Origin of the sequence: Gordonia jacobaea, assembly GCF_965344965.1 — a bacterium.
Lineage (GTDB): Bacteria > Actinomycetota > Actinomycetes > Mycobacteriales > Mycobacteriaceae > Gordonia > Gordonia jacobaea.
In genome coordinates, this window is sequence record NZ_CBDRLS010000007.1 from 1 (window position 1) to 55864 (window position 55864).

Annotated in this window: 58 protein-coding genes and 4 tRNA genes (1 of these 62 cut by a window edge); 26 read left to right on the forward strand and 36 right to left on the reverse strand. The window is 65.1% G+C overall.

The genetic code is table 11. The annotated features are described in order from the left end of the window. The 3 genes from ACRVY7_RS20455 to ACRVY7_RS20465 are packed head-to-tail and all read right to left on the reverse strand — an operon-like array spanning nucleotide 1 to nucleotide 3096. Nucleotides 1–894, reverse strand: a complete 894-nt coding sequence (locus tag ACRVY7_RS20455) for a DUF5996 family protein (protein WP_431818436.1) — start codon at nucleotides 892–894, stop codon at nucleotides 1–3. Between the two features lie 59 nt (nucleotides 895–953). Continuing rightward, nucleotides 954–2039 carry a DNA polymerase domain-containing protein gene (locus ACRVY7_RS20460; RefSeq protein ID WP_431818437.1) on the reverse strand — a complete coding sequence of 362 codons (1086 nt, stop codon included), beginning with the start codon at nucleotides 2037–2039 and terminating at the stop codon, nucleotides 954–956. Between the two features lies 1 nt (nucleotide 2040). Next, complete coding sequence (locus ACRVY7_RS20465; RefSeq protein WP_431818561.1) at nucleotides 2041–3096, reverse strand: ATP-dependent DNA ligase; 1056 nt, start codon at nucleotides 3094–3096, stop codon at nucleotides 2041–2043. 544 nt (nucleotides 3097–3640) lie between these two features. Here ACRVY7_RS20465 and gluQRS point away from each other — a divergent pair. Next, a complete protein-coding gene (gluQRS, locus tag ACRVY7_RS20470; protein WP_431818438.1) occupies nucleotides 3641–4576 on the forward strand; it encodes a tRNA glutamyl-Q(34) synthetase GluQRS in 936 nt (311 codons plus the stop codon). 19 nt (nucleotides 4577–4595) lie between these two features. Here the strand turns inward: gluQRS and ACRVY7_RS20475 are convergent, their stop codons facing one another. Then, complete coding sequence (locus ACRVY7_RS20475) at nucleotides 4596–5621, reverse strand: hemolysin family protein (protein WP_431818439.1); 1026 nt, start codon at nucleotides 5619–5621, stop codon at nucleotides 4596–4598. Continuing rightward, nucleotides 5614–6963 (reverse strand): hemolysin family protein, encoded by a 1350-nt coding sequence (locus ACRVY7_RS20480; RefSeq protein ID WP_431818440.1) that lies wholly within the window; start codon nucleotides 6961–6963, stop codon nucleotides 5614–5616. Before ACRVY7_RS20480 ends, ACRVY7_RS20475 begins: the two co-directional genes overlap by 8 nt. Nucleotides 6964–7252: 289 nt before the next feature. On the opposite strand from ACRVY7_RS20480, the gene ACRVY7_RS20485 reads away from it, so the two are divergent. The 5 genes from ACRVY7_RS20485 to ACRVY7_RS20505 all read left to right on the forward strand — a co-directional run bounded on the left by ACRVY7_RS20485 (nucleotide 7253) and on the right by ACRVY7_RS20505 (nucleotide 11054). Next, the gene (locus tag ACRVY7_RS20485; protein WP_431818441.1) at nucleotides 7253–8431 is read left to right on the forward strand and encodes a PucR family transcriptional regulator; all 1179 of its coding nucleotides are present in this window, start codon (nucleotides 7253–7255) and stop codon (nucleotides 8429–8431) included. Nucleotides 8432–8860: 429 nt separating this feature from the next. Next, entirely contained in the window at nucleotides 8861–9088 is a 228-nt protein-coding gene (locus ACRVY7_RS20490) for a hypothetical protein (RefSeq protein WP_431818442.1), read from the forward strand. Between the two features lie 475 nt (nucleotides 9089–9563). Beyond that, the gene (locus tag ACRVY7_RS20495; RefSeq protein WP_431818443.1) at nucleotides 9564–9860 is read left to right on the forward strand and encodes a hypothetical protein; all 297 of its coding nucleotides are present in this window, start codon (nucleotides 9564–9566) and stop codon (nucleotides 9858–9860) included. A gap of 49 nt (nucleotides 9861–9909) precedes the next feature. Next, nucleotides 9910–10116, forward strand: a complete 207-nt coding sequence (locus ACRVY7_RS20500; protein WP_270484742.1) for a hypothetical protein — start codon at nucleotides 9910–9912, stop codon at nucleotides 10114–10116. Between the two features lie 50 nt (nucleotides 10117–10166). Continuing rightward, nucleotides 10167–11054, forward strand: a complete 888-nt coding sequence (locus ACRVY7_RS20505; RefSeq protein ID WP_270484745.1) for a hypothetical protein — start codon at nucleotides 10167–10169, stop codon at nucleotides 11052–11054. Nucleotides 11055–11074: 20 nt separating this feature from the next. On the opposite strand, the gene tgt is transcribed toward ACRVY7_RS20505, so the two are convergent. After that, on the reverse strand, nucleotides 11075–12328 hold the full coding sequence (gene tgt / locus ACRVY7_RS20510; protein WP_431818562.1) for a tRNA guanosine(34) transglycosylase Tgt: 1254 nt from the start codon (nucleotides 12326–12328) through the stop codon (nucleotides 11075–11077). A gap of 136 nt (nucleotides 12329–12464) precedes the next feature. Here tgt and ACRVY7_RS20515 point away from each other — a divergent pair, with 136 nt between their 5' ends. Both ACRVY7_RS20515 and ACRVY7_RS20520 read left to right on the forward strand, forming a co-directional pair. Continuing rightward, complete coding sequence (locus ACRVY7_RS20515) at nucleotides 12465–12917, forward strand: hypothetical protein (RefSeq protein ID WP_431818444.1); 453 nt, start codon at nucleotides 12465–12467, stop codon at nucleotides 12915–12917. A 51-nt stretch (nucleotides 12918–12968) separates the two neighbouring features. After that, entirely contained in the window at nucleotides 12969–13751 is a 783-nt protein-coding gene (locus ACRVY7_RS20520; protein WP_431818445.1) for a MerR family transcriptional regulator, read from the forward strand. A gap of 1 nt (nucleotide 13752) precedes the next feature. Here the strand turns inward: ACRVY7_RS20520 and ACRVY7_RS20525 are convergent, their stop codons facing one another. After that, nucleotides 13753–15063, reverse strand: coding sequence for a UDP-N-acetylmuramoyl-tripeptide--D-alanyl-D-alanine ligase (locus ACRVY7_RS20525; RefSeq protein WP_431818446.1), 1311 nt, complete (start codon nucleotides 15061–15063; stop codon nucleotides 13753–13755). Nucleotides 15064–15148: 85 nt separating this feature from the next. On the opposite strand from ACRVY7_RS20525, the gene ACRVY7_RS20530 reads away from it, so the two are divergent. Then, nucleotides 15149–16225, forward strand: a complete 1077-nt coding sequence (locus ACRVY7_RS20530) for a D-alanine--D-alanine ligase family protein (RefSeq protein WP_431818447.1) — start codon at nucleotides 15149–15151, stop codon at nucleotides 16223–16225. 221 nt (nucleotides 16226–16446) lie between these two features. Here ACRVY7_RS20530 and ACRVY7_RS20535 read toward each other — a convergent pair. From ACRVY7_RS20535 to ACRVY7_RS20550, 4 genes are all read right to left on the reverse strand, one after another. Then, nucleotides 16447–16537: transfer RNA gene (locus tag ACRVY7_RS20535), tRNA-Ser, on the reverse strand. An 83-nt stretch (nucleotides 16538–16620) separates the two neighbouring features. Continuing rightward, the gene (locus ACRVY7_RS20540; protein WP_049700151.1) at nucleotides 16621–16830 is read right to left on the reverse strand and encodes a CsbD family protein; all 210 of its coding nucleotides are present in this window, start codon (nucleotides 16828–16830) and stop codon (nucleotides 16621–16623) included. Between the two features lie 172 nt (nucleotides 16831–17002). After that, nucleotides 17003–17272: a hypothetical protein gene (locus ACRVY7_RS20545; RefSeq protein WP_049700152.1), complete on the reverse strand. Its 270-nt coding sequence runs from the start codon at nucleotides 17270–17272 to the stop codon at nucleotides 17003–17005. Nucleotides 17273–17394: 122 nt separating this feature from the next. Next, nucleotides 17395–18033: a TetR/AcrR family transcriptional regulator C-terminal domain-containing protein gene (locus ACRVY7_RS20550; protein ID WP_431818448.1), complete on the reverse strand. Its 639-nt coding sequence runs from the start codon at nucleotides 18031–18033 to the stop codon at nucleotides 17395–17397. A 70-nt stretch (nucleotides 18034–18103) separates the two neighbouring features. On the opposite strand from ACRVY7_RS20550, the gene ACRVY7_RS20555 reads away from it, so the two are divergent. Further along, on the forward strand, nucleotides 18104–19051 hold the full coding sequence (locus ACRVY7_RS20555; RefSeq protein ID WP_431818449.1) for an NAD-dependent epimerase/dehydratase family protein: 948 nt from the start codon (nucleotides 18104–18106) through the stop codon (nucleotides 19049–19051). Between the two features lie 72 nt (nucleotides 19052–19123). On the opposite strand, the gene ACRVY7_RS20560 is transcribed toward ACRVY7_RS20555, so the two are convergent. Together ACRVY7_RS20560 and ACRVY7_RS20565 are read right to left on the reverse strand one after the other, a co-directional pair. Next, a complete protein-coding gene (locus tag ACRVY7_RS20560) occupies nucleotides 19124–19585 on the reverse strand; it encodes a nucleoside deaminase (protein ID WP_431818450.1) in 462 nt (153 codons plus the stop codon). Between the two features lie 49 nt (nucleotides 19586–19634). Continuing rightward, nucleotides 19635–20177: a tRNA adenosine deaminase-associated protein gene (locus ACRVY7_RS20565; RefSeq protein WP_005208124.1), complete on the reverse strand. Its 543-nt coding sequence runs from the start codon at nucleotides 20175–20177 to the stop codon at nucleotides 19635–19637. A gap of 115 nt (nucleotides 20178–20292) precedes the next feature. Here ACRVY7_RS20565 and ACRVY7_RS20570 point away from each other — a divergent pair, with 115 nt between their 5' ends. Next, nucleotides 20293–21297 carry a prephenate dehydrogenase gene (locus ACRVY7_RS20570; RefSeq protein ID WP_431818451.1) on the forward strand — a complete coding sequence of 335 codons (1005 nt, stop codon included), beginning with the start codon at nucleotides 20293–20295 and terminating at the stop codon, nucleotides 21295–21297. 4 nt (nucleotides 21298–21301) lie between these two features. Here the strand turns inward: ACRVY7_RS20570 and ACRVY7_RS20575 are convergent, their stop codons facing one another. The 5 genes from ACRVY7_RS20575 to ACRVY7_RS20595 all read right to left on the reverse strand — a co-directional run bounded on the left by ACRVY7_RS20575 (nucleotide 21302) and on the right by ACRVY7_RS20595 (nucleotide 24082). Beyond that, complete coding sequence (locus tag ACRVY7_RS20575; protein ID WP_431818563.1) at nucleotides 21302–21850, reverse strand: putative glycolipid-binding domain-containing protein; 549 nt, start codon at nucleotides 21848–21850, stop codon at nucleotides 21302–21304. A 151-nt stretch (nucleotides 21851–22001) separates the two neighbouring features. Beyond that, complete coding sequence (locus tag ACRVY7_RS20580) at nucleotides 22002–22751, reverse strand: hypothetical protein (protein WP_431818452.1); 750 nt, start codon at nucleotides 22749–22751, stop codon at nucleotides 22002–22004. A 150-nt stretch (nucleotides 22752–22901) separates the two neighbouring features. After that, nucleotides 22902–23663, reverse strand: coding sequence for an aquaporin Z (aqpZ, locus tag ACRVY7_RS20585; protein ID WP_290723181.1), 762 nt, complete (start codon nucleotides 23661–23663; stop codon nucleotides 22902–22904). Nucleotides 23664–23874: 211 nt separating this feature from the next. Further along, a tRNA-Arg gene (locus tag ACRVY7_RS20590) sits at nucleotides 23875–23950 on the reverse strand. 40 nt (nucleotides 23951–23990) lie between these two features. Next, nucleotides 23991–24082 (reverse strand) — tRNA-Ser (locus ACRVY7_RS20595). A 189-nt stretch (nucleotides 24083–24271) separates the two neighbouring features. Between ACRVY7_RS20595 and hisC the strand changes: the two genes are divergently transcribed. Continuing rightward, nucleotides 24272–25345, forward strand: coding sequence for a histidinol-phosphate transaminase (hisC, locus tag ACRVY7_RS20600; RefSeq protein WP_431818453.1), 1074 nt, complete (start codon nucleotides 24272–24274; stop codon nucleotides 25343–25345). A gap of 257 nt (nucleotides 25346–25602) precedes the next feature. Here the strand turns inward: hisC and ACRVY7_RS20605 are convergent, their stop codons facing one another. After that, nucleotides 25603–26649 (reverse strand): alpha/beta hydrolase, encoded by a 1047-nt coding sequence (locus ACRVY7_RS20605; RefSeq protein ID WP_431818454.1) that lies wholly within the window; start codon nucleotides 26647–26649, stop codon nucleotides 25603–25605. Nucleotides 26650–26872: 223 nt separating this feature from the next. On the opposite strand from ACRVY7_RS20605, the gene ACRVY7_RS20610 reads away from it, so the two are divergent. Beyond that, nucleotides 26873–27385 (forward strand): acyl-CoA thioesterase, encoded by a 513-nt coding sequence (locus tag ACRVY7_RS20610; protein ID WP_431818455.1) that lies wholly within the window; start codon nucleotides 26873–26875, stop codon nucleotides 27383–27385. 11 nt (nucleotides 27386–27396) lie between these two features. Here the strand turns inward: ACRVY7_RS20610 and ACRVY7_RS20615 are convergent, their stop codons facing one another. Together ACRVY7_RS20615 and ACRVY7_RS20620 are read right to left on the reverse strand one after the other, a co-directional pair. Next, nucleotides 27397–28638 (reverse strand): hypothetical protein, encoded by a 1242-nt coding sequence (locus ACRVY7_RS20615; protein WP_049700159.1) that lies wholly within the window; start codon nucleotides 28636–28638, stop codon nucleotides 27397–27399. A 73-nt stretch (nucleotides 28639–28711) separates the two neighbouring features. Continuing rightward, entirely contained in the window at nucleotides 28712–29833 is a 1122-nt protein-coding gene (locus tag ACRVY7_RS20620; protein WP_431818456.1) for an acyltransferase family protein, read from the reverse strand. A gap of 70 nt (nucleotides 29834–29903) precedes the next feature. Here ACRVY7_RS20620 and ACRVY7_RS20625 point away from each other — a divergent pair, with 70 nt between their 5' ends. Together ACRVY7_RS20625 and ACRVY7_RS20630 are read left to right on the forward strand one after the other, a co-directional pair. Next, the gene (locus ACRVY7_RS20625; protein ID WP_431818457.1) at nucleotides 29904–31007 is read left to right on the forward strand and encodes a magnesium transporter CorA family protein; all 1104 of its coding nucleotides are present in this window, start codon (nucleotides 29904–29906) and stop codon (nucleotides 31005–31007) included. 99 nt (nucleotides 31008–31106) lie between these two features. After that, entirely contained in the window at nucleotides 31107–31706 is a 600-nt protein-coding gene (locus ACRVY7_RS20630) for a hypothetical protein (protein WP_431818458.1), read from the forward strand. Between the two features lie 326 nt (nucleotides 31707–32032). On the opposite strand, the gene ACRVY7_RS20635 is transcribed toward ACRVY7_RS20630, so the two are convergent. After that, the gene (locus ACRVY7_RS20635; protein WP_049700163.1) at nucleotides 32033–32497 is read right to left on the reverse strand and encodes an Rv2732c family membrane protein; all 465 of its coding nucleotides are present in this window, start codon (nucleotides 32495–32497) and stop codon (nucleotides 32033–32035) included. A gap of 110 nt (nucleotides 32498–32607) precedes the next feature. Between ACRVY7_RS20635 and ACRVY7_RS20640 the strand changes: the two genes are divergently transcribed. Both ACRVY7_RS20640 and ACRVY7_RS20645 read left to right on the forward strand, forming a co-directional pair. Then, on the forward strand, nucleotides 32608–32967 hold the full coding sequence (locus tag ACRVY7_RS20640) for an ArsR/SmtB family transcription factor (RefSeq protein WP_197494539.1): 360 nt from the start codon (nucleotides 32608–32610) through the stop codon (nucleotides 32965–32967). 4 nt (nucleotides 32968–32971) lie between these two features. Continuing rightward, on the forward strand, nucleotides 32972–33457 hold the full coding sequence (locus ACRVY7_RS20645; protein WP_049700164.1) for an SRPBCC family protein: 486 nt from the start codon (nucleotides 32972–32974) through the stop codon (nucleotides 33455–33457). 8 nt (nucleotides 33458–33465) lie between these two features. Here ACRVY7_RS20645 and ACRVY7_RS20650 read toward each other — a convergent pair whose 3' ends face one another. The 5 genes from ACRVY7_RS20650 to ACRVY7_RS20670 all read right to left on the reverse strand — a co-directional run bounded on the left by ACRVY7_RS20650 (nucleotide 33466) and on the right by ACRVY7_RS20670 (nucleotide 36876). Continuing rightward, nucleotides 33466–33822: a hypothetical protein gene (locus tag ACRVY7_RS20650; RefSeq protein ID WP_431818459.1), complete on the reverse strand. Its 357-nt coding sequence runs from the start codon at nucleotides 33820–33822 to the stop codon at nucleotides 33466–33468. 129 nt (nucleotides 33823–33951) lie between these two features. After that, a tRNA-Ser gene (locus ACRVY7_RS20655) sits at nucleotides 33952–34036 on the reverse strand. A gap of 72 nt (nucleotides 34037–34108) precedes the next feature. Then, nucleotides 34109–35083: an NAD(P)H-quinone oxidoreductase gene (locus ACRVY7_RS20660; protein ID WP_431818460.1), complete on the reverse strand. Its 975-nt coding sequence runs from the start codon at nucleotides 35081–35083 to the stop codon at nucleotides 34109–34111. Nucleotides 35084–35126: 43 nt separating this feature from the next. Continuing rightward, nucleotides 35127–35597: a MarR family winged helix-turn-helix transcriptional regulator gene (locus ACRVY7_RS20665; protein ID WP_049700166.1), complete on the reverse strand. Its 471-nt coding sequence runs from the start codon at nucleotides 35595–35597 to the stop codon at nucleotides 35127–35129. Between the two features lie 82 nt (nucleotides 35598–35679). Continuing rightward, nucleotides 35680–36876 (reverse strand): cysteine desulfurase-like protein, encoded by a 1197-nt coding sequence (locus tag ACRVY7_RS20670; RefSeq protein ID WP_431818461.1) that lies wholly within the window; start codon nucleotides 36874–36876, stop codon nucleotides 35680–35682. 138 nt (nucleotides 36877–37014) lie between these two features. On the opposite strand from ACRVY7_RS20670, the gene ACRVY7_RS20675 reads away from it, so the two are divergent. From ACRVY7_RS20675 to ACRVY7_RS20695, 5 genes are all read left to right on the forward strand, one after another. Then, nucleotides 37015–37572 (forward strand): bacterial proteasome activator family protein, encoded by a 558-nt coding sequence (locus ACRVY7_RS20675; protein WP_049700168.1) that lies wholly within the window; start codon nucleotides 37015–37017, stop codon nucleotides 37570–37572. 76 nt (nucleotides 37573–37648) lie between these two features. After that, a complete protein-coding gene (gene wzm, locus ACRVY7_RS20680; RefSeq protein ID WP_431818462.1) occupies nucleotides 37649–38518 on the forward strand; it encodes a galactan export ABC transporter permease subunit Wzm/RfbD in 870 nt (289 codons plus the stop codon). A 3-nt stretch (nucleotides 38519–38521) separates the two neighbouring features. Further along, nucleotides 38522–39361, forward strand: a complete 840-nt coding sequence (gene wzt / locus ACRVY7_RS20685; RefSeq protein WP_049700170.1) for a galactan export ABC transporter ATP-binding subunit Wzt/RfbE — start codon at nucleotides 38522–38524, stop codon at nucleotides 39359–39361. Further along, nucleotides 39358–40305 (forward strand): galactofuranosyltransferase GlfT1, encoded by a 948-nt coding sequence (gene glfT1, locus ACRVY7_RS20690; RefSeq protein ID WP_431818463.1) that lies wholly within the window; start codon nucleotides 39358–39360, stop codon nucleotides 40303–40305. Before wzt ends, glfT1 begins: the two co-directional genes overlap by 4 nt. Nucleotides 40306–40520: 215 nt before the next feature. Next, entirely contained in the window at nucleotides 40521–41399 is an 879-nt protein-coding gene (locus ACRVY7_RS20695) for a TIGR03619 family F420-dependent LLM class oxidoreductase (protein WP_431818464.1), read from the forward strand. 106 nt (nucleotides 41400–41505) lie between these two features. Here ACRVY7_RS20695 and ACRVY7_RS20700 read toward each other — a convergent pair whose 3' ends face one another. The 5 genes from ACRVY7_RS20700 to ACRVY7_RS20720 form a co-directional block, all read right to left on the reverse strand. After that, a complete protein-coding gene (locus tag ACRVY7_RS20700; protein WP_431818465.1) occupies nucleotides 41506–43062 on the reverse strand; it encodes a glycosyltransferase family 39 protein in 1557 nt (518 codons plus the stop codon). After that, nucleotides 43049–44953, reverse strand: coding sequence for a glycosyltransferase (locus tag ACRVY7_RS20705; RefSeq protein ID WP_431818466.1), 1905 nt, complete (start codon nucleotides 44951–44953; stop codon nucleotides 43049–43051). The genes ACRVY7_RS20700 and ACRVY7_RS20705 overlap by 14 nt, the downstream gene beginning before the upstream one ends. A gap of 248 nt (nucleotides 44954–45201) precedes the next feature. After that, nucleotides 45202–46629 carry a phytoene desaturase family protein gene (locus ACRVY7_RS20710; protein WP_431818467.1) on the reverse strand — a complete coding sequence of 476 codons (1428 nt, stop codon included), beginning with the start codon at nucleotides 46627–46629 and terminating at the stop codon, nucleotides 45202–45204. A 2-nt stretch (nucleotides 46630–46631) separates the two neighbouring features. Then, nucleotides 46632–47138, reverse strand: a complete 507-nt coding sequence (locus ACRVY7_RS20715) for a GtrA family protein (RefSeq protein ID WP_431818468.1) — start codon at nucleotides 47136–47138, stop codon at nucleotides 46632–46634. 35 nt (nucleotides 47139–47173) lie between these two features. Then, nucleotides 47174–48004: an aldo/keto reductase gene (locus ACRVY7_RS20720; protein WP_431818469.1), complete on the reverse strand. Its 831-nt coding sequence runs from the start codon at nucleotides 48002–48004 to the stop codon at nucleotides 47174–47176. Between the two features lie 167 nt (nucleotides 48005–48171). Between ACRVY7_RS20720 and ACRVY7_RS20725 the strand changes: the two genes are divergently transcribed. The 3 genes from ACRVY7_RS20725 to dprE2 all read left to right on the forward strand — a co-directional run bounded on the left by ACRVY7_RS20725 (nucleotide 48172) and on the right by dprE2 (nucleotide 52185). Next, nucleotides 48172–49833 (forward strand): phytoene desaturase family protein, encoded by a 1662-nt coding sequence (locus ACRVY7_RS20725; protein ID WP_431818470.1) that lies wholly within the window; start codon nucleotides 48172–48174, stop codon nucleotides 49831–49833. A 45-nt stretch (nucleotides 49834–49878) separates the two neighbouring features. Beyond that, complete coding sequence (gene dprE1 / locus ACRVY7_RS20730) at nucleotides 49879–51324, forward strand: decaprenylphosphoryl-beta-D-ribose oxidase (protein ID WP_387314326.1); 1446 nt, start codon at nucleotides 49879–49881, stop codon at nucleotides 51322–51324. Nucleotides 51325–51423: 99 nt separating this feature from the next. Then, nucleotides 51424–52185: a decaprenylphospho-beta-D-erythro-pentofuranosid-2-ulose 2-reductase gene (gene dprE2, locus ACRVY7_RS20735; protein ID WP_431818471.1), complete on the forward strand. Its 762-nt coding sequence runs from the start codon at nucleotides 51424–51426 to the stop codon at nucleotides 52183–52185. A gap of 27 nt (nucleotides 52186–52212) precedes the next feature. Here the strand turns inward: dprE2 and ACRVY7_RS20740 are convergent, their stop codons facing one another. The 4 genes from ACRVY7_RS20740 to ACRVY7_RS20755 form a co-directional block, all read right to left on the reverse strand. After that, the gene (locus ACRVY7_RS20740; RefSeq protein ID WP_431818472.1) at nucleotides 52213–52629 is read right to left on the reverse strand and encodes a VOC family protein; all 417 of its coding nucleotides are present in this window, start codon (nucleotides 52627–52629) and stop codon (nucleotides 52213–52215) included. A 66-nt stretch (nucleotides 52630–52695) separates the two neighbouring features. After that, nucleotides 52696–53115 (reverse strand): helix-turn-helix transcriptional regulator, encoded by a 420-nt coding sequence (locus ACRVY7_RS20745; protein WP_049700178.1) that lies wholly within the window; start codon nucleotides 53113–53115, stop codon nucleotides 52696–52698. After that, nucleotides 53112–54350 (reverse strand): glutaminase, encoded by a 1239-nt coding sequence (locus ACRVY7_RS20750; RefSeq protein ID WP_431818473.1) that lies wholly within the window; start codon nucleotides 54348–54350, stop codon nucleotides 53112–53114. Before ACRVY7_RS20750 ends, ACRVY7_RS20745 begins: the two co-directional genes overlap by 4 nt. 300 nt (nucleotides 54351–54650) lie before the next feature. Next, on the reverse strand, nucleotides 54651–55346 hold the full coding sequence (locus tag ACRVY7_RS20755; RefSeq protein WP_431818474.1) for a lysophospholipid acyltransferase family protein: 696 nt from the start codon (nucleotides 55344–55346) through the stop codon (nucleotides 54651–54653). A gap of 36 nt (nucleotides 55347–55382) precedes the next feature. Between ACRVY7_RS20755 and ACRVY7_RS20760 the strand changes: the two genes are divergently transcribed. Then, nucleotides 55383–55864, forward strand: the 5' portion of a protein-coding gene (locus ACRVY7_RS20760) for a TetR/AcrR family transcriptional regulator (RefSeq protein ID WP_431818475.1). The gene runs 67 nt beyond the window's last position; 482 of the gene's 549 nt are visible here — the first part of the coding sequence; its start codon is at nucleotides 55383–55385; the stop codon falls past the right edge of the window.

A 55864-nucleotide genomic window follows, 5' to 3' on the forward strand; every position in this document is an offset into this window, starting at 1 on the left:
CTAGGGCCACTCCCCCAGGCTGGATTCGACGTCGAACGTCGACTGCAGGAACTCCCGGAGACTTGCATCGGAGTCGTCGGCGGTCCGAACGGCGGTGTACGGCAACAGGAATTCGCCGAGTGTGGTGTCGTACGACGCCGCGGCGGGGTGCACCTTCGCGTCGGGGTAGCCCTCGTAGTCGGGATACGAGTAGGAGTAGAAGGCCCCCTCGTCGGCCCCACCGGGCCAGAACCCGGCGCTGGAGACCTCCTCGCAATAGGATTCGACCATCACTCGCTCCGGACAGTTGGGGACGACGCCGGAGAACAGCGGAGCGGGACGGCCGGAGAATCTGGTGACCGCGAGATCGAATGAGCCCCAGAAGAAGTGGACCGGGCTGCACTTGCCGCGCCACTTTCCACGGAACTCCGCGAAAACGCGCTGCGCGCTGACCAATTGGTGCCAGAAGAGCTTCACGGCATCGGCGTCGTACGAGGCGTGCTTCGTGTCCTGCGGAAACGGGATCGATTCGGCCACTTCGACGGGGCGGTCGTAGATGGGGACGCTGATGCCGAGCGATTCCAATTGTGCCAGATAGTCCGCGTAGAAGTCGGCAGTGGTGCGCGGCTCGAGACGTACCTGTCGCCGTTCGCCTTTCGTCGTCGTGATGTCGAGGACGTGGTCGGCGAAGTCGAAGACGACCTCGACGCCGTAGCCGTCGTAGGGCATCAACGACGTCGTGAGACCCACCGAGTTCACATACAGCGCGACCTGCCACCAATGATTCTCATTCGGGGCCAACGCCATTCGGGTCTTTCCGACGATCTGACTCCACATGTGCACTGTGTCGCGGGTCTGCTCCCAGTCGGACACACGAAGCTCCGGCCATGATTCGAACGTTGCGGTTGTGGTCATTCGCTACTCATTCCCTTGTGCGACGCCGCGTTTCAACTGCACGACGCCGGATTCGACGCTCAGTTCGGACCGATCCTGTTTCCTTCCTCATCCCAGTGGGCACCCACCTTCTTGCTTGGCTGCACACGCGGAGGCTCACCCGGCATCTTCGGGTAGCTCGGTGGGTAGGGCATGTCGCCGAGACCTTGTGCGTCGTCGCGCTCGACCATCTCCAGCAGTGGTTCGAGGCCACGACGATGCGCGGAGATGTCGGCCATCGGATCACCCCGTCGGGCAACGAGTTCCGGGACGCTGCGCATGGTGCAGTCATCGGGATCGACGTCGGCGAGCTCGGCCCAGGTCACGGGAGTCGATACGCGCGCGATTGCGTTGCGTCGCACCGAATACGGCGCGGCCATGGACCGGTCACGTGCGTTCTGGTTGAAGTCGACGAAGATCCGCTCGCCGCGATCCTCTTTCCACCACGAGGTGGTCACGGCGTCAGGGTCTCGACGCTCCAGTTCGCGTGCGAGCGCGATGCCACAGCGTCGGGTCGCGATGAAGTCCCAGCGCGGCTCGATGGGGATGAACACGTGAATTCCCCTGCCACCAGACGTCTTTGGGTATCCGACGTAGCCGAGCTCGTCGAGTAGCGGAGCAAGGAGGTCGACGGCGACGCGTCGAACGTCGTCGAAGTCGGTGCCGGGCTGCGGGTCCAGATCGATGCGCAGTTGGTCGGGATGGTCGTTGTCGGCCGCGACGGTCGGCCAGGTATGGAACGTCACGGTTCCGAGGTTGGCCGCCCAGACGATCGACGCCGGGCTCGTCGGACGCAACGCATCCCCGGTTCGGCCAGAGGGGAACGTGATTCGCGTCGACTCGACGAAGTCGGGCCGCTTCTTCGGTAGGTGCTTCTGGTAGATCTCGTCGCCGTCGATGCCATCGGGGAAGCGCTGCAGGAATGTCGGTCGATCACGGAGGGCGACGAGGAACGGACCGTCGGCACCGTCGTCGCGCGCCTGTGCGATTCGCTGATAGTAGCCGACGAGATCTCTTTTGCGGCCGCCGTTTTCGCCGAGCTCGGGAAAGTAGATCTTGTCGGGGTTGCTCATCCGGACGGCAACACCGTCGACGTCGAGTTCCTCGGCGGGCGAGCGGGATGCCATATCAGCCGTCTCCTTCGAGCACATCGTGAAGGTCGTAGGTCACCGGGACGTCGAGTTGGTCGTAGCCGCAACTCTCGGGATCACGGTCGGGCCGCCATCGCAGGAACTTCACGGTGTGCCGGAATCGGTGGTTCTCCATCTGGTCGTAGGCGACCTCGGCGACGAGCTCGGGTCTGATGGGTATCCACTCGCCCGACTTCTCTGATCGCCAGCGCGTCGGCTCGCCCGGTGCGGGCTTGTCGGGATCGGTACGCATCGGCGCGAACATCTCTTCGAGTTCGATTCGCTTCTTGTCGGTGAACGCTCCTGCGCCGCCGACCATGTGAAGGTCTCCCGAATCGGTGAAGAGGCCCAACAACATCGAGCCCAGACCGGTTCCGCTCTTGTGCACCCGGTAGCCGATGACCACACAGTCGGCCGTGCGCTTGTGTTTAACCTTCAGCATCTCGCGCTTGCCCTCGACGTATGGCGAGCCGAGCCGCTTGGCGACCACGCCGTCGAGGCCTGCGCCCTCGAATGCCGAGAACCAGGTGCGCGCGGTGTCGGCGTCGGCGGTGACGCGGCTGACGTTGAACCGCCTGCCCGGCTTGTGCGCACCCACCGCCTCCACGAGCGTGTCGCGGCGTACGGCGAAGGGCTCGTCGACGACGCTGCGGTCGCCGAGTGCGAGCGCGTCGAATCCGATGAAGATCGCGGGTGTCTTCTCGGCGAGCATCCGCACGCGTGAGTCGGCGGGGTGAATGCGCTGCGCGAGCGAGTCCCAGTCGAGACGGTGCACGCCATCGATGACGGACGGGACGCCGACCTCGCCGTCGAGCACCACCTTGTCGGGGAGTTCGGCGCGCGCGGCGTCGACGATCTCGGGGAAGTAGCGCGCGAGGTCTTTGCCTCCGCGCGATCCGATGTAGACCTCGTCGCCGTCGCGAAAGACCAACGCACGAAAGCCATCCCACTTGGGTTCGTAGGACCACGACGGCTCACCGTCTGGTTGTTCCGGCACCGCTGAGACAGCCTTGGCGAGCATCGGCGCGACGGGAGGCATGACCGGTAGGTCCACCACCCCATACTCCCCATTGCACGACGATCCCGCAATGAGCCGCGCGTCCCGCGCTGGTCCAGCGTCGCCCCGCTGGTCGAGCTTGTCGAGACCCCCGCTGGTCGAGCTTGTCGAGACCACCGCCGGCCGAGCGTCGCCGCTGGTGATTTCGACTCGGCAGCTCGCTGCGCTCGCGGCCGCTCAATCAGCGGAGAGGCCCCACCCGCTTGGCGAGCCTCCCCCGCTGGTCGAGCGTCCTCCCGCTGGTCGAGCTTGTCGAGACCACCGCCGGCCGAGCGTCGCCACTAGTGATTTCGACTCGGCTGCTCGCTCCGCTCGCGGCCGCTCAATCAGCGAAAAGGGCCCACCCGCTTGGCGAGCCTCCCCCGCTGGTCGAGCTTGTCGAGACCACCGCTGGCCGAGCGTCGCCGCTGGTGATTTCGACTCGGCAGCTCGCTGCGCCCGCGGCCGCTCAATCAGCGGAAAGAGCCCACCCGCTTGTCGAGCCTCCCCCGCTGGTCGAGCTTGTCGAGACCACCCACCGGCGGCGGTAGTGTCGTCTCCGATGTCCGCACACGAACCCGCAGCGCGGCCGGCGCTTCCTGCCGGGCGGTACGCGCCGTCGCCGTCGGGCGACCTGCACGTCGGCAACCTGCGCACGGCCGTGCTCGCGTGGCTGTTCGCCCGCACCTCGGGCCGCCGGTTTCTGCTGCGCATGGAGAACCTCGATCGCACCGCAGTGGGATCCGATCAGCGACAGATCGACGACCTGCACGCCCTCGGGATCGACTGGGAGCCGCCGGTCGTGTACCAGACCGACCGGCTCGATCGGTACCGCGCGGTGATCGATGACCTGACCATGCGTGGCCGCACCTTCGAATGCTTCTGCACCAGACGCGAGATCCTCGAAGCCCCGTCGGCGCCGCACTCCCCACCGGGCGCTTATCCCGGGACGTGCCGACACCTCACCGCAGAGCAGCGCGAGAGCAAGCGCGCGGCCGGGCGTCCACCCGCGATCCGGATCGTCTCCGACGTCGACGAGTTCGGTGTCGTCGACATCCTGCACGGCGAATACACGGGAGCCGTCGACGATTTCGTCATCCAACGTGGCGACGGCACGCCCGCATACAACCTCGCGGTGGTCGTCGACGACGCCGAGCAGGGTATCGACCAGGTGGTCCGCGGCGACGACCTCTTGTCGTCCGCCCCACGCCAGTCGTACCTTACGACGCTGCTCGGGCACACCCCGCCCGTCTACGCGCATGTCCCGATGGTGCTCAACGACAAGCAGATTCGCTTGTCGAAGCGCGACGGAGCTGTCACGCTCGCCGACCTCGCCGCGCGCGGCGTCGACACCGCAACGGTTCTCGACCACATTTCGGCATCGCTGCAGCTGGCCGAGCCCGGCGAACATGTCACCCTCGACGACCTCGCTGAACGCTTCGATCCGACGAAGCTCCCGACGCAGCCGTGGATCCTCACCGAAGACGAATGGACCTGAGAGGCACTCACATCCGCGCTCAGGACGCGGTCGTCAACAGCCTGTCGAGCAGATCGTCGAGAGTCAGCACGCCGAGCACCTCGTCGCCAGCAGAGACCAGCGCGATATGTGCACGCTTGTCGCGCATACGCGCCATACCCTCGTAGGCCGGCAGCTCGGCAGGCAGGATCAACACGTCTCGGGCAAGGTCGGCTGCCGTGACATCGGCAGCCGCATTGAGACTGTCTCGGACGTGCACCACACCAATCACCGAGTCGCGGGTCAGGTTCTCTTCTGACCCACCGCGCACGACGAGCAGTCGAGAGTGCCCCGTCTGACGCGAAACCTCTTGAATCCCAGCAGGAGAAGCATCCGCGCGAACACAGTCGAGTGCGCCGTCGCCGACGACGTCGCCCACCGCGAGCGCCTCCGTGGCCAACGCCGCACTGAGCCTGTTGTGATACTCGTCGTCGAGCATCCCGGTCTCGGCGGAGTGGTCGACGAGTTGGCGCAACGTGGCCGAATCCTGTCCGGACGACACCTGGTCGACTGGCTGCACGCCAACGCGACGCAGGCACCAGTTGGCGAGTTGGTTGAGCACGACGAGCACGGGGCGCACCACCCACATGAAGGCGCGCATCGGAATCGCCAGCAGCACAGCCGATTTCTCCGGGTGTGCGATGGCCCACGACTTGGGTGCCATCTCGCCGACGACCAGGTGAAGGAAGGTCACGATGATCAGCGCGAGTATGAATCCCGCGACGTCGGCGATCCACAGCGGCGCGCCAAGTGCTTCGATTCCCGGCGTGATCCAGTGATGCACAGCGGGTTTGGTGACCGCGCCGAGCGCAAGAGTGCACACGGTGATGCCCAACTGCGAACCGGCCAGCAGCACAGACAGTTCCGACGAGCTGCGTAGCGCGGCTCGCGCGGCACGACTGGTCTGTGCGGCATCTTCGATGCGGTGCCTGCGAGCGGCGATCAGCGCGAACTCGACGGCGACGAAGAACGCGCTCGCCGCGATCAACGCGACCGTGACCGCGAGTACGACCCAGGGGTTACTCATGGGCGTCTCCGGACTCGGTGATGACGAGGTGGACGGTCGCGGGCACGCGGCGCCTGACCTGTGTCACCGTTGCGGTCACCGTCGGAGCGGCGACACCGAAAGTGGCGTCGGCAAGCGGCAATTCGACGCTGTCACCGACCTGCGGCAGTCCGCCCGACGTCGAGATCACGAGTCCGCTCAGGGTCTCGTAGTCGCCTTCGGCCACCTCGTGTCCGATCACTCGCGACACCTCGTCGAGGTGCGTGTCGCCACGTGCGAGCCAGCCGTCGTCCGTCAGCTCGATCGGTTCCGACGACGTCGTATCGTGCTCGTCATCGATCTCGCCGGTGATCTCCTCGGCGATGTCTTCGACGGTGATGATGCCCGCGATTCCGCCGTATTCGTCGATCACGACAGCCATCTCGTCATCTGAGCTGGTGTCGAGGCGTTCGAGCACCGCCGGAAGCGGCAACGTGGTGGGCACGATCGCAGCGGGTCGCGCGAGATCGGCTGCGGTAAGGCTCGTTTCGTCGAGTCTTTCGAGCAGATCGTGCAGGTGCACGATCCCGACGACGTCGTCGGGGTTCGTTCCCACGACGGGATATCGCGTGTGCCCCACCGCCATCAGGTCGCGAACCTCCGACAGCGAGGTATCTGCTGCGACGAAGTCGACGAGGGGCCTGGGCACCATCGCGTGCTCCGCTGTACGAGTGGGAAAGTCGAGGACACGATCGAGGAGCGTCGACAGTTCGGCAGGCAACTCCCCGACCTCGCGCGACTCGGCGACGATGTGCTCGAGGTCACGCGGTGACGCGGAGTGCTCGACGTCGTGCACCGGCTCGATGCGCAGCGCTTTGAGCAGAAGGTTCGACGCGGCGTCGAACAGCGAGATGACCGGACCGAACACCTTCAGGTAGATCGACGTCGAGAGTGCGAGTCGACGCGCAACCGGCTCGGGGCGCGCGATCGAGAGGTTCTTGGGGAACAGTTCGCCGAACACCATCTGCACGACCGTCGAGAACAGCACGGCGAGCACGGTGCCGATGGCCACGCCAACGGCTACCGGGATGCCGACGTCGCCCAACAGTTCGCCGACGCCACTGCCGATCAGCGGCTCGGCGACGTAGCCGACGAGTAGTCCGGTCACGGTGATGCCGAGCTGTGCACCCGAGAGCATGAACGAGGTTCTGCGCGTCACCGAGAGTGCGCGGGCTGCCGCGGCGTCGCCGTCTGCGGCGCGGGCCTTGAGTCGCGACCGGTCGACCGCCATGTACGCGAACTCCTGCGCCACGAAGTAGCCGGTCAACGCGGTGATGGCGAAGACGACGAGAATTCCGATCACGATTCCGAGGAGGATCATCATGCGATCACCTCGTCGCGGACCGTCGGAACATGAACCGACGTGTCAGGAGTTGTGAATGCCCCCGAGTGGGGGCTGGATCGTCGAGGTTTCCGTTTTTTGCGCCGAGCGCGGTTCATCGTGTCTTTCTGTCGGGAGTATTCGAAGCTGGAACGTCAGAGTTCAGGATACGTCAATGTCAACGAAACGGACATCGCGATGGTTCCCGGTCTACAGGACCGACCTCGAGGCCAAGCCCCAATCCCACTTCGGTCTCCTACAGTCGCGGCGCTGCAGCGTTAACGTTTGTGTCGTGGCGTCGCGTGAAATCGACAACCAGATCGCCGAACTCGGTGGACTTCTACAGGCTCAGGTGGATGACCTTGCCCTACTCGTCGTTGCCGCGATCCACGCCGAGGTCGAGTTCTATCACGCAGACAACGCCGTTTCCGGCGACTCGCTGTTTGCTTCCGCCCGCGACAATTTGAGTCACGTTTTCCGCTCGCTGGAAGGCACCACGGGGCCCGATCTGTCATCGGCCGTCGAGATCGGTCGACTCCGGGCGGAGCAGGGGGTGCCGTTGGCGTCCGTGATGGACAGTTTCCGAATTGCCGCTCACCAGATTTGGCAATCCCTGAGTGAAGCGATCGCAGGTATGTCAGCCGACGCAGCCTTGGCACTTGCTGCGACCGAGAAGATCTGGTCTGCCCAGGACTCCTACACGGAAGCGATGTCGGGGGCATATCGCGATCACGCCACAGCCCGTGCGATCGACGACGAAGCAGAACGCGCTGCGCTGGTCGAGGCGCTGCTCGAGGGACACCACCTGGCGGACTACACACGCTGGGACATCGCGCGCATGCTGGCGATCCCGGCGCAGGGACCCTATGTCGTCGTCGCGGCGCAACCGCCGATGCCGGGCCGGATGCCACTACCCGATATTGCCGGACGTCTGCGAACGGTCGACGTCTACTCGGCGTGGCGACTGCTGCCGGACGTACACATCGGGCTGGTGCACGTTGGCTCGCGGAACGCACATCGCAAGGTTGTCGAACTACTCGGTCGGGTGGCGAACACTGCGGTGGGGGTGAGCCCACAGTTCGACGATCTCACCGACACCGCCGTCAGCATGCGCTACGCACGGCTGGCCATGCAGTCAGTTCCCTCGGGAATGCTGGTCAAGGAGTTCGACGACTCGGTGCTCGGTGTTGCTGCGGTCAGCGCACCGGATGTGACGCGCAAGATCGCCGAGGTGATCCTCGGCAAGTACGACTCGCTGCAGGACGCCGACAAGGAGTTGTTGGCAGCCACGTTCCGCGCGTGGATGCTCGCCAACGGCTCTGTTGATGACGCGGCGGAAGCGCTCTCGTGTCATCCGAACACGGTCCGTTATCGTCTGCGCCGGATCGAGCAGGTGACACAGAGGTCTCTTCGCGTGCCAAAGGAATTGACGGAGTTGTGTCTGGCATTCGAAATCGCGGACCGACTCTGATACGAGCGGTCGTGTCGAGAAGTCGCGGGCACGATCGAGGCGTGCCCGCGCAGCGCGGCCAGCTGCATCTTCCGTTGTGGCGGAAGACAATATAGATCCAGGGATTTCGGATTCGCGGACGTATACGACGCTGGATGGCGGTCGTTAGCATTCTGTGGCAGCCGACGCTCCGCGTGCGTGCACTTGGCTGCTGAGACAAAGCCGCCGCGCTGACAAATCGAGAACTCTCTTTCGGTCTTGCGCAACGAACATTTTCACGACCCGCGGAAGGCACGATTGAAAGTGACTGCTGCTGCAGTGGTATTGGCTCCGCTGGCGGTGTTGATCTTGCCATTCGCTCTTGACTGGTACCACCGAACCGTCGTAGGGGAAACCCTCGACACGATCGATTCAAGAAGTGCGATCTGCACTACGGAAAGGCTGTCGATCATGGATGCACAGTCGGAGAATCCGTCCACCCTGCAAGCGAGAGTGTTCCTGGGCGAGTTCGAAATGCTTGCCGCAGCGTTGATCAAGCAACTCGACGCCGTCGATGTGCCGGCGAGCGAGAGGCGGGCACTGCTCACCGAGCTGTTCAACGTGCGCGCTCAGATAAACCGGCTTCAGGCGGCGTACCACTTCCCTGTCGACGACCGGCCCGCGAAGTCACCGCAGTAGGAGCAGATACTTGTCGGCCGACTCGGCCCCAAGCAAGATACCCGCTTGGTCGGCAATAAGTGATATGAGCCGATCGTCGGCATGTGATTTGTATTGGCGGACAAGGGAATCTGATGATCTTTAGGACCTTTGACCTACCGCAACAAAGTCCGACGAGCGTAGTTTCACTAGTGCATGGGAGTTACGCACTCACCGACGACAGCAACCGACGATCGAGAACCCGGATCGGGGTTCGATCGAGTTTTGACCAACCTGCGAAGTCGAAAGGTAAGACATGTCAACTAATTCAGAATCTACAACTGCCAGCGAGGTCAACAGTGACACGTTGGTTGATGTACGCCTGGACGACCTGCGAAATTTCATCAACAGATTTCTCGACTCCGTGGCCTCAGCCGAGAGGGAGAATCATGAGCAGGTGCAAGCCCGCATTGCCGAGGCCGCCGAAGCAACCGAGAGGGTAGCCGGGGACCTGAAGGTGAAGAGTGATGCGGCCACCGCCGCGGTGACCTCGCATTGGCAGTCATTCACAGATGCGTTGTCGGCCAAGAAGGCTGAGGTTGACGCGCAGATCACCGAGCGCGCTCAGGAGCGTGACGTCCGCCGTGCGCAGGAGGCTGCGGATAAAGCCGAACGCATTGCCGACGACTCGGTGAGCGTTGCACGGATCGCGATTCAGAACGCATGGGTGGCCGTACTCGACGCCATCGACGCCGCACTCTATGCCAAAGATCTCACGGACCCATCAGACACCCCGGTGGGCAAGGACGCCTGAGGATTCCTGGAAGGACATCATGAGTATGAATAGAATTGTGATCGCTGCCGTGGGCATCGCACTCGTGGTCGGCGCGGTGATCTTCAACAGCAAGCGGCGCACGGTCGATGCGACCACCCTGGAGATCCAGGACGCGATGAGCGGACTCGACCCGGTGTCGCGGGCGGCAGTGATCGCCCGATTGGCCGCTGACAAAAAAGCACAGTGGGACGACAAGACAAAACTGGACGAAGAGACACAGCTGGACGAGAAGTAGCGACCGACGGGAAGCACCGACTGCGTACGGAGTGATATCGACATGCACCAGTGAGTGAGCAGCGCGAGCGGATGGATCGCGAGCGGATCGATCCACAGAGTCGATTCGCGGAGCGCCGTCGTCGACTGCATGAGGCCCGGTCGGGTCGGATCACGACGGCGATCGCCGATCGGTTCACCGAGATCGACGGCGGTACCGCAGGCACCCTCGTGTCGGTCGAGCTGTTCACCACGGTGATCCCGTTGATCATCCTCGGATTCGGATACTTTTCCGGGTTCGCCTCCAACGCCAGCCCGGGAACGGTGTTCATCCGGGAAACCGGGCTACATCACCCGCTCGACGACCAGGTGCGCGAGGCCTTCGGTAACTCCGCAGGATTGCGATCGAGTTGGACCATATTCGGCGTCGCGGGTTTCCTGGTCTGGGGAATCCCCATGTCGATCACCATCGCCGCCATCTTCGGAAAGGCGTGGCGTCGGGAACAATTCGGAATCGGCCAACGTCTCCTCCGCGGCGCCATCTGGTTCCTGCTGTACCTCGTCATGCTCGCCACGCGCGAATGGCTGACCTACACCGTCGGCGCCGGCACGACCACACACGCGCTGATGTTCGTCGTCGGGCTGATACCGGTGTGGATCTTCTGGTCACTGACCCCACCGCTCTTGGTCCGCGACGGGGGTCGAGGTCTGCGCTATCTTCTCCTGGCCGGGTTAGCCGGGGTTGCCGTCGATGGTGTCGTCCTGCCACTCGCCTCGCGAGTCGCGTTTCCGGCGCTGCTTTCCGGCTGGAACGGATTCGGCCCGATCGGGGTGGCCATGACGCTGATCCTGTGGTGCGGGGTGATCGGTGTCGGATGGGTGGTCATCGCATGCGTCGGTGCAGTCTTCTGGGAACGCATCACGCCGGAACACACGGTCCTCGAGTCGCAAACGGCCTGATCACCCGGCCGTCGCGCGGCTCAGTCGTTGCGATTGCCCGCGTAGTACCGGCCGAGGAATTCGTCGCGGTAGGCGTAGTAGTCGCCGGACTCGATGGCTCTGCGCGCGCCGTCGACCATCTGCACGACGAAGGCGACGTTGTGCAGTGTCGCCAGCGTCGCGCCGAGCCCCTCCTTCGCCTTGAACAGGTGGTGCAGGTAGGCGCGCGAGTACTGCGAGGTGTAGTTGGTGATCTCGGGATCGAGTGATCGGAAGTCGCTGCGGTATCGCGCGTTGGTGATGTTGTAGCGGCCGTCGAGCGAGTAGATGGCGCCGTTTCGCGCGACCCGCGTCGGCGAGACGCAGTCGAACGTATCGGCGCCGTTCTCGATCGCGGTGAAGATGTCGTCGGGCTCGCTGATGCCCAGTAGGTGCTTCGGCTTGTCTTCTGGCAGTTCAGAATTCACCCAGCCGACGATCGTGCCGAGATTGGCCTTCTCCAAGGCTCCTCCGATTCCGAAGCCGCCGAAGCCCTTTCCGCCGGAATCCTGGTCGCGCCGCGAGAGTTCGGTCAGGTCGCGGGCCGCCTTGCGTCGCAGGTCCTCGTACTGAGCACCCTGCAGCACACCCCACAGCGACTGCTGAGGTCGATGGCCGCGCTCGACGGAAAGCCGATTGTGTTCTGCCAGACAGCGAATCGCCCACTGCCGAGTGCGTTCCAGTGAATTCTCCTGGTAGCCACGGGTGTTCATCAGCGTGGTCAGCTCGTCGAACGCGAAGATGATGTCGGCACCGAGTTGGTGCTGGATCTGCATCGACAGTTCGGGCGTGAACCGATGCGACGACCCGTCGAGATGCGATTTGAAGGTGACGCCGTCGTCGTCGACGCGGGAAAGTCGTTCGCGCCCTTCGGCGATCTTCTCGTCGTCCTGCTCGCCGGTCACGTCCATCGAGATGACCTTCTTGAAACCCGTGCCGAGCGACATGACCTGGAACCCGCCACTGTCGGTATAGGTGGGACCCGACCAGTTCATGAAGGCGCCGAGGCCGCCCGCGGCGTCGACGATCTCGGGTCCCGGCTGCAGATAGAGGTGATAGGCGTTGGCGAGCACGGCCTGCGCGCCGAGCGCGGCGACCGCCTCGGGTAGGACCGTCTTGACCGTCGCCTTGGTTCCGACCGGCACGAATGCGGGTGTGTGGATCTCGCCGTGCGGCGTCGTGATGACCCCGGTGCGGCCGAGCGAACCGTCGAGTCGCGTGCCCACCGCGTAGGAATGGTCGGGACGCAGGTGCAGACCGGTCGGGTTGGTGTCGGGAGCGTCGATGCCGGGCGGGGTCACCGACCGATCTTCGCAGGTCGAGCGGCCTGAGCTCAAACCAGCTTCCGACGAGGCGTGCTGACGCGAAGCGCGGATTCGCTACGGTGAGTCCATGACGCGCGGAACGAACCTCAAGGTACCCACCCGTATCGTGCTGGCCTGCTGCGGCGCCCTCGGAGCTGCGTCTCTGGTGCTGACCGGCTGTGGCACCGAACAACAAGCCGACACGTCGAGCACAGCGGCGACGCAGGTGAGCAGTTCGACGAGCCCCGTCGTGGTCGGCGGCCCCCGCCCCGGAACACCGACCACCTCCCTACCCCCGGAGACCGCCGCAGGCACCAAGGAGTGCGACAAGATCTCCGGACCCGACGGCGCGCTGACCGTACAGATTCTCGCCGGCGACGTGAGCTGTGCCGACGCCATGACGCTCGCCAAGTCGTACGGACCCAAGATTTCCAGTGGTGAGCCGCAGGACGTCGACGGCTGGTCGTGTGCCCCGGCTACCGGGAACGGCCTGCTTGCCGCGTGCGAGAAGGGCTCGGACAGAGTTGGCTTCGCGCCGTAGCGCGCCCGCCGACTTGACCCTCACGCGACGTCAGGCAGCAGAGTCATCGGTGTGAGCGAAGGAAATGCCCCGTCGTCGGGCGACCTCACCGTCGGTGTGGTCGCCGGTCTCGTCGGTGTCAGTGTGCGGACGTTGCACCATTACGACCAGATCGGTCTGGTCACCCCGACGGGCCGCACGCCCGCGGGATACCGCGTGTACGACGACGCCGACGTCGAGCGCCTGCACCAGGTGCTGACCTACCGGGAGTTGGGTTTTCCACTCGAGCAGATCGCGACCCTGCTCGACGATCCGCACGCAGATGCGCTGGGCCACTTGACCACCCAGCGCGATCTGCTCAATGAGCGGATCGCTCGCTTGCACCGGATGGTTGCAGCAGTGGAGGACATGATGGACGCGAAGAAGTCAGGGATTCAATTGTCAGCCGCCGAACAGAGCGAGATCTTCGGCGACGATTGGCTACCCGAGGAGTACTCGGCCGAAGCGCAGCAGCGCTGGGGTGAGACCGAGCAGTGGACGCAGAGCCAGCAGCGAACGGCGCAGTTCAGCAAGGATGATTGGCGTCAGATCAAAGCCGACGCCGACGCCTTCGAGGCACGCCTCGCCGACGCGATGCGGCGCGGCGTCGAACCCGGTTCTGCCGAGGCCGACGACCTCGCCGAGCAACATCGGGCGAGTATCGAGAAGTTCTACGACTGCAGCTATGAGATGCAGGTCTGTCTCGGCGACATGTACGTCGCCGATCCGCGGTTTGCCAAGCACTACGACGACGTCGCGCCTGGTCTCGCGGTGTTTCTGCGCGACGTGATCCGCGCAAACGCCGAGGGTAAGTGAGTCAGCCCAGTTTCTCGGCAACCCGCTCGAGCGCGGCGACGCGGCTGCCCTTGACCAGCACCGCGTCGCCGTTGCCGAGTCCAGCGAGTGCCGCGACGGCGGCGTCGATGTCGGCGACATGGGTGGCTGTCGAGCCGTAGAAGGGCTCGTCGACGGCGATCACCGCGATGCCGAGCGACTCTGCCTGCAGCGCGATCGCCTCGTGCTCGGCAGCTGAGTCGTGTCCGAGTTCTGCCATCGTTCCCAGCACGGCGAAGCGTCGTCGAGCATCAAGGGCCGCCAGGGAGCGCAGCGCGGCCGACATCGACGTCGGGTTGGCGTTGTAGGCGTCGTTGAGCACGACGACGCCGTCTGCCGTGGTGGAGAGTTCCATGCGCAGGCCCGACAGCGCGGCCCCGAGGAACCCGGCGGGCATCGACTCGACGGGTACGCCGAGTCCGCCCGCAGCCGCCGCTGCGGCGAGGGCGTTGGACACCTGATGCTCGCCGCGCGCCGCGAGTGACACCTGCGTGCTGCCCCATGGCGTGTGCAGGCGGAACGACGCTCGGAGCTGATCGTCGACGACGACGTCGGTGGCCACGACGTCTGCCGAGGGAGTGAGTCCGTAGGTCAGCACCTGGGCGGACGTGCGGGATGCCATCGCCGCGACGCGCTCGTGGTCGGCGTTGAGCACGGCGATGCCGTCGGCCGGAAGTGCTTCGACCAGTTCGCCTTTCGCACGTGCGACGGCCTCGATGCTGCCGAAGAGTTCGAGATGCACACCCTCGACCCGGGTGATGATGCCGACGGTCGGGTGCGCGATCGAGCACAGCAGCTCGATGTGCCCGACCCCACGCGCACCCATCTCGACGACCGCAGCCTCGGTGTCGTCTGGGGCGTTGAAGAGCGTGAGCGGGAGGCCGAGTTCGTTGTTGAACGACTTCTCGCTCGCGGCTGTGCGGAACGTGGTGGAGAGCAGTCCGGCCAGCAGATCCTTGGTCGACGTCTTGCCCACCGACCCCGTGATCCCGACCACTCGCGCGGGAAGTCGACGGCGCGCTGCGCGGCCGAGGTCGGCAAGTGCGAGCGCGGTGTCGTCGACGGTGATGGCCGGAGCGTCGACGCCATCGACAGGACCGGTCGCGGTGAGGTAGGCGCCCGCGCCCGCCGACACCGCACCCTTGATGAAGTCGTGTCCGTCGCGAGCAGCGACGATCGGGACAAACAGTTGCCCGGACCGCACCGCGCGCGAGTCGATCGTCGCGCCGTCGACCGTCACGTCGTTTCCGACGAGTTGACCGCCAACCGCGTCCGCCAGCTCAGTTGCCTGCATGTGCACGCCTCAACGCTAGAGGAACGCGCGAAACACCCCGCACGCCGGGGAGAGCGCGGCGGAGCGTCGACGTATCGTGTGACCCATGCCGACTCCCCTGCTTCGCCTGGTTGTTCTCTACGGCGGTGTCTCCGCCGAGCACGATGTGTCCCGCGTGACCGCGGCGCACGTGCTGGCAGCAGCCGACCCGGCCAAGTACAGCGTCGTCCCGATCGGTATCGCGAAGAACGGCACCTGGGTACGCAACGACAAGGTGATCGCCTCGCTGGCCGACAACACACCGCTGCCCGATGCACTCGACATCGCGGGCACCGTCATCGACCCGCTACGCGAACTACAGGCCGACGCCGAGGGCGCGATCACCGTCGTGCTGCCGCTACTGCACGGGCCGCACGGCGAGGACGGCACCATCCAGGGGATGCTCGAGCTGTTCAAGCTCCCCTACGTCGGTGCCGGTGTGCTCAGCTCGGCGGCGTGCATGGACAAGGGCATGGCCAAGGTCGTTGCCGCGCAGGCGGGAATCCCGCAGTGCCGGTGGATCGAATACCGCGACGGCGTCGACGACCCGCGCACCGTGGCGTTCCGCGCCATCGAGGAGCTGGGCCTTCCGCTGTTCGTCAAGCCGGCCAACCTCGGATCGTCGGTGGGAATCACCAAGGCGCACAACGCAACAGAACTCGACGACGCGATCAACCTGGCGCTGCGCTACGACGACGTCGTGGTGATCGAGGAGTTCGTGTCCGGGCGTGAGGTCGAGGTTGCTGTGCTCGGCAACGAGAGCCCCGAGACGTCGGTGCCGGGCGAGATCATCTCCGGCAGCGAGTTCTACGACTACGAGGACAAATACATCACCGGCGCGGCCAAGCTGGTGATCCCGGCGCCGCTGAGCGATGAGGCGGTGCGCGAGGTCCGCGAGCTCGCAGCGAAAACGTTCCTCGCCATGCGGTGCGCGGGCATGGCGCGTGTCGACTTCTTCTACGAGGAGGACGGTCGCGGCTGGCTGCTCAACGAGGTGAACACGATTCCCGGATTCACCCCGGGCTCGATGTACCCGAAGCTGTGGCAGGCCACCGGGATCGCCTACCCCGACCTCATCGACCGCCTCGTCACGCTCGCGCTGGAAGCGCACCGTCGGCGCGCGGGGTTCTCGACGGAGCACTGACGCCGCCGTCCCCGCCTGCCATGGGCGTGGGGACCTGCTCTATCCGAAGACGTTCCAGACCTCTCCCGTTTTCAGTCATTTTCAGGGGCGCCCGGCGGCAAAAGCCCAGGTCGGCTCGCCGAGACCGTTCAGAAATGACTGAAAACGGGAGAGCCGAGGCGGCGCCGCTCGGTCCCAGACAGCGAAATACCCCCTCACCCGCGTAGGTGAGGGGGTATTTCTGGCGGTGGCGGAGGGATTTGAACCCTCGGTACGGGGTTACCGCACACAGCATTTCGAGTGCTGCACCTTCGGCCGCTCGGACACGCCACCGCGGAAGACTGTACCGCAGCTGGCGTCTGACACTAAATCAGCAGGTCAGCGAGGTGCATGGCGCGCTCGCCACGCCAAACGGCTCAGTGGCCGGTGAGCTTGTTCTTCAGGCCGTCGACGCCTTCTTTGACCTTGTCGGCAACCTCAGACACCTTCTGCTTGCCTTCGGCTACAGCCTGGTCGCCCTTGCCCTCGTTCTTGAGGTCGTCGTTGTTTGTCAGGCTTCCGACAGCTTCCTTGCCCCGACCCTTGAGCTCTTCTGCCTTGTTCTGTGCATCATCAGTGGTTGCCATAGAACTCTCCTTCGCGTGTGCGAACCAGAGCGCGGTTTTCGCGTCTCCTGAAACCCACCGTACACACCGTCGAAGTACGCCTGTTAGATCGAAATCTGTCCGCGTCGAAGCCTGGGCGAATCACCTTCGCACACACCTGGACTCCGATGACGCGCTCGATCGAGGGCAGGTCTCACTTACCGAGGAGCTTGTCCTTGATCTCGCCGAACTTCTCTTTCGCCGTGCCCACAGCGCCCTGAACCTTCTCGTTCTCGGTGAACTCGGTCAACTTCTCTTTCGCCGTGCCCACCGCATCCTGAACCTTCTCGTTCTCGGTGAACTCGGTCAACTTCTCCTTCGCTGTGCCCACCGCATCCTGAACCTTCTCGTTCTCCGTGAACTCGGTGATCTTGCCCTTGACCGACTCCACGGCCTCGTTGATCTTGTCGCTTGATTCACTCATGATGTCGACTCCTCGCCATGCAGAGCCCGATGCTCCACGCTCGGTTACCAACCTGCCACACCGCGGCGACTGTGTCTTTCGGTGAGAACCCTGGTTTGTGCACGTCTCGACACCCCCAGCGATCAGGTGATAGCCCGCCGCAGCGCGTCGACGATGGCATCGAGATTGCGCTCGAATCGCTGCTCACGATCGCCAAAGAGAACTCGACCGGCTTCCACGACCAGCGGGACGTCGTCCCCGAGCATCTCGGTCCGATCCGACAGTGAATAGCGTGGCTCCCCCGACTGAGCGCGCTCCTGCTCTTCGATGACGAATCCGACGACAAAAGCTGTCACGAATTCGACTGCGCTCACAGCCGTTTCCAGATCGACGCCCGACGCGACGAGTTGCTCGAGCCACGGTTCCTGCGCGCGCAGCACCTCCGGGTCGGTCAATCGCGTTCCGCTGAACGTGCGCGCTCCGTCGCGATGCGCGAGGTACTCGCGACGAAGTACGCGCGCGTAGGTCGCAACCGATTCGGGCCAGACCCCCATCGGTTGCGCACGGAGTTCGGCGATCACCCGACGTTGAATCTCGGTGCCCATCTCGTCGAGCAGCGCCTGCTTGTTCTCGACGTGCCAGTAAAGCGCGGGCGCCTTGACTCCGAGTCGGGTCGCCACGGCGCGGACCGTGACGGCGTCGATGCCCTTCTCGTCGAGGAGGTCCAACGCCGCTTGCACGATGTCGGCGCGGTTCAGCCCCTTGGGTCGTCCTGTTGGCACGGTTGACAGCTTAACAAAGTTAAGGGAGTCTGGATGCAGTCCTGATTTAACTAAGTTAAGGAGACTCGTCATGAAGGCAGCAATCATCACCGAAGCCGGACAGACCCCGGTGCCCGGAACATTCGACGAACCGCAGGTCGTCGCGGGAACCGAGCTCTTCGGCCTCGTGGGCGCAGGCCTGCACCAGATCGTCAGGTCATTGTCGGCGGGCCGCCACTACGGAAGTTCCGGCATATATCCCCAGGTACCCGGCATCGACGCCGTGGTGCGCGCAGCGGACGGGTCTCTGCGCTACACCGGTCGCATCGCACCTCCATGGGGCACGATGGCCGAGCGCATGGCGGCACAGGGCGGATTTCCTGTTCCCGACGACGCCGACCCGCTCGCAGTGGCCGCAGGGGTCAATCCTGCGGGCTCCGGATGGCTTCCGCTGCACGCCCACCGCGACGCGCGCGGCAGCTTGGGGACCGTGCTGATCCTGGGCGCGACGGGGATGTCGGGTCGCCTGGCGGTTCAGAGCGCTCGGGCCCTGGGCGCCGAGCGCATCATCGCCGCCGGCCGGAACCAGGCGGTGCTGCACAGCCTGCGCGCGCCCGACGTCGACGTCGTCGAACTCGATGTCGACGATCCGGCAGGCGCGCTATCTGAGGCCGTCGCCGCGTCGACGCCCGACCTCGTCCTCGACTACGTCTGGGGCCCGATCGCCGAGGCCACATTCATGGCACTCGGACGGCAGGGATTGCACGAAGACGACGCTCACATCTCGTACGTACAGATCGGGTCGCTCGCCGGGGCGCACGCCGCCGTACCGTCGACGCTCCTGCGATCGCGGAACATCACAATCTCGGGCAGCGGGGCCGGCTCGGTGTCGGCCGAGCAGCAGATGCGCTCGATACCCGCGGTCATCGATGCGATCGCGTCCGGCGCCCTGCAGGTGCCCTACGCAGCGTTCGGGATCGACGACGTCGAGAAGGCGTGGAGCTACGACGGATCGGAGCGCGCCGTCGTCACGCCGTGACGGGGCGGCCGGGGGCGCACAGTCGGCGGTCTCGAGCGCCCAGTCGGCGGTCTCGAGCGCACAGTCGACGGCTCAGCCCTCGCGGCGCGTGTCGAAGAAGCCGACCATCAGCTCTCGACACTCCGCCTCCCGCACCCCGCCGCGGACCTGCGGGCGGTGGGCGAGGCGAGGGTCGCGGACGACGTCCCACAGCGATCCGACGGCGCCGGTCTTGGGTTCCCACGCCCCGAAGACCAATGCGTCGACGCGTGAGAGCGTGATCGCTCCGGCGCACATGGTGCACGGCTCGACGGTGACCGCGATGGTGCATCCGGGCAGACGCCATCCGTCACCGAAGGCGTGCGCGGCGGCACGCAGCGCGAGGATCTCGGCGTGGGCGGTCGGGTCGGCGTCGAGTTCACGACGATTTCCGGCACGCGCGAGTTCGACGCCCGCCGGGTCGAAGACCACGGCTCCGATGGGGACGTCGTCGGGTCCGGAGGAGTCGACAGCAGCAGCCAGCGCCTCGCCGATCATCTGATCCCACAGACTCATCTGATCCCGAACGCGCGACGCGTCACGCCCGCCGTTCACCTGCGAGCCTTCAGTGTCCGAGCGAGTCGAGCACCTTCGACAGTTCGTCGGCGAATCCGAGTCGCGCGGCGATCATGCCGATCTGCTCGTCGGCGTAGAGGTCGGTATCGCCGACGATCACGCCCATCACCGCGTCGGGAAGTCCGAGGTCGGAGAGCACGCCGAGGTCGCCTTCCTCCCACGGATCGATGTCGTCGAGCTCGTCGTCGTCGAGATCGGGGACGTCGACGTTGATGGCGTCGAGGACGTCGGCGGCGATGTCGTAGTCGATCGCGGCGGTCGCGTCGGAGATCAGCAGTCGTGCACCGCCGGGGGCCGGGCGGACGACGATGAAGAATTCGTCATCGATGTCGAGGAGCCCGAACACGGCACCCGCTGCCCGCAGCTCACGCAGTTGCGTCTCGGCGGCGGATAGGTCGGTCAGGGCAGACTCGTCGAGCGCCTTGACCTTCCAAGCGGCATCCTCGCGGACCACGGCTACCGCGAAACCCTCGATATCGTCGATCGCTTGCTGCTTGTTGGAGTCCGAAACCCCAGCGCCGGCACCTGCCATGACGCTCACGGTAGTCGAGAATCGACGCCCGCCCCAATCCCCTTCCGACTCAGGTCGCCTACACTCCGTCGCCACGCGCTCCGAGACCCGAGACCGATGTGCGAATCTGGACCTCGTGACCGAAGACAAGCAGGGCAGCCAACCGCAGACCGCGCAGGAATCACAGACGACGGCGACGACTCGACGACCGGTCTGCATCCTCGGCCTCGGGCTGATCGGCGGGTCGTTCATGCAGGCCCTGGCGGCGGCCGGTCGTGACGTGTTCGGCTACAACCGCTCCGAGGCAACCGTCGACGCGGCGTCGAATTCTGGATACGACGCCTCGTCGGATCTGGTTGCGACGCTGCAACGCGCGGCAGCCGACGACGCGATCATCGTGCTGGCCACCCCGGTCACGACGATCGAGCCGCTGCTGAGCGCAATCGCCGAAACGGCGCCACGATGCCTGCTCACCGACGTCATCAGCGTCAAACAGGCTGTGGCGGAGAAGGTTTCGAGGATTCATCCGCACGCGCGGTACGTCGGCGGGCACCCCATGGCCGGGACGAGTCGGTCCGGATGGGACGCATGCGATCCGACGCTGTTCACCGATGCGATGTGGATGGTCACCACGTCCGACGACACGGACGCCGACGATTGGACCGCGGTGGCAGAGCTCGCGTTGGAGGTGTCAGCGGTTGTCGTCCCTGCGGCGCCGGACGCACACGACCGGGCCGTCGCGGCGATCTCGCATGTTCCGCACCTGCTTGCCGCAGACACTGCCGCCGTCGGTGCGGGCGAGAGCAACCTTGCGCTACGCCTGGCCGCAGGCAGTTTTCGAGACGGGACGCGCGTTGCCGCGACGGAACCCACGCTGCAGCGCGCGATGATCGAGGCCAACGACATCGCCGTACTCAACGCACTCAGCGAGGCGATCGACCGTCTCGTCCAGGCACGCGACGAACTGCGCGACTCCGGCAGCGTTGCCGCTCTGATCGACGACGGACATCGCGCGCGCATGGCCTACGAGGAGATGGCGGCGCGGGGTCGGGAGCCGATTGTCGGGGTCAGCGTCGGCGCGCCCGGCTGGGCGTCGGACATGCGCAAACAGGCCCACGCGGGTCGGGTTTGGCTGGGGTGACCGCTCAGACGCGCTCGGCCAATCCCGAGTAGTTCACGACGAAGCCGTTGTCGTCGACGGTGATCTTGGCTGTCGCGATCGGCGAGACGACGTCGATGCCGTCGGGACCCGAGGTGTAGTGCATCTGCGCCGGCTTGACCTCGCCGGTCGGCAGGTAGACGTACGCCACCGGGATCTCGACGTCGGTCGGTGCCGTGGTCAGGCCGAATCGACGGATGGGCAGCGCGTTGAACATCGGCGACATGGCCAGGTCGACGTCCTGCGCGCCGTCGAAGTCACTGCGGATGGTGTCTCCGTTGGTACGCACGAGCCAGAGGTTCTCGTCGTCGTGGGAGAGTCCGAGTTGGCTCTCGCCGCTCTCCCGGAGGAGGTGGATGGAGAGTCGCTTCGTCACGCCCGCGTCGTTGGTGATCAGCTCGTACGAGGCGGAAAACGCCTCGGAGTCGGCGGTAGCCGCCGAGATGATCCGACCGTATGCCTTGATGCGCAGCCCGGACACGTGCAGGCGTACCTGCTCGAGTCTGTCGACTCCGACACCACGCCAGGTGATCATCGTCTTGTACTCCCGAACCGGAGCGGTGTCGACCGATCCGCCGCTCGCTGCGGTGTCGTGATCAGGGGCTGGGGTTGTACTCACGCGTCTACGGTAGCGAGCGAGCGGCCGCTACACACATCGGATGCCGGTCTCCATCACTTCGTTACGGTCACGCGCGGCACGAAGCGGTCCGCCGGGCAGACCCTGCGTCGACCCGATCAATCGAGACGCTCTGGCCGTCGACCTTGATCTCACACGACGCCGAGCTGTTCTGTCCGGCGAGGACCAGCAGTCGTAGCGGCGCCGATCCCGCGGTGAACTCGAGGTGCCACGTGGGCGGTGGAGTGAACTCGCTGCGCAGGCCGACGTCGTCGACGTAGAGGATGGTCCCGCTGCCCTCGATGGTCGCGTCGTAGGTGACGGATCGGCCCGCGGTGTCGCTGTCGCGCGGTGCAGGCGTCGCCCCGGGCGGGAGCATCGGGTTGCCCGGCTGCTGTTGCTGGGTCGGGACGTCGGGAACGGTGGGATCGACGATCGTCAGGGTTGCAGGCGCGTCCTGCGACTGCGCGCCGGATTGCCGTATCAGCGAGAATCCGTAGAACACCAAACCGAGAACGACGGCCGCGACCAGCGCGAACACCACACCGGTGCCGAACTTTCCCGGCGACTTCGGCTGACGCCGCTCGTCGTCGAATTCCGTTGGGTCGGGTTCTGTTTCGTCGGGTGGTGGTCCACCGTGTGGGGGTGTCGCGCCTCCGGGCGCGGAGGTCTGGGGTCCGGCGGCAGTCTGCGAGGGCTGCTGGCCGGGCACGAACCGCGGCGTGCCGTCGGGGGCGAATCCGAGCGGCGGGTAGAGGCCAGGCATCAGCGGCGCGCGATAGAGGTCCTCGGGCCGCGGCCCCGCCTCCTGCTGTCCCATGCTGACGCTCCCGTCTCCATTGCCGACATACCTGACGCCGCCATCCCTGATCCCGACGATACGGACCGCCACGACGACGCGACGGCCGGCCACGGGCATCGCGCCCGGGGCCGGCCGTCGTGTGTGTTCGGTTAAGTCGTGTGTGTTCGGTTAAACGGTGTTCTGCACGGGCGCGAACTTGAAACGCCCATCCTCGAACAGCAGCGGGTAGAGCAAGCCGCCGATGATGCCGCCGACGAGCGGGGCAACCCAGAACACCCACAACTGTCCCGGTGCGCCGTTGCCGTTGAAGAAGGCGACGCCCGTCGAGCGTGCGGGGTTGACCGACGTGTTGGAGATCGGAATCGAGATGAGGTGGATGAGGGTCAGCGCCAAGCCGATTGCCAAGGCGCCCATACCCTTTGGTGCGCGGACGTCCGTCGCGCCGAGCACGACGATTAGGAAGAACGCTGTCAGCAGGATCTCGGCCACGATGACCGCGGCAAGCGTGTAGTTGCCGGGGCTGTGCTCGGCGTAGCCATTGGCAGCCATATTTCCCTCACGTGACCACCCCGGTTTGCCCGAGGCGATACCCCAGAGCGCGAGGCCCGCGAGCAAACCGCCGACGATCTGCGCGACCCAGTAGCCCGGCAGGTCGCGCCACGGGGTGCGTCCGCCGACGCATGCACCGAGCGTGATGGCGGGGTTGAAATGCCCTCCGGAGATGTGACCGAGGGCGTACGCCATTGTGACCACGGTGAGACCGAAGGCGAGGGCGACGCCGAGGTAGCCGACACCCACCTGGATTCGGGTGCCGGTGTCGTCACCGACAGCCACCTCTTTCGCGGCAAAGATCGCGGTACCGCAACCGCCGAAGACCAGCCAGAACGTGCCGAACAACTCGGCAGTGATTTTTGCAATGGGCGAAGGCATAGAGTTCCTCTCGTCGTACGACTCGGGACCGGAATGTCACATCAAGCACTTCCGCCACTTCAGTAAATCACCGATGATTGCAGATTCTCAGCGTCCGATTCACAACAGTGACCTCGGCGAGACCGTGTGCAGACCTGCGCACCGGTCGATGTCGCGCGCGATCCGTCGACGACAAACTCCCCGCCACCGGGTATCGGTGACGGGGAGTGTGTGGTGCGCCCGTAGGGATTCGAACCCCAAACCTTCTGATCCGTAGTCAGATGCTCTATCCGTTGAGCTACGGGCGCGTAGCGTTATTCAGTTCTCCGCGGTCGAGGCTGACTGCGGTGGCGGAGGCGAGAGGATTTGAACCTCCGGTCCCGTTTTAGCGAGACAACTCATTAGCAGTGAGTCCCATTCGGCCGCTCTGGCACGCCTCCTTGGCGGAGTCCTTTCGAACTGCCGAGTGGAAAGATTACACACGGTCATCAGTCCGAAGCAAACCGCGAGCTACGAGGCGTGACGACCTGCGCGGACAGGCCCTCGCAAAGGCGTCGTGAAGAACGGGCAGACGGCGTCTCGCATGAGCCGGTTTCGGCATGCGAACGCTCGCGTCCTACATTTGACGTGTGAGTTTCCGCCTTCGCCTTCACCTCGAAGAACTGCCCGTCTACGTGCCTGGTGCCACTTTTCCCGGCGCGATCAAACTCGCGAGCAACGAGGTGACGTTCGGGCCGCTGCCCAGCGTCGAGCAGGCCATCACCGACTCGCTGCAGACCATCAACCGCTACCCCGACAACGGCATGGTGGAGTTGACGGCCTCGCTCGCCAAGCGTCTGGGCGTGACCGAGGACGAGATCCAGGTCGGCTGCGGCTCGGTCAGCCTGTGCCAGAACCTCGTGACCATCACATGCGAGCCGGGCGACGAGGTCTTGTTCGGCTGGCGGTCGTTCGAGACCTATCCGCTTGCGACGCGTCTCGTCGGAGCGGTGCCGGTGCAGATCCCACTGACCGACGAGCTCAGCTACGACCTCCCCGCGATGGCCGACGCGATCACCGACCGCACACGGCTGATCTTCGTCTGCAACCCGAACAACCCGACGGGCACCATCGTCGACGCCGACAGCCTGCGGACCTTCCTGGCCAAGGTGCCCAGCGACGTCGTCGTCGCTCTCGATGAGGCGTACTTCGAGTACATGCGACCGTCGCAGACGCAGGCATACGACGCTATCGAACTGCACCGCGAGTATCCCAATCTGGTTGTGCTGCGGACATTCTCGAAGGCGTACGGACTCGCGGGGCTGCGCGTCGGATATGCGATCGCACATCCCGAGGTGATCACCGCGCTCGGCAAGGCTCACGTACCGTTCTCCGTGAACTCGGTGGCTCAGGCCGCGGCCATCGCAAGCCTCGACGCCGACGACGAGCTTCTCGCGCGCACCGAGGCGATCGTCGAGGAGCGCACCAGAGTCGCAGAGCAATTGCGCGACATGGGATATCGCGTCCCGGCGACGCAGGCGAACTTCGTCTGGATCGAACTCGGCGACGCGACAACCGATTTCGCCGCCGCCGCGCGTGACGCCGGCGTGATCATCCGACCCTTCGCCGACGACGGCGTGCGCGTGACCGTCACCGAGGCCGAGGAGAACGACGCCTTCCTGACCTTCGCCACCAGCTGGGCCGAGGACCACTCGGCGGGCTAAGGCGCACAGTCGACGGGATAAGACGCACAGTCGACAGTCTCGAGCGCCCAGTCGACGGTCCCGAGCGCACGGTCGACACTCTCGAGCGCCCAGTCGACGGTCCCGAGCGCACAGTCGACGGGATAAGGCGCACAGTCGACAGTCTCGAGCGCCCAGTCGACGGTCTGGAGCGCACAGTCGACCGTGCGGTCACCGTCGACTGGGCGCCTAATACAGGCGAGTGGGCGCCTAAAACGGCCGAGTGGGCGCCGCGCGGCTCAGTACAGGCCGCGCGAGACGGTGCGCCAGGCGGCGGGGAGGTCTTGCTCCCAGTAGGCCCAGGTGTGCGTGCCGATCAGGCGGAAGCCGTCGGTGTAGCGCACGTTGTTGGCGCGCATCGTCGCGGCGAACTCGAGCGAGCAGCGGTAGGCCCCCAGCTCGAGCGCCGACGACGACGCCGTCACGGCCTCGGGTGGGCCCTCGTCGGGTTCGATTCGACGCTGCAGGTCGAGCGGGCCGATAGCGCCTGATCCGGCGGCCAAGAAGATGTCCTTGCCGCGCAGTGCGTCGAGGTGCTTGGCCGGATCGTGAGCATCCCAGCCCTCGGAGCCGAACGGCCCCCACATGTTCGTCGCGTCGCCGCCGTCGCGTCCGACCGTCGTGCGTACGTATGCCTCATTGGCAGCGCCGGAGACCGGCGGACAGCCCGACAGCGAGGCGAGTCCGCTGTAGGTCGACGGATGACGGATGGTGAGCGCGAATGCCGCCTGGCCGCCCATCGACAGGCCGATGATCGCGTTGCGCCCATTGCCGTCGAATTTCTTATCGACAAGCGGAGGGAGCTCCTTTGCCAGGAAGGTCTCCCACATGGGTTGTCCCACTTTGGGATCGCGCTTTTGCCAGTCGGTGTAGAAGCTGCCCTTACCGCCGGTCGGCAGCACCACGTTGACATTTTTGCCCGCGAAGAAGCGGCCCGCGTGGCCCTTGGTGATCCAGTCGCTCACGTCGCCCTCGGCCCCGGCGCCGTCGAGCATGTACACGGTTGGTCGCGGACCCGACGCATTTGCGGGGGTCAGCACCGACAGCTTGATCTTCGTCTTCATCGACGGCGACGTGACCCAGACGTCGGTCCTGAGCGGTCCCAGCTTCTCAACCTTCGCGATCTTCGCAACGGGCACGGGTGCTGCGTCCGCCACGGCGGGAACGCCGGTGAGTAGCGCGGAGAATCCGACAAGCGCGGTCGCGAACACGGCAGATCGTCGAATCACCGACCCACTACCTCCCGTGCGCCGACGCGCAGCCGTGATCCTCCAACGCCCACCCATGCAAGTGTCTCCTCGAACTCTTCGGAGCGCACCGACCATCCAGAGTCGGGCACTCGCGATCGTGCGCATCTCATCGTCATGCGCACATCTTGAAATGTCAGGACGGCCCGCATCAGTGGGTTCCCCTCCCACTGCGGCCAGCGTCGTCCACAGGGTACGTGTCGTTCCTGGCAACCAACATCCCCGAACCGTCTTCGCGCAACGTCGACATAAGGTTGTTATTGTGACGACACCAAAGGATCTGGATAGTTCGACGAAGTCTGCAGGTGAGCGCGGTCTGGGTGTCGGAGATTTCGCATTCGTCGCCGAGGTACCCGTGCGGTGGTCGGACATGGATGCCTTTGGTCACATCAACCACGCGCGGATGGTCACCCTCATGGAGGAGGCCCGCATCCAATGGTTGGTCATGGCAACCACTCTGGCTGCCGAAGCCGACACACCGACCGGGTCTCAGGCGGAACTGATCAAGAGCGCGATGATCGTCCACGTCGAGATCAGATATCAGAGCCAACTACGGCACGACGATTCGCCGTTGCGGATTGGCATGTGGATCAAGGGTTTTCGATCGGTCGACTTCACCATCGGCTATGAGATCCGCGGCGCGCACGCCGAGGACGATTCCAAACCCGCGTGTGTCGCGAGCACTCAGATGGCCGTCGTCGATGTTGAGGCACACTCGCTTCGACGACTCACCGGCGTCGAAAAAGATCACCTGCGGTCCTGGTCACGCGCCTGAAGCGACGCGGGTCAGGACGGCTCGTAGCGGGCGGGTAGCTCCCGCGGCACGGCAGGCGAAATGCGTGCGATGTTGCCCTCGAGGACGTCGCGGTAGATACGCAACTGCTCCTCGCCGCTGCGCACCTGCTCGGTCAGACGCTTGGCGTTGTCGACGGAGATCTCCCGGTCGCCCGACCTGGCGATGAGCGCGTCGATCCGGTCGTCGATGGTTGCGGCCCTGTTGTATTCGGACAGGATCTGCAGTTCGACGGCGGCCGACTCGACGACGTACGCGACGTCGCCGAGCGCCTGCACACGGTCGATGAGCTCGGTCCAGACCGGCCGCAATACCGTTTCACGACGATCGATCTGGGCGGCGAACGAGGCGTCGAATCCGCCGTTTCGCTTGGCGCGGTCGAGGTCGATCCGCACCGAGCGCAGCGCGATGACGTCGGCGACGATCTCGGCGAGTTCGGCGTGCAGATTGACCTGCGTGCGCTGCACGGCGAAGTGGTCGGACCGCCACGCCGGATTGCGCATGATGCGGTCGTAGTAGTGGGCGGCGAGGAACATCAGCGTCTCGTAGCCGTCGACGAAGTTCGCCACCCCGGAAAGCGGTGAGGCCGGGTTTCTCGGCGACGCGGGAGTTCCGTCGACGGCGGCGACGCGGTTGGCCCACTCCCCCGCCTGCGGATATCCCGAACGTGCGGCGACCTGTCCGACGACGCCCGCGATCCGTTCGACAGCCGCCGTTCCCGCACGACGCATCGGGTTCGACGTGTTCACGTTCGGGGTCGGTGTGCAGAGCAGTCCGGCGAACAGACGCTCCCGCTCCTCGATCTCGAGGTACACGTTCTCCCGACGTTCCCGACGGATGGCGCGCGTACTACCTGCGAAAACACCCTTCGCGGTCACGATCAGCTTGCGCGAGTCATCGCGCCGACGCAGCAGCCCGTTGAGACGCCCGCGCATCAGCGTCACGACCATTCCGGGCACCATCGGGGCGTCGAGTTGGCTTTCGAGCTGGACGATCGCCCGCTGGAGTCGACGCAGCTCGCCGAAACCCGTGGGCAGCGTCGGCACAGGCAGTCCGGAAGAAATCCGGCGGACCAGGATCGCCCGGCCTGCAGGGGTGAGATACCCCGACGCCACAAGGAGTGCGGCGGCATCGGAGAGCTCGGGGCGTTCACCGGCGACGGCCGATCGCTCACACCAGCTGCGGATCTGAGCACTGCTGTCGCCACCCCGCTGGGCCGCGCTCTTGTCGATCATCGTCGTAACGCCTTTGATTCGGGACCGTCTTGCGGGCGAGAGTAGTCACTTCACCCCGCCGCGTTCCCAGATTCTACCTGCGCAATTCGGGTGCCCGAGGCGTCGGCGCACGCCACAGCGGACGGGTCGCGCGGTGCAGCGCCCACGCGACGGGGATGCTGATCGCGGTTGTCACCACGAACGCCACGACGACGTTGCCGCTGAACACGCGATAGTTCAGCAGGTCCATGACCACTTCGAGTACCAGTACGTGCACGAGGAAGAACTCGTAGGAGATCTCGCCGAGCCACACGACGGGACGGCTGCCGCACAGCCGAGCCCACGGCGACGACTGGTCGGTGGCGGTGAGCGGACCAACCATTCCGACGGCGATGACGAGGTAGAGCAGATGCTTGACAATCGTCGCCGACGCCGTGCTCGGCGTGATCGTCGGCTCTCCTGCCAGCGGCAGACCCGACACGAGGAACGCGACACCCGCGGCCGCAAGCCAGAACCAGGTGTTCCACTTGGCGACGAGCGGCGCACAGACCGCCAAGATCATGCCGGCGACAAACCATCCGAGAAAAGCAGGCGCCCAGAGTCGGGCTGTCGGATCGGCGTCGGGATTGCCGTCGACGAGCACCGACCACACCGGACTGACCAGCCCGATCACGAGCAGGCCGCCGATGAGCAGATCCGGTCGCCAGCGGCGGCGGCACACGACGACGATCAGCAGCCAGGCGATCAGCGGCAGGAGCAGGTAGAACACGACTTCTGCTGCGAGACTCCACATCTGGGTCAGGCCTGCATGCAGGTGGCCGATGCCGTAGACCTGCGTCAGGGTCATGTTTCGCCAGAAACCCGACCAGCCAACGCCTGTCACCGCGGCCTCGCCACCCGGCGAATACCAGCCGTAGACGAGGTAGACCGCGATCACCGTGATCCAGTACGCGGGCAGGATTCGCCGTGCACGATGCCAGAAGTAGCGCCGAGTCGACGGTGGGGCCGAGCCCTTCTGCAGCGGCCGAATCCACTCCGAGAACAGCAGAAACCCCGAGAGTACGAAGAAGATGGCGACGCCGACCTCGAACCGAGAGAACAGGCGTCCGACGTAGTCGTCGGTGTAGTTGCCGGTCCAGAAGGCCGCATGTGTCAGGCAGACCGCGGCCGCAGCCAGCGCACGCACTCCGGTGAGAGACGGGATGCGGTGGGCCATGGGCCGATCCTGCCAGGTCGAGCGAGCGCGGCAGCGTCGAGGACCTCTCGTCGCGTGGCAGGATGACGTCATGGGAGACGAGCGCATCCAGGGCCAGATCTGGCGCGATGGCAAGAAGGTCGACGGATTCTCCCTCGAATCGGTCTCCGACCTCATCGGCGAGTCCGACACCGTCGTGTGGGCCGACCTGCAGTGCCCGACCCATGAGACGCTCTCTTCGCTCGCAGACGAACTCGGGTTGAACAAGTTCGCCATCGAGGACACGATCTCGGCTGCCGAGCGCGTCAAGACCGTCACCTACAGCGACCACACCTTCATCATGGTGTACGGCATCGAGATGAAAACGTCTGCGACACAAGATGTTCGACGCTCCGACAGCGATTCCGACGACGACGCTGACGACGACTCCGACGACCCGCCACCCCCGAGGTCGGGGGTGGCCGCCAACAACGGGCAGAATCAGCGCGCCAAATCCTTTACATTGCACCGCATCTCGATCTTCATCAAGGACAACGCCGTCATCACGGTGCGTATGCATCCGGGCGACGGGATCAAGACCGTGGTGGAACGCTGCGAGGACACGAACGCCGCGTCGCTCGGGGTCGGCGGGTTGCTCTACGTGGTGCTCGACGTCGTTGTCGACGGCCACTTCGACGCGGTCCAGGTACTCGACGACCAGATCGAGGAGCTCGAGGACTACCTGTTCGACGAGTCGGTCCCCAACGTCAGCCTGCAACGTCGGACATACGACCTGCGCAAGGATCTCGTGGTGCTGCGGCGGGTGGTGCTCCCGATGCGCGAGGTGGTCGGCACCATCCAGCGACACCGCTACCAGGATCGCGGAGAGCACGCGGCCGAGCTCGACCCCAACTACTCCGATCTCTACGACCACGTGCTGCGCGCCGCCGAGTGGACCGAGTCACTGCGCGACATGCTCAGCAGCGTCTTCGAGACGAACCTCTCGCTGATGGACGCGCGGCTCAACACCGTGATGAAAAAGTTGACCGCATGGGCCGCGATCATCGCTGTCCCGACCCTCATCACCGGCTACTACGGACAGAATGTGCTGTTCCCCGGATACAGCACGTCGTGGGGTGTCTGGGTCAGTGCGATCCTGATCGTCGGGTCTGTCATCGTGCTCTACATCAACTTCCGCAAGCGGGATTGGCTGTAGTCACGCGGGGTGTCGGTGTGCGACACGCTCGAATTGGAATCTGAAACCTCTTGTCCCGTATTGTTTTCGAACGTGCTCTCCAGAACTGCCGAAGCTGTCGTGACCGAAAACACTGCCACCCCGTGTGAGTGGTGCTCCTCCACCGATGACGTCGCGGACTTCCGTGACGAAGTGCGCTGCGGCAAGTGCCGCGAGCTCGAGGTGACGATCACCGAGGCGCGCAAGTTCTTGGGTTTCTACGGTCTGCGCCCGCTCGGCGGCTCCGTGGAATGCGACGACGAGGAGGAGCGCGAGCACCGTGTCGGCGCTCGCGATGCGTACACCGAGTTGAACCGGATCCGCACGAGCACCCCCGCTCCTCGACCCAAGCGATCCGCGTCGCGAACGTCTGCGGCCGCGGTGAAGTCGAGCGCTGCGAAGTCGGGCGCCGTGAAGAGCGTGGGCGACAAGGCGAGCACGGCAACCACGAGCCCGACACGACGCAACGACGTCTCGCGGCCCGACCGCGCGGAGCTTCTCAGCCGCGCCGAGGGTCTGCTGAACGAACTCACCGACATCGACGGGCGCCTGGCCGCCGCCGAGCAGGAATCGGGACTCTCGGCCAAGGCCCGCATCGCCGACCTGACCTCGCGTCGCGAATATGTACTACGCACCCTCGCCGCGCTCGAAAAGGCTCAGCGCGCCATGGCCCCGTCCTGACGGCCGCCGGTACGTACACAACTCGTACCTGAGCGGACCGCCGAGGAGATGATTGTGATGGCGCCGCGCTCACGACCGAGTTGTGTACGCGCCTCGCCGACCGAGCGCCCTCTTCGCCAATCGAGCGCGCTCTCGCTGATCGAGCGGCCTCTTCGCCGATCGAGCACGCCCTCGCTGATCGAGCGCCCCTCGCTGATCGAGCTTGTCGAGATCACCCGCCGACCGAGCCCACCCCCTTATCGAGCGCCCCTTCGCTGATCGAGCGCCCCTTCGCCGATCGAGCCCATCCCGCTGATCGAGCTTGACGAGATCACCCGCGGCCACACCTACGAGGCGTGGCCTCCGTTGTGCCCCGCCGGCGGGCGCACGCACTGCACCCAGTTGACCACGAGCGCGATGTGGCACAGCGCGGCCACCAACAGCCCAAGCGAAGTCTGTTGGCGCGCAGTCTGATCCGCCCAGTAGCCCAGAATCGAGATCGGCACCGCGACGGCGCTGACCGCTGCTGCGATCCAGCAGGGTGCGAAACGTCGAACAATCACCGCGACCATGGACAGCACCACTGCGGCGGCGCCGAAGATGACGGCGAGTTCCGAGAGCGGCGTCGACGTTCCGGTCAGCGCAGTCACGACGCTCATGCCCGCGAGTACCACGACGGCCACCCAGATGGCGGCGACCGCACGCCCGCGGAGCGGGACCTCTGCCATGACCCTGCGTTCGATTCCACGAAGGGAGTCCGCGAGCCGAGGGTCCAGTTCGTCGCGGTCTACACCTCTCCCGTCGTCGCGCATCCCACCAGTGTCCTCCGCTAGCGCTCGGGGCGCAGGACCCGGGGTGCGCAATACAGGCCAATTTCACGAAAGGGTAGACACGTACAACCAATCAGTTGTACGTTTGCATCGTGAGCACAACGGCAGAGGACCAGGCAGACGCACTGTTCCACGCACTTGCCGATCGAACCCGCCGCGACATCATGCGGCGCGTGCTCGCGCAGGAGCAGTCGGTGTCGACACTCGCCGCCGACTACGACATGAGCTTCGCCGCGGTACAGAAACACGTCGCCGTGCTCGAACGCTCCGGACTGCTGACAAAACGTCGCCGAGGGCGTGAACAACTTGCCTCCGGCGACGTCGAGGCCGTGCGCGCCGTGTCGGACCTACTCGACGAGCTCGAGCAGGTCTGGCGCGGCCGGATCGACCGAATCGACGCACTACTTGCTGTCGACGACACTCCGTCGACAGCTGCCGACAAAGAGGAGTAAGACAATGCCCGTCATCGACGTCACCAAGAATCTCGACGACCGATCCCTCACCATCACAGCCGAGTTCGCAGCTCCGGTTGAACGCGTCTGGCAGATCTACGCCGATCCGCGTCAGCTCGAGAAGGTCTGGGGCCCACCGGAATACCCCGCAACGTTCGTCGACCACAACCTGGCGCCGGGCGGGCGTGTCACGTACTACATGACCGGACCCGACGGCGAAAAGTACGCGGGCTACTGGCTCGTCGACTCCGTCGACAAGCCGTCGAACTTCAGCTTCCGCGACGGCTTCGCCGACGAAAACTTCACGCCGATCGATTCACTTCCGTTGTCGCACAGCACATACTCGTTCGCCGACAACGACGGCCGAACCATCGCCACCTACGTGAGTACGTACGAAACGGTTGAGGGACTGCAGAAGGTCCTCGACATGGGCATGGCCGAGGGCGCGACGCAGTCACTCAACCAGATCGATCAGTTCCTGGCTGGTTGACCGCGCGCTCAGCGCTTACGCGTCAGAACGAACTTGGCGATGACCTTGTTGCCCTGATACTGCGAGCCCGCATATCCGTTGCGCGTCTTGTACATCTTGAGTCCGTTGCCCTGGCCCATGTTGACGTACTCGTACTTGCCGACGGTTGTGATGGGGTAGCCACGGAAGCTGGGGGTGACCCCTAGCCGGTGATTGCGAACCGTCATGTCCGAACACCACGGCAGCGGAACGTGGAAACCCTGGAACTCGGTGTTGCAGTATCGGTAGTTGCCAGGCGAGACGTCGGCGTGCGCCGCTCCGCCACCCACGAGAACTCCTGCGGCAGCGGCGCCGCCGATCATTACACTTGCTATCAGCTTCTTCACAGGCCGGAATTGTGCCATACGGTCTCAGCGATCACGCGGACCCGTCGTTCGCCGAAATGAGGTTCAGTTGCGTGGGACGCAGGGGTACAAAAATGCCCCTCTGGATCCCACGCAACTCGGCCTCTTCTGCGGAAGCGGAGGGATTTGAACCCCCGGTGGTTTTACCCACGCTCGCTTTCAAGGCGAGTGCATTCGGCCGCTCTGCCACGCTTCCCTGCCGAAAAGGGTACGTGACCCGCAGCGCGAGACCACCATCAGCCCACTCCCCCGTCAGCCCGTTCCCTCATCAGCCAACGCGCAGCAGCACCTTGCCGATCGCGTCGCCGCTGTTGAGTCGCTCGTGGGCGGCTTGGGCGTCGGCGAGCTCGAAGACCGAGTCGGTCACCGGCACCACAGAGCCGGCCTCGATCAACGGCCAGGTTCGCGTGTAGGTCTTCTCGACGATCGACGCCTTGCCGTCGGCCCCGGTCACCGGCCTCGAGCGCAGCGCGGTGCCGTACACCGAGAGCCGCTTGGAAATCATTGCGCCGATGGGTAACTCACCCTTGACGCCGCCCTGCATGCCGATGATGACCAGGCGTCCTCCCGTGGCGAGAGCCTTGACGTTGCGCGGCAGATAGGCCGCGCCGATGATGTCGAGGATCACGTTGGCGCCACCGTGCCCGGAGATCACCTCGACGAAGTCCTCCGACGAGTAGTCGATGAGGATCTCGGCCCCGTACTCCGCCGAGCGCGCCAACTTCTCCTTCGTTCGCGCCGTCACCGCGACCCTCGCTCCCAGCGCGCGACACAACTGCGTCGCGTGGGTGCCGATCCCGCTGGAGCCTCCGTGAATGAGCACCAGCTCGTCAAGCTGCAGGTGCGCCGTGAGCAGCAGGTTCGAGACAACAGTGCACGCAACCTCGGGCAGCCCCGCTGCCTCGATCAGGTCCACATTCGACGGCTTCGGCAGCACCTGCACGGCCGGAACCACCACCAGCTCGGCGTACCCGCCGCCCGCGAGCAGGGCGCACACCTCGTCGCCGACGGACCACTCCGTCACCTCTGGACCGAGTTCGACGATCCGGCCCGACACTTCGAGACCGAGAATGTCCGACGCCCCGGGCGGCGGTGGATACAGGCCCTGCTTCTGGAGTAGGTCGGCGCGGTTCACGCCGGCTGCCGCGACCTCGATGAGCACCTCGCCGGGTCCCGGCGTCGGATCGGGTACTTCGGCGACAGACAATGTGGCGGTATCGGACTCGACGGTGATTGCACGCATGCCATCGATGCTGCCCGAAAGTGGCGTCGAACGGGCGTACCCGTCAGGACCAGGAGCCCCGGACCTTCCGCATGGCGAGGCAGATGGTGGTGAAGCCTTCCTCGCCCAGGACGTCGAAGACGTACTCGCGGATCACGCCGTTGCGCACCCGCGAGATCCGGGCCAGTGTGCTGCGGCCGGTGTCGGTGATGCGGACGAGTCGGTGTCTGCCGTCGAGGTCCGAACGCACGCGGACGACGTCGCCGGTGTCGATCAGTCTGCCGATCTGACGGGACATGGTGCTGACGCCCATGTGCACGGTCGCCGCGAGTTCACTGATGCCGAACTGCTCACGCGTCGCGAGGACTTCGAGGATGCGCAGGTCGGTTGTAGTCCAGCCGTTTGCGCCGAACGTGCTGTTGACCTGAGCCATCAACGCCCATCCGCCATCCACGAACGAGTTCCAGAGCGCGACCTGATCGGCGGTCAGCTCCGGTGTATCAGGCGCGGGAGGGCGGGGTTCGGGGTCGTTCACATTGGTCAACTTAGTATGCGTTGTAGCTAAATGCGAAACCGTGTGGATCGGTCGACCCACACGCAATACGCTGCGACGTTGCCTAACCGAGCGACCCGAGAGTTCTGACCAGATGGTCAACTTCGTACGGCGTCGAATAGGGTCCGAGACCGACGGTCACCGCGCCGCCGAAGTCGCTTGCACCCATGCGTGTCAGCGCTCGGCACGGAAGGTCGGCGAGCGCGCAGATCCCGTTGTCGGAGAGGCGCCGAACCACCTTGTCCGCCGAGACCTGATCGACGGTGAAGCTGAGCGTCGGGACGCGGTTACCTGGCGTCCCGACCACCGAGACCTGACTGAGCTGCTCCAGAGTCGTCGTGAGGTAGACCATCAGCCGGTCGAGATACTCGTTGACCGCGTCGAGGGAGGCGACAAGTCGTCGACGCCGCTTGCCGATCGCGTCGGCGTCGAGCGAGGCGAGATGTTCGATCGATGCGACCAGCCCGGTCAGCAGTCCGCCCTGTAGCGGTTCGAGTTCGAGACGTGCGGGGCCGACCGCACGCGGGTCGACCGACATCGGGACGAGCCGATCAATGACCTTGGGATCCCGGAACACCATTGCCGCGACCCGCGGACCGCCCCACCGCTCGGCGGACACCACGAGCACATCCGCACCGAGTTCGGCGATGTCGAGCGGCATGTAGGGAGCAGCATTCGTCGCGTCGACGACGAGCATTGCGCCACGTGCGTGTGCGAAGCGGGCGATCGCGGGGATATCGGTGATGGCACCGAGAGTCGACGACGCCAAGGTGACGGCGACGACTGCCGTGCGCGCACCGACGAGATTCTTGTACTGCCACGCGGGCAACTCACCCGTCTCGATGTCGAGTTCGGCCCACCGCACAGAACCGCCATAGCGTCCGACGACCCGCAGCCACGGCACGATGTTCGGCTCGTCGTCGGCATGACTCACGACGACGTCGCCGCCGAGCCAGGTGTTGGGGGCGATCGACTCCGCCAGGGTCCACACGAGCGCCGATCGGGAGGGTCCCAGGACGACGCCAGCAGCCTGTGCGCCGACGAGATCGGCGACCGCTCGACGTGCGCCGTCAATGGCTTCGGTGGTGCGGACCGCACCCGGATAGACCCCGCCCGGCGCCGCGCCGAGCTGCCGGAATCCCGACGAGACCGCGCTGGCAACAGAGTCGGGGATGAGCATCCCGGCCTGTGCGTCGAAATGAATCCAGCCGTCGCCGAGCGAGGGGAACAGTCCTCGCACGGCGGCGACGTCGAGACTCATGCCAGCCACGATAGACGGCCCGCACTCGACGAACGGACGGGTTGTCGCCGAACGCCGCGCGGCGACGGCGTCCCCTGGCGTCGGGAGCAATACCGACTACTGCTGACGGGTGTCGGTGGCTTTCGGCACAATGGGGACATGGCTAGCGAAGGCACATCGTCCGGAGCGTTTGATCCCCGCGGTTTCGGTTCTCCGGCAACCGCCGACGAGAACATCGTGGTTGTCGGCCCCGACGATCACGAGACCGGGAAGGACGCCGAATCCAAAGACAGTGTGGCCGACATGGTCGAGCAGCCTGCCAAGGTCATGCGGATAGGCACCATGATCAAGCAGTTGCTCGAAGAAGTGCGCGCAGCTCCGCTCGACGAGGCGTCGCGCAACCGGCTCCGCGAGATCCACCAGACGTCGATCAGCGAACTCGAAGACGGCCTTGCCCCTGAGCTACGTGAAGAGCTCGAACGCCTCGCACTCCCCTTCTCCGACGACTCGACCCCGTCCGACGCCGAACTGCGTATCGCGCAGGCACAGCTCGTCGGTTGGCTCGAAGGACTCTTCCACGGGATCCAGACAGCGCTGTTCGCTCAGCAGATGGCAGCGCGTGCGCAGCTCGAGCAGATGCGACAGGGCGCTCTGCCTCCCGGAATCGTGGGCCCAGGTGGTCCCGGCGGCGGTCCGAGCACCGGTCAGTACCTCTGAGCATCGGACCGCGGACTCCTCGCTCGACACCGCCCGTTCCGGATCGTCGAACCGCTCGCTTGTATGCTGAATCCCCGTGTCAGCGGTAGTCAACGAGCGGGAAGTTCCGCCACCACCCACGACGTCGGATTCGAGGTCGTTTCGGCGGGCGTTCAAGGACCTCTCGGACGGACTCCGCGCGCGAGAGCTCTGGGCGCTTCTCGGATGGCAGGACATCAAACAGCGGTATCGGCGTTCGGTGCTCGGACCGTTGTGGATCACGATCGCGACCGGCATCACGGCCGTGGCGATGGGCCTGCTGTATTCGCAGCTGTTCGACGAGGACATCACCACGTTCCTGCCGTACGTGACGCTCGGCTTCATCTTCTGGGGATTCATCGAGGGATCGATCCTCGACGGCTCGGAGGTGTTCGCCAAGAACGAGGGGCTGATCAAGCAGATCCCGTCGCCGCTGTCGGTGCATGTCTACCGACTCGCATGGCGGCAGCTCATCATCTTCGCGCACAACATCGTCATCTACCTGGTGCTGCTGGCGATCTTCTGGAAGCACATCCACCTGAGCTGGACCGTCGTGCTGATCATCCCGGCGATGGTCCTGTTCGTCATCAACAGCGTGTGGGTCGCAATGGTCTTCGGCATCCTGACCACCCGATTCCGCGACATCGGACAGCTACTCAGCACCGCCGTGCGCCTGGTGTTCTTCATGACGCCGATCATCTGGAGCGCGTCGTCGCTGCACAAGGTCACCGGAGAGGGCTCGTCGCGGGCACGGATCGTCGAGATCAACCCGATGTTCCACTATCTCGAGATCACGCGCGGTCCGCTGCTCGGCGAATCGGTCGCCTTCTATCACTGGGCGATCGTCATCGGCTGCACCGTCGCGGGATGCCTTCTCGCCCTGTTCATCATGCGCAATTACCGCGCCCGAGTTCCGTATTGGGTGTGAGTCGTGACCAGCTCCAGAGAACCTGAGATCAAGAACGACGCCGTCCGCGTCGACACCTGGGACGCCTGCGTCGACTTCCCCATCTTCGACGCCAAGACGCGGTCGCTGAAGAAGTCAGTGCTCGGTGCCGCGGGCGGCGTGATCGGCGCCAATGCGTCGAACGTCGTGGTTGTCGAAGCACTCAAGAACATCAACCTGCACCTCGAACACGGCGACCGCGTGGGGCTCGTCGGTCACAACGGTGCCGGTAAGTCGACGCTGCTGCGCTTGCTGTCGGGCATCTACGAACCGACGCGCGGCTCGTGTCGGGTGAAGGGTCGCGTGGCCCCGGTCTTCGACCTCGGCGTCGGCATGGACCCGGAGATCTCCGGCTACGAGAACATCCTCATCCGCGGCATGTTCCTGGGCGTGAGCCGTAAGGAGATGCTGCGCAAGACCGACGAGATTGCGGAGTTCTCCGAGCTCGGTGACTACCTCAACATGCCGCTGCGCACCTACTCGACCGGTATGCGCGTGCGCCTCGCCCTGGGTGTGGTGACCAGCATCGATCCCGAGATCCTGATCCTCGACGAGGGCATCGGCGCCGTCGACGCGGAGTTCATGAAGAAGGCTCGCACACGGCTGCAGTCGCTGGTCGAGCGCTCGGGAATCCTGGTTTTCGCCAGTCACTCCAACGAGTTCTTGGCGCAACTGTGCGACCGCGCGCTCTGGATCGACCACGGCGAGATCCGGATGGACGGCGGGATCGAGGAGGTGGTCGGCGCCTACGAGGGTCCGACCGCCGCTGCGCACGTGCGCGAAGTGCTCGACGAGATGCATCGGACCGACGGCAAACCCGCATGAGCGACTCCACGGGCTCGACGTCGCATGTCATTGCCTCGCGTGTCATTGCCGTTGTGGTGACCCATCGTCGAGCGGAGTTGCTCGCCGAGTCGCTCGCCGTGGTCTCCGCACAGTCCCGACCTGTCGACCACCTCGTCGTCGTCGATAACGGCAACGAACAACAGGTCGCCGATCTCGTTGCCGCGCAACCCATTCCGACGACATACGTGGGTTCGCAGCGCAACCTCGGGGGCGCGGGCGGGTTTGCGCTCGGCATGTTGACCGCGCTGTCACTCGGCGCCGACTGGGTGTGGTGCGCCGACGATGACGGACGCCCCGAGGGCAGCGAAGTGTTGTCGACGCTGCTCGACTGCGCCGCACGTCATCGGCTCGACGAGGTCTCACCCGTCGTCGTCAACATCGACGACCCCGACACCCTCGCCTTCCCGTTGCGCCGTGGAGTGGCGTGGCGGCGCAAGCGGTCGGAGTTGTTCGAGGGCGACGGCGAGCCCGACGGCGACGACGACCTGCTTCCAGGTATCGCGTCGCTGTTCAACGGTGCACTGTTCTCGGCGCATGCTCTCGACGTCGTCGGCGTCCCCGACCTCCGGCTGTTCTTCCGCGGCGACGAGGTCGAGGTGCACCGCCGCCTAGTTCGCTCCGGTTTACGCTTCGGCACGTGCCTGACCACGGCATATCTGCACCCGTACGGCTCCGACGAGTTCCGCCCGATCCTCGGCGGCCGCATGCACACGCAGTATCCCGACAACTCGGTGAAGCGCTTCTTCACCTACCGCAACCGCGGCTTCCTCATGAATCAGCCCGGCATGCGCAAGCTGCTCCCGCAGGAGTACGCACGATTCGGCTGGTACTTCCTGGTGCAGCAGCGCGACGTCGCGGGCTTCCGCGAGTGGTTCCGGCTGCAGCAGCTCGGCCGCCGCGAGCGGTTCGTGCGGCCCGACTGACGTCGACTGGGCGCTTCGTCGTGCCGAGTGGGCGCTCTAGCCTGCCGACAGTGCGCTTCGTCGTGCCGAGTGGGTGCTCCGTCGCGTCGAGTGGGCACTTCGTCGCGTCGACTGGGCGCTTCGTCGCGTCGACTGGGCGCAAAATGCAGACCGCCCGCGCCAGAACTAGAACGTGTTCTACTCTGTGATCAGACACCGATCCACAGGGGAGACACATGCGGTTCACCTTCGCCGAGGCGATGACAGATCCCAGCTTCTACGCACCACTCGCCCAGGCGGCCGAGCAGGCCGGGTACGCGGGGTTCACGATTCCCGACTCGCTCGCGTACCCAGAGGAGTCCGACGCCACCTATCCGTACACGCCGGACGGCAATCGTGAGTTCCTCGACGGCAAGGCGTTCATCGAGACGTTCATCGAGGCTGCGGCCCTCGGTGCCGTCACGTCGACGATCCGCTTCACGCCGTTCGTTCTCAAACTCCCCGTGCGGCCGCCCGCATTGGTGGCCAAGCAGGCGAGTTCTGTTGCGTACCTGACAAACAACCGCCTCGCACTCGGCGTCGGCACCAGTCCGTGGCCGGAGGACTACGAGTTCATGGGCGTCGACTTCGCGCGACGTGGCAAGCGCATGGACGAATGCATGGACATCTTCCGTGGCCTGACGTCGGGTGAATACTTCGAATTCCATGGCGAGTTCTACGACATCCCACGCATCAAGATGACCCCCGCACCTACAGAGCCGATCCCACTCCTCGTCGGAGGTCACGCCGACGCCGCGCTTCGTCGAGCCGTCATCCGAGGCGACGGATGGATGCACGGCGGCGGACCCGCGGAAGAACTCGACGCCCTGCTCGACAAGATCACCGACATCCGCAAGGCGGAGGGAAAACTCAACGACCCCTTCGAGATCCACGTCATCTCACTCGACGCCTACACGGTCGACGGATGTAAGAGGTTGGAGGACAAGGGAATCACCGATGTGATCGTCGGCTTCCGCCTTCCGTACGTGATGGGCGACGACACCGAGCCGCTCGCGACCAAGATCGACCATCTGAACGCCTACGCCGAGAACGTGATCGCGAAGGTGAACGGCTGAGGCCCACTCAGCACGCTGGAGCGCCCAGTCGGCACGACGCGACGCACGGTCGACGGGATGAGGCGCCCAGTCGGCACGATGCGACGCCCAGTCGACACGCTCGACGTCAGCGGCGCATCTCGACGACCTGTGAGTTGTTGAACGGCACCTGGCGCACGACGTGCAATCCGGCGGCCGAAAGTTGTTGGTAGAGCGGCGTCGAGGCGAAGTGGCTGGGTGAGAACAGCCAGTAGGCGGTGGCGCCGGGGTAGACGACGTAGCCATGGTCACGGTCCTTGTCGGTGATCACCCACATCACCTGGCACTGTTCGGCAAACGGTCGATAGGCGGTGACGGGTTTGTCGCCGTCCCACAGCGAGTCGGCCCGAATCGCATCTATCGAGGGGCCGACGTCGCGGAGTCCTGCGAAGTCGTCGGGCTTGGCGCGCAAGACGACTCGCTGCGAGACCGGACTCCACGTCGGCGCGGTGGAGAAGGCGACGCAGTCGCCGGGGTGTGCGTTGGCGCCGATGAAGTCTGCAGCCTCGGAGAAGTCGGTGCCGCCGAGTCGGCCGTACGCGCTGCGGTCGGCGAGGTACGACGGCGTCGCGGCCGCGGCCAGCACCACGACGAGAAGCGCTGCCACCCACACACGGTCACGTCCGATCTGGCGCACCGCCCACGCCAGGATCAGCGCCAGTCCACCTGCTGTGAAGATCAGATAGCGGGGTGTATAGACAGCGTCGACCAACCACGAGAAGACGAACACGAGTGCCGCGGGCACGAAGACCCACAGCAGTCCGATGACCAGGATCGACCATCGACCGCCGGCACCGAGTACCGCAGCAGCGGCGAGTCCTACCGCGACTACGAGAGCGCCGACAATGAGGAAAATGGTTGCGCCGTCGAAGAACTCGAATCGGGCATAGTTGCCGAGCGTCCGTGGCGACATCTGCTCGACCCACGAAATCTGCCCGCGCTGCGAGACCACGACGCGCGCAAACGGCGAAACGACTGCGCACACGAGAATCCCGGAGATCACGAAAGCGCCTACCGTCCAGCGTAATCGGGACCTATCTCGACCTCGAGCCCGCACCAGCACGATCAGTAGGTGCGCGGAGAGCAGTGCGATGGTGAAGAAGAACCACACCACGCCGACGACACAGATCGCGACGTATGCCGCCCACCACCCCCAGCGTCGACGCCGAGAGGCACCGTCGTCGACGTCGAGCGCGATCAGCAGGACAAGCGTCATGGCGATGGCTAGAGCGATTGTGCCGGCATAGGATCGGGCCTCAGAGCCCGCCCAGGTCGTGCGCGGCAGGCACAGGAGCACGAGGCCGGCGATGACACCGAAACGCGTATCCCACAGTCGCGCACCGAGAACGACGAGCAGACCCGCGGCGATGCCGATCGCCAGTGCGGAGGGAAACCTCAGCGAGAACTCCGACAGCCCGAACACCTTGGTCCACACATGCATGCACAGGTAGTAGAGCGCGTGGACGGCGTCGGTCAGAGCGAGCAGATCCCACATCGCCGACAGTGGACGGTGCACCGCAGACACCGTCGCGGCCTCGTCGTACCAGAGCGACGGACGCCAGGAACCGAACGCGCACAACACCACTCCAAAGATCCCGACCACCACTGCGGGTCGGGCGGAGCGGAGTCGTTCAGTCGCCGTCAAACAATCTCGTCCAGTTCTCGCGACTCGTCAGTTCGGGCATGGCTCCTCGCCACTGCTCGGCGACGTCGAGTCCGTCACGACGCAGTTCGAGGCACAACTGTGCGAGTTCTCGTCCGAGCCGGACCGCGATCTGCTTGTCGCGCCGCCTGACTCGTACACCCGTCTGCGACGAATCGGTGACGATGGCCGACGAGAAGAGCCCGACGTGCCACCACCGTCCGTCGTCGGCAGAAATGGAGACGGGTGCTGGCGATACCCGGCCGAGCCATTGCTGCACAGCACGTTTGACCAGCACGCGAGTCTCTTTGTCTTCGTCCGGCAGCGGTCCGCGGCGTGAGATCCTCGTGTTGGGATCGGCGTCGACGAACACGTCGGCGCTGTCGCGGATGACCGTGTCCGGATACTGCGCACGCAGTTCCTTCAACTCGGACAGCTTCGACATTCCGCCGTCGTCGAGGATCGACGGTCCGCGCAGGAAATCACGAACGGCCAGAAGGAAAGTCGCGGCGAGCCCGTAGCGCATGGAGACTATGTGCGCGCCGACCTCCTTGGCGATGACGGTCGCGAGGTGCTTCGGGTCGTACGGTCCGTGGATCGCCGCGACGATGAGCGCGTTACGCCAACTGAAGTAGCGCGACCAGTCGTCGTAGTCCTTGAGGTGGAAGTCGGCGTGCCAGACGCCCGCGTTGGGCAGCGTGGCGGTCGGAAAACCGTTGCGGCGCGCGCGAATACCGAACTCGATGTCATCCCACTGGAAGAACAGCGGCAGTGAGAGTCCAGCCGCATAGACCGCCTCGACCGGGAGCAGGCACGACCACCAACCGTTCCATCCGGCGTCGGTGCGCGCGTCCTGTTGCTTCTCGAGCGCGTTGAGTCCCTGCTTGCCGTACGCACCGGGACGTCCGGCCTTGAGCTCGTCGAGCGCTTCCCACTCGCCGGTCATGTGCACCCGGTAGGTCTCCGACGCCAGCAACATCTGCGAACCGACGAGCATCGGTCGCGCCGTGCTGTTGGCAAAGGAGGTCAGCCGGAGGATGGACTCGGGTTCGCACGTGATGTCGTCGTCCATCACGACGATGTCGGTGTCGTGGCTGCCGCCCTTGGTGACCTCGTGGATACCGCGGTTGAATCCTCCCGCGCCGCCGAGGTTGGGCTGAGTGATGTAGTGCAGACGGTCGCCGAGTACCGCGGTGACCTCGCTGAACCGCGCCTGGTCGGCGACGCGGTCGGTGCCCTGGTCGACGACGTACACGGCGGCGACGCGCTCGAGCACGACGGGATCGGATGCGAGCGCCAACACGGTCGCCACCGCGTCGGCCGGACGGTTGTGCGTGCACATGACGACAGACACGGGCCGGTCACGGACCCGAGAGTCCACGCTCCACTCGACGCCGGAGATGCTTGCTGGCCCGTCGATGGCGGTCAACTCGAACCAGATGGCTCCACCGTCGATGAATCGCTTGACGTCGAGGTCGAAGCTCACATGGCCCTGTCCCGATACCTCCGCGGTCTGCACCGGACGTTCGCGACCGCTGATGTCGGAGGCACGGATGTCGATCCGCAGCGTCGTGCCGGGTGCGCAGTCGTGGTCGAATTCGAGGCGGACGGACCGCACGCGGGTGTAGCTCTGCCAAAAGGCTGCGGGAAAACGTCCGAAGTAGGTGTTCGCCGACAGTCGCGCCCCGGGTCCGAGATGAGCCCTGCGGCGATCGAGTCGCACCCTGGAGAGGTCGGTGTCGGCGTATATCCCCGGCTCGATCCGGGTATCCGGACCGGTGAACAGCGTGCGCTGGACGAGCAGGCGGCCCGAAGGAGAATTGGTCATCTCGCGCAAATCAGACGGGTCCGTGTGCGGGGTATCGGTCGTGGTCGGCTGTGCTGCTGTCGACATTGCATCCCATTCATCTCTTCGGGGGCTCTCGCGCCACACGTGTCGGCCCCGACGGCCACAGTAACCCAAGGCCTGTGAACACCCTGTCACTGACACCTGAACACCACTGCCGCACAAGTCGGCGCCGTCGCAACGCATTCGGTCGAATCGGGCTGACCATCGCGACCGAACTCGCGTATCAGTTCTGTCGGGCCCTCGGACACACGCGTTACATGTCGTTCGTGCGACCGACAGCTACCGTCACGTCCTCAGCGGAGCCCGGCCAGCGCGGCCTGGGCGGCACCGAAGCCGCACATTCCATGCGCTCCACCACCAGGTGGCGTCGCGGCCGAGCACAGGTACACGCCGTCGACTCCCGTCGAGTACGGCGACGGCGTGAGGCGTGGTCGGGCGACGAGGTGCACGAGGTCGTTGCGTCCACCGCCGATGTCGCCGCCGGGATAGTTCGGATTCGACCGCTCCAATTCGGCAGGCGTCGTCGCACGAACCGCGACGATCCTCTTGCGGAAGCCCGGAGCGAAGCGCTCGATCTGTGAGGTCATATACTCGGTCGCGTCACCCGAATATCCCTGCGGCACATGGGCATAGGCCCACAGCGGCTTGAGACTCCCCGACGCTCGACTCTCGTCGGCGACCCACTGCTGCCCGACGAGGGTGAACGGACGACGAGGCATCCGTCCCGCGACGACGTCGGCTTCGGCCTTCGCGATGTCCGACGCCTCGCCACCGACGTGCACGGTGCCCGCACGAGCGCAGTCACGCGCCGTCCAGCCGACCTCGTCGTCGATCACGTAGTCGACCTTGAACGCCGCCGAGCCACGCCGCCAGCGCCGATACGACCGAGCGACGCGTGCGGGCTGGCGCGCACCGAGGATGTCGGCGGCTGAGCCCGGCATAACGTCGAGGATCACGATGTCGGCGGGGATCTGCGCAAGGTCGGAGACGGTGTGTCCGGTCTCGATCGTGCCGCCGAGCGAGCGCAGCAGTCCGGCGAGCGCGGTCGTGATCGCCGACGACCCGCCGACCGCCACCGGCCAGCCGCCGTGGTGACCCGCTGCGGTCAGCATGAGTCCGGCAGCAGAGCTTCCCGGAAGGTCGAGGCGGGTGAAACCGTGCGCGGCCATGCCGGTGAACAGTGCGCCCGCGTGCGGACCGAGGAAGCGGGCAAGGGCCGTCGCAGGCATCAGCGCGGGCAACCCGAAACGCGCCAGCAGCAGTGGGTGCTGCGGCAATGCCAGCATCGGCGAGAGCACGTCGTCGGCGATCTCGGGAAAGTGCGTCGAGACCGTGCCGAGCAGCCCGATCCATCGGTCACCCGCCCCTGGGAACCCCGCGTCGGCGAAACCGGCGGCGGTGCGCTCGATGTCGCGGAACAGAAGTGCAGCGCTGCCGTCGTCGCGCGGGTGCGCGCAGTCGATGTCGGGCCAGGACCAGCGCAGTCCGTGCTCGGCGAGGGGCAGGGTGCGCAGATAGGGCGACGACGACCCCAGCGGATGGAACGCAGAGCAATGGTCGACGATGATCTCTGGAAACTCGTCGTCGAACGGACCCGACCGCGTGCCGCCGCCGATCGTGTCTGCACCCTCGAGGACCGTGACGTCGAGCCCCGCCTGCGCGAGTCGGACCGCTGCCGACAACCCGTTCGGGCCCGCGCCGACGACAACCGCGGTCGGCACGACTACGTGACTCGGAAGATGACGGTGCGCTGCACCACGAAGTTGATGACCGTCGCCGTACCCTGTGCGATCACATACGCGATGAGGCTGTTGAGGAACGTGTGCTCCCAGACCTGCGCCAGCCAGGTGTAGATGCCGACGTTGACGAAGAACGTGCAGCAGTAGAGCAGTGCGACCGCGATGAACCGAGCCGCACTCGGCGATGCGCGGAATGTCCAGCGACGGTTGATGATGTACGCACAGGTGGTGCCGCAGATGAAGCCGACGGCCTTCGACACCACGGGCGGCAACCCGAAACCGAACTGCAGGATCGTGGTCAGCCCGAAGTCGAGGATGCCGGAGATCACGCCGCTGATGACGAACCGAAGTATCTGGGTCTTCAGCGAAACGTCGGTCGAGGCCTCCGCATCGTCGACGGGTAGTTCGATCGGCGTCGGCGCGTGGCGCGTCTTGAAGTCTTCGTGCCGCGACTTGTGGTCGTGCCCGTCGTCGGAGGTTGCGTCTTGCACCCTGCCACCCTAGACGGTGCCCGGCTAGCGCTGTTTCAGAACTCCTCTTCGACGTCCGAGTCGCGGGCCGCCTTCTCGCCACGGTCGAGCGTTGCCAGTTCTGCCAGGTCGGCGGCGTCGAAGGAGAAGTCGAAGAGGTCGGCGTTCTCGAGTTGCCGACCGCGATGCGACGACTTGGGTACCACCGAGATGCCCTGCTGCACCGACCAGCGCAGCGCGATCTGCGTCGGCGACTTGCCGTACTTGCGTGCGAGTCTGATGATCACGGCGTCGCCGAGCATGCCTTCCTTACGACCGGTCGGATGCCACGCCTGCGCGACGATTCCACGCTCGGACATGAACTCGCGCAACTCATCTCGTGCGAGTGCAGGTGAGCACTGGATCTGGTTGACCTGCGGCCAGACGCCCGTTTCGTCGTAGAGCATCTGCAGTTGATGCGCCTTGAAGTTCGACACACCTGGCACGGTGATGAACCCCTCGTCCGCGAGGGTCAGCAGCGCCTTCCAGGAGTCGACGGTTCGACCGAGGCTCGGGCATGGCCAATGAATCAGGTAGATGTCGATATGCGCGACGCCGAGCCGTCGAGCGCTCTCCTTGGCCGCGTTGATCGCCTCGTCGAATCCCTGGTCGCCACCGCCGAGTTTCGTCTGCACAGCAACCTCGTCGCGCGCGACGCCCGATTCACGCAACCCCATCCCGACGCTGAGTTCGTTGGAGTACCTCGACGCGGTGTCGAGCATGCGATATCCGGACCGGAGTGCGTCGGACACGGCGTCGACGCAGGGCATGCCGAGCATGTCGTAGGTTCCGAGGCCGACGAGAGGTAACCGGAATCCAGACGAGAGTTCGACCGAGGGGATGTCCACGCTCACAAGGATATGGTCGCGACGACCGATCGTGCCCGGTGAACAACCCCCGTCGTTGACGCATCGTGACCATGACGTATCCGAAGTGCCCGACCCGACACCGCGTAGCGACCGGTCGGGTACCTCGACCCTCGACAACATGTCACGACGGTGGTCATGCTCGATGCATGGAACGCTTCGACGACATCATCATCGGTGCGGGTCACAACGGACTGACGGCTGCCGCGTACCTCGCGCGTGCGGGACGTCGAGTTCTGGTGCTCGAGCGTGCAGACCACGTAGGCGGTGCCACCGTCTCCGCGACGCCGTTTCCCGGTGTGCCCGCACATCTTTCGCGCTACTCGTACCTGGTGTCGCTGCTGCCGCGCGAGATCATCACCGACCTGGACCTGGACATTTCGCTGATTCGACGCCGCTACTCGTCGTACACGCCGCTGCCCACCGACCCCACTCGCGGCCTGCTCGTCGACAATGCGGACGAGTCTGCGACCGCCGAATCGTTTCGACGCATCACCGGCGACGACACGGAGTTCGCGTCGTGGCAATGGTTTTACGGCCGCATGGGTGAAATCGCACGTCGCGTCTTCCCGACGCTGATCGAACCGCTGCGCAGCCGCGACGAGCTGCGAGACCTGGTAGCAGGCGCGACGGGTGCTGCCGGCCTCGACACCTCACTCGCCGAGATCTGGGAGATGCTCACCGAACGTCCACTCGGCGAACTCATCGAGCGCTACTTTGCCGACGACGTGGTGCGCGGCGTCGTCGCCACCGACGCGCTGATCGGCACCTTTGCCGACCTCCACGACGCCCGACTGCGCCAGAACATCTGCTTCCTCTACCACCTGATCGGCGGCGGCACCGGCGACTGGGACGTCCCGGTCGGCGGCATGGGTGCGGTATCGGGCGCGCTCTACGAAGCCGCCGTCTCCGCGGGCGCACGCATCGTGACCGGCGCGCGGATCACGGGCATCGACCCGACCGACGGCACGGTCGAGTACGTCCACTCCGCGGCTGGCCCCCAACCGCTGGTCGAGCCGGCCGCGAGCGCAGCGAGCAGCCCATCCCCGCTGGTCGAGCCGGCCGCGAGCGTAGCGAGCAGCCGAGTCGAGACCACCCTTCGCGCCTCGATGCTCTACGTCGGGTGTGCGCCGCAGTCGATCAACGACTGCCTCGATGTTCCGCTCGACGTCGAATCCGACACCGCCGGAGCACAATTGAAGATCAATATGCTGCTCGATCGGCTGCCGGCGCTACGTGATGGATCAGTGCTCCCCGACGCGGCGTTCTCCGGGACGTTCCACATCAACGAGTCGTACGGCCAACTGCATGCGGCGTGGCAGCGGGCGAGCATCGACAAGGTCCCGAGCGTCCCGCCGTGTGAAATCTACTGTCACACACTGTCAGACAGATCAATCCTCGGACCAGAGCTCGCCGGATGCCACACTCTGACGCTCTTCGGACTCCAGATGCCTCCGGCGGTTTTCGACGCGCCGTCGGCAACCAGCAGGGCCGTCGAAGCCACTCTGAACTCGTTGAATTCTGTTCTCGCAGAACCCATTCAGTCTGTGATCTGCACCGACGCCCACGGCAATCCGTGTATCGAAGCCAAGACGCCGCAGGATCTCGAGGCAGCGCTGGGGCTGCCCGGCGGCAACATCTTCCACCGGAGCCTGCAGTGGCCGTGGGCACCAGACCGGGACGCCGTCGGGCAATGGGGCGTCGAGACGCGGCACCCCCGCATGTTGCTTGCCGGTGCGGCGGCGCGTCGAGGCGGTGGTGTCAGTGGCATACCCGGACACAACGCGGCGGCGTTGGTGCTCGAAGGCTGACAAGCTGCGTCGGGCGTATCTGCCGTCGCGGTAAGATCCCTAACGATGTCTACTGAAGAGCTCCTGCCGATCACCACGCGCACGCTGGCCGGATGGTCACGTACCACCCCGATCACCGGGCATGTCCTGTCGACGCCATACCCCGAGGTCATCGCCGATGCGGTGGCTCGGGTCGCCGACGACAACGCGGACAAACCGGACTACCTCAAGCGTGGGGTCATCGCCCGTGGACTTGGCCGCTCGTACAACGAGTCGGCGCAGAATTCCGGTGGCCTGACCGTCGACATGACGCCGCTGACCAGGATCTATTCGCTCGACGAAGAGACCGGCATCGTCGACGTCGACGCAGGCCTCTCGATCGACCACCTGATGAAGGTGGTCGTGCCCCGCGGCTTCTGGGTGCCGGTGATGCCCGGTACGCGGCAGGTCACGATCGGTGGCGCAATCGCGCACGACATCCACGGCAAGAACCACCACGCGACCGGCGCGTTCGGCGATCACGTCACCGAGATGCAACTGCTTGTTGCAGACGGTCGGATTCTCACCCTGACTCCCGAGGGTTCGCCCGACGACCCCGACGGCTCGCTGTTCTGGTGCACGGTGGCGGGTATCGGCCTGACGGGCATCGTGCTGCGGGTGAAGATCAAGCTCAAGCGCACCGAGACGGCCTACTTCAAGGCAGACACCTTCACCACCAACAACCTCGACGAGACCATCGCGCTGCACCTCGAGGACAACTACGAGGACGGCTACGAGTACGCGTCCGGCTGGTTCGACACGATGAGCGCCGCCCCGAAGCTCGGTCGCGGTTCGTTCAGCCGCGGCAACCTGGCGACATTCGACGAACTGCCGGACAAGCTCAAGAAGGACCCGCTCAAGTTCAACCCGAAGCCACTGATCACGCTGCCGAACATCTTCCCGCGTGGGCTCGACAACAAATTCGACTTCGGACTCATCGGCGAGCTCTACTACCGGGCCGGATCGAACAAGCGCGACGTCATCGAGAGTCTGCCGCAGTTCTATCACCCGCTCGATCTGATCGGGAACTGGAACAACGCCTACGGACGCCCCGTCGCGTACGGCAAGGGCGGCGGATTCACGCAGTACCAGTTCATCGTTCCCAAGGGCAACGAGGACGAGTTCAAGAAGATCATCACCGACATCCAGGCGTCGGGTCACATCAGCTTCCTCAACGTGATCAAGCTGTTCGGCAAGGGCAATCCCAAAGCGCCGCTGTCGTTCCCGTTCGAGGGCTGGAACGTCTGCCTCGACTTCCCGCTGCGTGCAGGGCTCGCGGAGTTCCTCAACGACATGGACCGTCGTGTCATGGAGATCGGCGGAAGGCTGTACACCGCAAAGGATTCGCGCACGTCTGCCGAGCACTTCCACAAGATGTACCCGGAGATCGACAAGTGGATCGCCAAGCGTCGCGAGATCGATCCGACCGGGGTGTTCCTGTCCGACATGGGCCGACGACTTGAACTCAACTGACGCGAACTCGGCTCGCTTGTACTGAATTGCGTTGCGGCCGAGTCCGGTTGCCCGTTCAGACCACCATTTACTTCCCAACACCCGAGGAGACACCAACAAATGTTCAACGCCGTCGATTCGCCGCAGTCGATCCTGATCCTCGGTGGCAGTTCCGAGATCGGACTCGCCATTGCCAGCGAGTTCCTCGTTCGTGGACCCGCCCGCGTCATTCTCGCCGTCGTGCCCGGTGATCCGACGGCCGACGCCGCAGCAGACACCATGCGCAAGGCGGGTGCGACGTCGGTCGAGCTCATCGACTACGACGCGACGAAGCCCGAGACGCACCCCGAGACCATCGAGAAGGCTTTTGCCGGAGGCGATGTCGACCTCGCGATCGTCGCTGCCGGTGTGCAGTTCGACGACGAAGAGGTCTGGCAGGACCAGCGCAAGGCCGTCACCGAGGCGACCATCAACTACACCGCCGCGGTCAGTGTTGGTGTGCTGCTCGGCGACAAGATGAAGCACCAGGGTCGGGCGCAGATCGTCGCGATGAGTTCGGTTGCGGGCGAGCGTGTTCGACGCAGCAACTTTGTGTACGGGTCGTCGAAGGCAGGTCTCGACGGCTTCTACCTCGGCCTCGGCGAGGCGCTGGCCGACGACGGCGTGCACGTCCTCGTCGTGCGTCCCGGCCAGGTGCGGACCCGACTGTCGGCGAACGTCAAAGAAGCGCCGCTCACCGTCAACAAGGACGTCGTCGCCAAGGCCGTCATCAAGGCCGTCGACGACAACAAGGAAATCGTCTGGGTGCCTGGCACTTTCCGGTTCATCATGACCGTGCTGCGCCACATCCCGCGCAAGGTCTTCCGCAAGCTGCCGGTCTAGACGCACCCGAAGTCACGCTCGCGACACTCAGGGGCGAGACTTCATCTGTCCGATGCGGATTCGGTTGCCGAACGGGTCGCGGATACCGAAATCGATGCCGTAGTCACGATCGGTCGGTTCATCGGTGAAGTCGACACCCTTGGCCCGAAGTGCGTCTGCGGTCGCGTAGGCATCATCGGTTGACATCGAAAACCAGCCACCGCCAGCACCTTTCGTCAATAGGTCGCGGACCTGGGCTGCGGTCTCCGGGCTCAAAGACGGCGGCCCGGGGATCTCCAACATGAGTTGGCGGTCGGGGTCGGACGGCAGATTGATGGTGAGCCATCGCATGAAACCCATGTCGACATCGGAGTGCACCTCGAAGCCGAGGTTGCCGACGTAGAAGTCGAGGGCTTCATCGTGGTCGAGTACGTAGATCTGGGACAGGATGATCGTGTTGGGCATGGCGGGAACGCTACCCACGCTGCCCCGGTCTCACTTGTCCAAAACTGCTCTGTTCGTGACAGATGCTCATGCCGGCCGACGTAGCGCCTTGACCGCGCAGATCGGCGCACCGTGGTCGCCAGCGTGACGGCGATGCGCGGTGGGTGTCTCGCCCATGATCTGCCCGAAGGTCCTGGTGAATGTCGCGAAACTGCTGAACCCGACTGCGGTGCTGATGTCGCTGATCGACAGCTGCGTCTCGCGCAGCATTGACGACGCTCGCTCAATCCGTCGTCGTTGGAGGTAGCGGTGCGGCGTTTCGCCGAAGGTCGCCTTGAACACGCGGCTGAAGTGCGACTCCGACACGTGCGCAATCGCCGCCAGCGCAGCAAGGTCCAGGGGTTCAGCGAACCGGCAATCCATCGCATCACGCGCGCGCAGCATTCGCCGATTCGTGTCCTCGGTGTGGTTCGTCCGCGCGCGTGCCTGCCGCGCATCACCAGTCATGATCTGTCCGGATAGCTTCCGTCGCCCAGATCGGGGTCGGGCAACGTGTCGTCGGGATCAATCAATACGACGCGGCGCCCGTCCTCGCGGACACGACGCATGCCCTCCAAGATCATCCGACGCCCGACGTCGGCGAAGTGGCTGACCTGACTGACGTCGAAAACCACAGTCGGGGTGCCTGTTTCGTCGGCAGCCAGATTGTCGAGGACGTACTCTGCGCCACTGAACTGGATGACTCCCTGTAGTTCGAACGTCGTCGAATCGTCGGAGGTTCGGACGTCGCGCAGCACGGTGGTTCCGTAGGGCTCGGCGTCGACCATGTGCATGTTCATGTCGGTTGACAGTCGACGAAAGGCCAACACGCCGCGCGTGCTGTTGCCGTGTTCGTCGAGCCGTGGCGAGAAGACGGCGATGCCGCATTGGCCGGGCAGTGTTCCCAGAAGTCCGCCCGCCACACCGCTTTTCGCCGGAATTCCGACGGTGGTCAACCACTCCCCCGCGCCGTCGTACATGCCGCAGCCTGCCATCACCGACATCACCTGGCGCGCGATCCGTCGACTCATCACCCGCTCGCCGGAGACGGGGTGCACGCCGCCGTTGGCGAAGCACGCTCCGATCACGGCAAGATCCTTGGCGGTCACCATGATTGAGCACTGTTGGATGTATCCGTCGACGATGTCGTGCGGCGCATCGTCAACGATTCCGTAGTTGCGCAGCATGTGCGCGATCGCGAGATTGCGGTCGGCCGAGTCCATCTCGGACTTGTGCAGCGCTTGGTCGACGGTCAGTTCGCGTCCGGCCAGCGTGGAGAAGAAGCTGCGCGCCCGCTCGACGCGGGAGTCGACGTCGGCATCGTCGTCGACGAGCAGCCCGTGGGTGGTTATCGCGCCGGCGTTGATCATCGGGTTGCGCGGCCGGCAGGTACCGCTCTCGAGGGAGAGTTCGTTGAATGCCTCGCCCGACGGTTCGACGCCCACCTTCTCCAGCACAGTGTCAAATCCGCGGTCGGCCAGAGCCGCCGCGTAGGCGAGCGGCTTGGAGATCGACTGGATGGAGAACTCGACCTCGTCGTCGCCGACGCAGTACGTGCGGCCGTCGACCGTTGTGACTGCGATGGCGAACAGATCGGGGTTGGCCTCGGCCAGGTCCGGGATGTAGTCGGCGACGGCTCCGCCGCGCTCGGCATCGAGCGAATCGAGGACCTCGGTCAGATAATCGCGGACGGGTGACTGCATACAGGTAGACGCCTCCTTGCGCTTTGCTGTCCACGGTACCGACGACCGCGCCGCGGGCTGATCCGTATGACAGTCGGCCCCGATTTTGGGGGTAAACGTCATACGGATCGCTGGGCGGTCGAGCACCACGCCGACCCGCCGCAGCGCTGCAGATCCGTATGACAATAGGCACCCATTTCCGGCGTCTACGTCATACAGATCGCCAAGCCGTCTAGCACCACGCCAACCTGACGCAGCGCTGCAGACTGCAGAACCCCGGGCCGACAACTCGACCGCGCGAGCCGCGCACGCGGACAACCATCACGCTGCGTCGGACTCTTCCGCATGCGACTTCCACTCTCGCGCATACGTATTGACGTATGACTGCCCGGTCTGCGTCGAGATCCTGCGCATCAACTCGTCAGTCGCCGCCCTGATGCCGGCCGCTCCTTCGACGCGATACGGACCGAGTTCCAGTGGCTCGAGAATGTGAATACAGACCCGCTGCTGCCACCAGCGCACCGCAGATCCCGGTCTCGTTCCCGTGATCGCGACTGGTATCAGGGGTGCGCCCGTGTCCATTGCGACTCGAACAGCACCGGTTCGGCCTCTATAGAGCCGACCGTCCGGCGAGCGTGTGCCCTCGGGATGAATGCCCCACGCCCCTCCGTGCGCGAGGATCGTCGTCGCGGCTCGCAGCGACGCCGACGACGCGCTACCCCCTCGCCGGTCGACGCCGATCTGCCCCATTGCCGCAAAGAACCATCGTTGCGTCCGGCCGAAAAGCCCAGGCTTGTCGAAGTATTCGCGCTTCGCCAGAAACGTCACATGTCGCCTCACAGCGAGTGTCAGATAGAACGAGTCCAGCACGGCGAGGTGGTTGGCCGCCAAGATCACCGGCCCGCATCGTGGGATGTGCTCGCGGCCCGTGACTTTCGGCCGCCCAAACACGTACAGCGTCGGCCCGATCAAGAGGTATCGGCACACGTGATAAACCAATGCTGTCCACAAACGCATAGACAGTGTCTACACGAGATAGGAGACACTGTCTACGTGACCGTCGAAGACACCAGATCCGCACTTGTACGTGCGGGCATCGAATTGCTGGAGGAGACAGGCTCTGCCGACGTCGGATTGCGGGCGATCGCGAGGCGCGCCGGCGTGTCTCACGGAGCGCCCCGACGCTGGTTTCCGACGCACCGGAGCCTGCTTGCAGGAATCGCCGAAGTGGGCCTGCACGATCTAGCTGAAGCACTCAAAACTGCAGACCTCGCGTCCGACCACGACCTCGTGGAGATCGGGCTCGCCTACGTCGACTTCGCGCAACGCAGACCTGCGATGTTCACGCTCATCTTTCGTCACGACCTACTCGAGGGGTCGGGCGCCGAGCTTCGAAACGCGTCGCGCCCGCTGTACGAGTGGCTGGTGTCCGTCATCCAGAAGAGCGGTCGTACAACAGATCCCGAAAGGGCCGCAGCCTCACTGTGGGTCGCGCTACACGGGATAGCGGTCCTGTCGTCAACGGGCGCCCTCGA

Excerpts from the sequence above, each read along its gene's own strand:
- ACRVY7_RS20455 (WP_431818436.1), bottom strand. The coding sequence starts at position 894 with ATGACCACAACCGCAACGTTCGAATCATGGCCGGAGCTTCGTGTGTCC.
- ACRVY7_RS20460 (WP_431818437.1), bottom strand. The coding sequence starts at position 2,039 with ATGGCATCCCGCTCGCCCGCCGAGGAACTCGACGTCGACGGTGTTGCC.
- gluQRS (WP_431818438.1), top strand. The coding sequence starts at position 3,641 with ATGTCCGCACACGAACCCGCAGCGCGGCCGGCGCTTCCTGCCGGGCGG.
- ACRVY7_RS20475 (WP_431818439.1), bottom strand. The coding sequence starts at position 5,621 with ATGAGTAACCCCTGGGTCGTACTCGCGGTCACGGTCGCGTTGATCGCG.
- ACRVY7_RS20480 (WP_431818440.1), bottom strand. The coding sequence starts at position 6,963 with ATGATGATCCTCCTCGGAATCGTGATCGGAATTCTCGTCGTCTTCGCC.
- ACRVY7_RS20490 (WP_431818442.1), top strand. The coding sequence starts at position 8,861 with ATGGATGCACAGTCGGAGAATCCGTCCACCCTGCAAGCGAGAGTGTTC.
- ACRVY7_RS20515 (WP_431818444.1), top strand. The coding sequence starts at position 12,465 with ATGACGCGCGGAACGAACCTCAAGGTACCCACCCGTATCGTGCTGGCC.
- ACRVY7_RS20525 (WP_431818446.1), bottom strand. The coding sequence starts at position 15,063 with ATGCAGGCAACTGAGCTGGCGGACGCGGTTGGCGGTCAACTCGTCGGA.
- ACRVY7_RS20530 (WP_431818447.1), top strand. The coding sequence starts at position 15,149 with ATGCCGACTCCCCTGCTTCGCCTGGTTGTTCTCTACGGCGGTGTCTCC.
- ACRVY7_RS20540 (WP_049700151.1), bottom strand. The coding sequence starts at position 16,830 with ATGGCAACCACTGATGATGCACAGAACAAGGCAGAAGAGCTCAAGGGT.
- ACRVY7_RS20545 (WP_049700152.1), bottom strand. The coding sequence starts at position 17,272 with ATGAGTGAATCAAGCGACAAGATCAACGAGGCCGTGGAGTCGGTCAAG.
- ACRVY7_RS20555 (WP_431818449.1), top strand. The coding sequence starts at position 18,104 with ATGAAGGCAGCAATCATCACCGAAGCCGGACAGACCCCGGTGCCCGGA.
- ACRVY7_RS20560 (WP_431818450.1), bottom strand. The coding sequence starts at position 19,585 with ATGAGTCTGTGGGATCAGATGATCGGCGAGGCGCTGGCTGCTGCTGTC.
- ACRVY7_RS20565 (WP_005208124.1), bottom strand. The coding sequence starts at position 20,177 with ATGGCAGGTGCCGGCGCTGGGGTTTCGGACTCCAACAAGCAGCAAGCG.
- ACRVY7_RS20575 (WP_431818563.1), bottom strand. The coding sequence starts at position 21,850 with ATGATCACCTGGCGTGGTGTCGGAGTCGACAGACTCGAGCAGGTACGC.
- ACRVY7_RS20580 (WP_431818452.1), bottom strand. The coding sequence starts at position 22,751 with ATGGGACAGCAGGAGGCGGGGCCGCGGCCCGAGGACCTCTATCGCGCG.
- aqpZ (WP_290723181.1), bottom strand. The coding sequence starts at position 23,663 with ATGCCTTCGCCCATTGCAAAAATCACTGCCGAGTTGTTCGGCACGTTC.
- ACRVY7_RS20605 (WP_431818454.1), bottom strand. The coding sequence starts at position 26,649 with ATGGGTGGGCGTTGGAGGATCACGGCTGCGCGTCGGCGCACGGGAGGT.
- ACRVY7_RS20615 (WP_049700159.1), bottom strand. The coding sequence starts at position 28,638 with ATGATCGACAAGAGCGCGGCCCAGCGGGGTGGCGACAGCAGTGCTCAG.
- ACRVY7_RS20620 (WP_431818456.1), bottom strand. The coding sequence starts at position 29,833 with ATGGCCCACCGCATCCCGTCTCTCACCGGAGTGCGTGCGCTGGCTGCG.
- ACRVY7_RS20625 (WP_431818457.1), top strand. The coding sequence starts at position 29,904 with ATGGGAGACGAGCGCATCCAGGGCCAGATCTGGCGCGATGGCAAGAAG.
- ACRVY7_RS20635 (WP_049700163.1), bottom strand. The coding sequence starts at position 32,497 with ATGCGCGACGACGGGAGAGGTGTAGACCGCGACGAACTGGACCCTCGG.
- ACRVY7_RS20645 (WP_049700164.1), top strand. The coding sequence starts at position 32,972 with ATGCCCGTCATCGACGTCACCAAGAATCTCGACGACCGATCCCTCACC.
- ACRVY7_RS20660 (WP_431818460.1), bottom strand. The coding sequence starts at position 35,083 with ATGCGTGCAATCACCGTCGAGTCCGATACCGCCACATTGTCTGTCGCC.
- ACRVY7_RS20670 (WP_431818461.1), bottom strand. The coding sequence starts at position 36,876 with ATGAGTCTCGACGTCGCCGCCGTGCGAGGACTGTTCCCCTCGCTCGGC.
- ACRVY7_RS20675 (WP_049700168.1), top strand. The coding sequence starts at position 37,015 with ATGGCTAGCGAAGGCACATCGTCCGGAGCGTTTGATCCCCGCGGTTTC.
- glfT1 (WP_431818463.1), top strand. The coding sequence starts at position 39,358 with ATGAGCGACTCCACGGGCTCGACGTCGCATGTCATTGCCTCGCGTGTC.
- ACRVY7_RS20695 (WP_431818464.1), top strand. The coding sequence starts at position 40,521 with ATGCGGTTCACCTTCGCCGAGGCGATGACAGATCCCAGCTTCTACGCA.
- ACRVY7_RS20705 (WP_431818466.1), bottom strand. The coding sequence starts at position 44,953 with ATGTCGACAGCAGCACAGCCGACCACGACCGATACCCCGCACACGGAC.
- ACRVY7_RS20725 (WP_431818470.1), top strand. The coding sequence starts at position 48,172 with ATGGAACGCTTCGACGACATCATCATCGGTGCGGGTCACAACGGACTG.
- dprE1 (WP_387314326.1), top strand. The coding sequence starts at position 49,879 with ATGTCTACTGAAGAGCTCCTGCCGATCACCACGCGCACGCTGGCCGGA.
- dprE2 (WP_431818471.1), top strand. The coding sequence starts at position 51,424 with ATGTTCAACGCCGTCGATTCGCCGCAGTCGATCCTGATCCTCGGTGGC.
- ACRVY7_RS20740 (WP_431818472.1), bottom strand. The coding sequence starts at position 52,629 with ATGCCCAACACGATCATCCTGTCCCAGATCTACGTACTCGACCACGAT.
- ACRVY7_RS20745 (WP_049700178.1), bottom strand. The coding sequence starts at position 53,115 with ATGACTGGTGATGCGCGGCAGGCACGCGCGCGGACGAACCACACCGAG.
- ACRVY7_RS20750 (WP_431818473.1), bottom strand. The coding sequence starts at position 54,350 with ATGCAGTCACCCGTCCGCGATTATCTGACCGAGGTCCTCGATTCGCTC.
- ACRVY7_RS20755 (WP_431818474.1), bottom strand. The coding sequence starts at position 55,346 with ATGCGTTTGTGGACAGCATTGGTTTATCACGTGTGCCGATACCTCTTG.